At 30.7% G+C, this 57,671-nt stretch carries 56 protein-coding genes (2 of these 56 cut by a window edge); 44 read left to right on the top strand and 12 right to left on the bottom strand.

Features of this window, described 5'->3' with window-relative positions:
- The 4 genes from DQN46_RS07470 to DQN46_RS07455 form a co-directional block, all read left to right on the top strand.
- Positions 1 to 489 carry the 3' portion of a single-stranded DNA-binding protein gene (locus DQN46_RS07470; protein ID WP_004633523.1) on the top strand. The gene continues 72 nt to the left of window position 1, outside the view, so the window shows 489 of its 561 coding nt (coding positions 73–561); its start codon lies off the left edge, out of view; it ends in the stop codon at positions 487 to 489.
- Positions 490 to 512: 23 nt separating this feature from the next.
- Positions 513 to 761 carry a 30S ribosomal protein S18 gene (gene rpsR / locus DQN46_RS07465; RefSeq protein WP_003148047.1) on the top strand — a complete coding sequence of 83 codons (249 nt, stop codon included), beginning with the start codon at positions 513 to 515 and terminating at the stop codon, positions 759 to 761.
- A 96-nt stretch (positions 762 to 857) separates the two neighbouring features.
- On the top strand, positions 858 to 2,075 hold the full coding sequence (locus DQN46_RS07460) for an HD domain-containing protein (RefSeq protein WP_111743573.1): 1,218 nt from the start codon (positions 858 to 860) through the stop codon (positions 2,073 to 2,075).
- A 165-nt stretch (positions 2,076 to 2,240) separates the two neighbouring features.
- The gene (locus DQN46_RS07455; protein WP_111743572.1) at positions 2,241 to 3,317 is read left to right on the top strand and encodes an iron-containing alcohol dehydrogenase family protein; all 1,077 of its coding nucleotides are present in this window, start codon (positions 2,241 to 2,243) and stop codon (positions 3,315 to 3,317) included.
- Positions 3,318 to 3,357: 40 nt separating this feature from the next.
- Here the strand turns inward: DQN46_RS07455 and DQN46_RS07450 are convergent, their stop codons facing one another.
- Complete coding sequence (locus tag DQN46_RS07450) at positions 3,358 to 3,933, bottom strand: DJ-1 family glyoxalase III (protein WP_004633519.1); 576 nt, start codon at positions 3,931 to 3,933, stop codon at positions 3,358 to 3,360.
- A 97-nt stretch (positions 3,934 to 4,030) separates the two neighbouring features.
- Complete coding sequence (hpf, locus tag DQN46_RS07445) at positions 4,031 to 4,576, bottom strand: ribosome hibernation-promoting factor, HPF/YfiA family (RefSeq protein WP_004633518.1); 546 nt, start codon at positions 4,574 to 4,576, stop codon at positions 4,031 to 4,033.
- A gap of 370 nt (positions 4,577 to 4,946) precedes the next feature.
- Here hpf and DQN46_RS07440 point away from each other — a divergent pair, with 370 nt between their 5' ends.
- From DQN46_RS07440 to DQN46_RS07385, 12 genes are all read left to right on the top strand, one after another.
- A complete protein-coding gene (locus tag DQN46_RS07440; RefSeq protein WP_111743571.1) occupies positions 4,947 to 6,485 on the top strand; it encodes a DEAD/DEAH box helicase in 1,539 nt (512 codons plus the stop codon).
- Positions 6,486 to 6,488: 3 nt separating this feature from the next.
- Positions 6,489 to 7,088, top strand: a complete 600-nt coding sequence (locus DQN46_RS07435) for a ComF family protein (protein WP_111743570.1) — start codon at positions 6,489 to 6,491, stop codon at positions 7,086 to 7,088.
- 111 nt (positions 7,089 to 7,199) lie between these two features.
- Positions 7,200 to 8,474, top strand: a complete 1,275-nt coding sequence (locus tag DQN46_RS07430) for an MFS transporter (RefSeq protein ID WP_111743569.1) — start codon at positions 7,200 to 7,202, stop codon at positions 8,472 to 8,474.
- A gap of 463 nt (positions 8,475 to 8,937) precedes the next feature.
- A complete protein-coding gene (locus tag DQN46_RS07425) occupies positions 8,938 to 9,891 on the top strand; it encodes an ABC transporter substrate-binding protein (RefSeq protein ID WP_111743568.1) in 954 nt (317 codons plus the stop codon).
- Positions 9,892 to 9,905: 14 nt separating this feature from the next.
- Positions 9,906 to 10,784, top strand: coding sequence for an ABC transporter permease (locus DQN46_RS07420; protein ID WP_111743567.1), 879 nt, complete (start codon positions 9,906 to 9,908; stop codon positions 10,782 to 10,784).
- Between the two features lie 2 nt (positions 10,785 to 10,786).
- Positions 10,787 to 11,581, top strand: coding sequence for an ABC transporter ATP-binding protein (locus DQN46_RS07415; protein ID WP_111743566.1), 795 nt, complete (start codon positions 10,787 to 10,789; stop codon positions 11,579 to 11,581).
- A gap of 209 nt (positions 11,582 to 11,790) precedes the next feature.
- Positions 11,791 to 12,783 (top strand): DUF2232 domain-containing protein, encoded by a 993-nt coding sequence (locus DQN46_RS07410; protein ID WP_111743565.1) that lies wholly within the window; start codon positions 11,791 to 11,793, stop codon positions 12,781 to 12,783.
- Position 12,784: 1 nt separating this feature from the next.
- On the top strand, positions 12,785 to 14,740 hold the full coding sequence (locus tag DQN46_RS07405; protein WP_111743564.1) for a DHH family phosphoesterase: 1,956 nt from the start codon (positions 12,785 to 12,787) through the stop codon (positions 14,738 to 14,740).
- A gap of 56 nt (positions 14,741 to 14,796) precedes the next feature.
- Positions 14,797 to 15,240: a 50S ribosomal protein L9 gene (rplI, locus tag DQN46_RS07400; protein WP_111743563.1), complete on the top strand. Its 444-nt coding sequence runs from the start codon at positions 14,797 to 14,799 to the stop codon at positions 15,238 to 15,240.
- 22 nt (positions 15,241 to 15,262) lie between these two features.
- On the top strand, positions 15,263 to 16,624 hold the full coding sequence (gene dnaB, locus DQN46_RS07395) for a replicative DNA helicase (protein ID WP_111743562.1): 1,362 nt from the start codon (positions 15,263 to 15,265) through the stop codon (positions 16,622 to 16,624).
- A 49-nt stretch (positions 16,625 to 16,673) separates the two neighbouring features.
- Entirely contained in the window at positions 16,674 to 17,645 is a 972-nt protein-coding gene (gene sppA / locus DQN46_RS07390) for a signal peptide peptidase SppA (RefSeq protein ID WP_111743561.1), read from the top strand.
- 13 nt (positions 17,646 to 17,658) lie between these two features.
- Complete coding sequence (locus DQN46_RS07385) at positions 17,659 to 18,363, top strand: RDD family protein (protein ID WP_004633506.1); 705 nt, start codon at positions 17,659 to 17,661, stop codon at positions 18,361 to 18,363.
- A 54-nt stretch (positions 18,364 to 18,417) separates the two neighbouring features.
- Here DQN46_RS07385 and DQN46_RS07380 read toward each other — a convergent pair whose 3' ends face one another.
- Together DQN46_RS07380 and DQN46_RS07375 are read right to left on the bottom strand one after the other, a co-directional pair.
- Positions 18,418 to 19,254: a DegV family protein gene (locus DQN46_RS07380; protein WP_111743560.1), complete on the bottom strand. Its 837-nt coding sequence runs from the start codon at positions 19,252 to 19,254 to the stop codon at positions 18,418 to 18,420.
- 287 nt (positions 19,255 to 19,541) lie between these two features.
- Positions 19,542 to 22,616 carry a YhgE/Pip family protein gene (locus tag DQN46_RS07375; protein WP_111743559.1) on the bottom strand — a complete coding sequence of 1,025 codons (3,075 nt, stop codon included), beginning with the start codon at positions 22,614 to 22,616 and terminating at the stop codon, positions 19,542 to 19,544.
- Positions 22,617 to 23,179: 563 nt separating this feature from the next.
- On the opposite strand from DQN46_RS07375, the gene DQN46_RS07370 reads away from it, so the two are divergent.
- From DQN46_RS07370 to DQN46_RS07315, 12 genes are all read left to right on the top strand, one after another.
- Positions 23,180 to 25,090, top strand: coding sequence for a BglG family transcription antiterminator (locus tag DQN46_RS07370; RefSeq protein ID WP_111743558.1), 1,911 nt, complete (start codon positions 23,180 to 23,182; stop codon positions 25,088 to 25,090).
- 16 nt (positions 25,091 to 25,106) lie between these two features.
- Entirely contained in the window at positions 25,107 to 25,547 is a 441-nt protein-coding gene (locus DQN46_RS07365) for a transcriptional regulator GutM (RefSeq protein WP_111743557.1), read from the top strand.
- Between the two features lie 20 nt (positions 25,548 to 25,567).
- Positions 25,568 to 26,113 carry a PTS glucitol/sorbitol transporter subunit IIC gene (gene srlA / locus DQN46_RS07360; protein WP_004633496.1) on the top strand — a complete coding sequence of 182 codons (546 nt, stop codon included), beginning with the start codon at positions 25,568 to 25,570 and terminating at the stop codon, positions 26,111 to 26,113.
- 17 nt (positions 26,114 to 26,130) lie between these two features.
- Positions 26,131 to 27,135 (top strand): PTS glucitol/sorbitol transporter subunit IIB, encoded by a 1,005-nt coding sequence (gene srlE, locus DQN46_RS07355; protein ID WP_004633495.1) that lies wholly within the window; start codon positions 26,131 to 26,133, stop codon positions 27,133 to 27,135.
- A 110-nt stretch (positions 27,136 to 27,245) separates the two neighbouring features.
- Complete coding sequence (locus DQN46_RS07350) at positions 27,246 to 27,602, top strand: PTS glucitol/sorbitol transporter subunit IIA (RefSeq protein ID WP_004633493.1); 357 nt, start codon at positions 27,246 to 27,248, stop codon at positions 27,600 to 27,602.
- Positions 27,603 to 27,623: 21 nt separating this feature from the next.
- A complete protein-coding gene (locus DQN46_RS07345) occupies positions 27,624 to 28,421 on the top strand; it encodes an SDR family oxidoreductase (RefSeq protein ID WP_111743556.1) in 798 nt (265 codons plus the stop codon).
- Between the two features lie 181 nt (positions 28,422 to 28,602).
- Entirely contained in the window at positions 28,603 to 29,280 is a 678-nt protein-coding gene (locus tag DQN46_RS07340; protein ID WP_004633489.1) for an HAD family hydrolase, read from the top strand.
- Entirely contained in the window at positions 29,258 to 29,932 is a 675-nt protein-coding gene (locus DQN46_RS07335) for a transaldolase family protein (RefSeq protein WP_111743555.1), read from the top strand. Before DQN46_RS07340 ends, DQN46_RS07335 begins: the two co-directional genes overlap by 23 nt.
- A 158-nt stretch (positions 29,933 to 30,090) precedes the next feature.
- Positions 30,091 to 32,541 (top strand): heavy metal translocating P-type ATPase, encoded by a 2,451-nt coding sequence (locus DQN46_RS07330; protein WP_111743554.1) that lies wholly within the window; start codon positions 30,091 to 30,093, stop codon positions 32,539 to 32,541.
- Between the two features lie 16 nt (positions 32,542 to 32,557).
- Positions 32,558 to 32,752, top strand: a complete 195-nt coding sequence (locus DQN46_RS07325) for a heavy-metal-associated domain-containing protein (RefSeq protein ID WP_004633483.1) — start codon at positions 32,558 to 32,560, stop codon at positions 32,750 to 32,752.
- A 184-nt stretch (positions 32,753 to 32,936) separates the two neighbouring features.
- Positions 32,937 to 33,371, top strand: coding sequence for a LytTR family DNA-binding domain-containing protein (locus DQN46_RS07320; RefSeq protein WP_004633480.1), 435 nt, complete (start codon positions 32,937 to 32,939; stop codon positions 33,369 to 33,371).
- A 12-nt stretch (positions 33,372 to 33,383) separates the two neighbouring features.
- Positions 33,384 to 33,827 carry a DUF3021 domain-containing protein gene (locus DQN46_RS07315; RefSeq protein WP_111743553.1) on the top strand — a complete coding sequence of 148 codons (444 nt, stop codon included), beginning with the start codon at positions 33,384 to 33,386 and terminating at the stop codon, positions 33,825 to 33,827.
- A gap of 47 nt (positions 33,828 to 33,874) precedes the next feature.
- Here DQN46_RS07315 and mscL read toward each other — a convergent pair whose 3' ends face one another.
- The 3 genes from mscL to murC all read right to left on the bottom strand — a co-directional run bounded on the left by mscL (position 33,875) and on the right by murC (position 36,309).
- Positions 33,875 to 34,252, bottom strand: a complete 378-nt coding sequence (gene mscL / locus DQN46_RS07310) for a large conductance mechanosensitive channel protein MscL (protein WP_004633476.1) — start codon at positions 34,250 to 34,252, stop codon at positions 33,875 to 33,877.
- A gap of 182 nt (positions 34,253 to 34,434) precedes the next feature.
- Positions 34,435 to 34,953, bottom strand: coding sequence for a DUF948 domain-containing protein (locus DQN46_RS07305; protein ID WP_111743552.1), 519 nt, complete (start codon positions 34,951 to 34,953; stop codon positions 34,435 to 34,437).
- Positions 34,954 to 35,001: 48 nt separating this feature from the next.
- Entirely contained in the window at positions 35,002 to 36,309 is a 1,308-nt protein-coding gene (gene murC / locus DQN46_RS07300; RefSeq protein WP_111743551.1) for a UDP-N-acetylmuramate--L-alanine ligase, read from the bottom strand.
- A 387-nt stretch (positions 36,310 to 36,696) separates the two neighbouring features.
- On the opposite strand from murC, the gene DQN46_RS07295 reads away from it, so the two are divergent.
- A complete protein-coding gene (locus DQN46_RS07295; RefSeq protein WP_111743550.1) occupies positions 36,697 to 38,448 on the top strand; it encodes an ABC transporter ATP-binding protein in 1,752 nt (583 codons plus the stop codon).
- A 1-nt stretch (position 38,449) separates the two neighbouring features.
- Positions 38,450 to 40,177: an ABC transporter ATP-binding protein gene (locus DQN46_RS07290; protein WP_111743549.1), complete on the top strand. Its 1,728-nt coding sequence runs from the start codon at positions 38,450 to 38,452 to the stop codon at positions 40,175 to 40,177.
- A gap of 57 nt (positions 40,178 to 40,234) precedes the next feature.
- On the opposite strand, the gene DQN46_RS07285 is transcribed toward DQN46_RS07290, so the two are convergent.
- Entirely contained in the window at positions 40,235 to 40,552 is a 318-nt protein-coding gene (locus DQN46_RS07285) for a DUF1904 family protein (protein ID WP_111743548.1), read from the bottom strand.
- 334 nt (positions 40,553 to 40,886) lie between these two features.
- Between DQN46_RS07285 and DQN46_RS07280 the strand changes: the two genes are divergently transcribed.
- The 3 genes from DQN46_RS07280 (at position 40,887) to DQN46_RS07270 (ending at position 42,299) form a co-directional block, all read left to right on the top strand.
- Positions 40,887 to 41,258 (top strand): VanZ family protein, encoded by a 372-nt coding sequence (locus tag DQN46_RS07280; protein ID WP_111743547.1) that lies wholly within the window; start codon positions 40,887 to 40,889, stop codon positions 41,256 to 41,258.
- Between the two features lie 89 nt (positions 41,259 to 41,347).
- Positions 41,348 to 42,022, top strand: coding sequence for a response regulator transcription factor (locus DQN46_RS07275; RefSeq protein WP_004633462.1), 675 nt, complete (start codon positions 41,348 to 41,350; stop codon positions 42,020 to 42,022).
- 10 nt (positions 42,023 to 42,032) lie between these two features.
- On the top strand, positions 42,033 to 42,299 hold the full coding sequence (locus tag DQN46_RS07270) for a UPF0223 family protein (protein WP_111743546.1): 267 nt from the start codon (positions 42,033 to 42,035) through the stop codon (positions 42,297 to 42,299).
- 2 nt (positions 42,300 to 42,301) lie between these two features.
- On the opposite strand, the gene DQN46_RS07265 is transcribed toward DQN46_RS07270, so the two are convergent.
- Both DQN46_RS07265 and DQN46_RS07260 read right to left on the bottom strand, forming a co-directional pair.
- Entirely contained in the window at positions 42,302 to 43,075 is a 774-nt protein-coding gene (locus DQN46_RS07265) for a class I SAM-dependent methyltransferase (protein ID WP_111743545.1), read from the bottom strand.
- Positions 43,050 to 43,616, bottom strand: a complete 567-nt coding sequence (locus DQN46_RS07260; protein WP_111743544.1) for a 5-formyltetrahydrofolate cyclo-ligase — start codon at positions 43,614 to 43,616, stop codon at positions 43,050 to 43,052. Before DQN46_RS07260 ends, DQN46_RS07265 begins: the two co-directional genes overlap by 26 nt.
- 148 nt (positions 43,617 to 43,764) lie before the next feature.
- Between DQN46_RS07260 and DQN46_RS07255 the strand changes: the two genes are divergently transcribed.
- From DQN46_RS07255 to guaB, 11 genes are all read left to right on the top strand, one after another.
- A complete protein-coding gene (locus tag DQN46_RS07255) occupies positions 43,765 to 44,130 on the top strand; it encodes a GntR family transcriptional regulator (RefSeq protein ID WP_004633454.1) in 366 nt (121 codons plus the stop codon).
- A 2-nt stretch (positions 44,131 to 44,132) separates the two neighbouring features.
- Positions 44,133 to 44,291, top strand: a complete 159-nt coding sequence (locus DQN46_RS08580) for a hypothetical protein (RefSeq protein WP_004633453.1) — start codon at positions 44,133 to 44,135, stop codon at positions 44,289 to 44,291.
- Entirely contained in the window at positions 44,263 to 45,135 is an 873-nt protein-coding gene (locus DQN46_RS07250) for an ATP-binding cassette domain-containing protein (RefSeq protein ID WP_111743543.1), read from the top strand. The genes DQN46_RS08580 and DQN46_RS07250 overlap by 29 nt, the downstream gene beginning before the upstream one ends.
- Positions 45,128 to 46,537: a hypothetical protein gene (locus DQN46_RS07245; RefSeq protein ID WP_111743542.1), complete on the top strand. Its 1,410-nt coding sequence runs from the start codon at positions 45,128 to 45,130 to the stop codon at positions 46,535 to 46,537. Before DQN46_RS07250 ends, DQN46_RS07245 begins: the two co-directional genes overlap by 8 nt.
- Positions 46,538 to 47,007: 470 nt before the next feature.
- A complete protein-coding gene (locus DQN46_RS07240; RefSeq protein ID WP_111743541.1) occupies positions 47,008 to 48,231 on the top strand; it encodes an ABC transporter ATP-binding protein in 1,224 nt (407 codons plus the stop codon).
- Positions 48,231 to 49,052, top strand: a complete 822-nt coding sequence (locus tag DQN46_RS07235) for an ABC transporter permease (RefSeq protein WP_111743540.1) — start codon at positions 48,231 to 48,233, stop codon at positions 49,050 to 49,052. Before DQN46_RS07240 ends, DQN46_RS07235 begins: the two co-directional genes overlap by 1 nt.
- A 33-nt stretch (positions 49,053 to 49,085) precedes the next feature.
- Positions 49,086 to 50,270 carry a helix-turn-helix transcriptional regulator gene (locus tag DQN46_RS07230; protein WP_004633444.1) on the top strand — a complete coding sequence of 395 codons (1,185 nt, stop codon included), beginning with the start codon at positions 49,086 to 49,088 and terminating at the stop codon, positions 50,268 to 50,270.
- Positions 50,271 to 50,460: 190 nt separating this feature from the next.
- Positions 50,461 to 51,234 (top strand): type III pantothenate kinase, encoded by a 774-nt coding sequence (locus DQN46_RS07225; protein ID WP_111743539.1) that lies wholly within the window; start codon positions 50,461 to 50,463, stop codon positions 51,232 to 51,234.
- A gap of 257 nt (positions 51,235 to 51,491) precedes the next feature.
- Positions 51,492 to 52,367: an Hsp33 family molecular chaperone HslO gene (hslO, locus tag DQN46_RS07220; RefSeq protein ID WP_111743538.1), complete on the top strand. Its 876-nt coding sequence runs from the start codon at positions 51,492 to 51,494 to the stop codon at positions 52,365 to 52,367.
- Positions 52,368 to 52,475: 108 nt separating this feature from the next.
- Entirely contained in the window at positions 52,476 to 53,075 is a 600-nt protein-coding gene (locus DQN46_RS07215; RefSeq protein ID WP_111743537.1) for a xanthine phosphoribosyltransferase, read from the top strand.
- Between the two features lie 7 nt (positions 53,076 to 53,082).
- Positions 53,083 to 54,546, top strand: coding sequence for an IMP dehydrogenase (gene guaB / locus DQN46_RS07210; RefSeq protein WP_111743536.1), 1,464 nt, complete (start codon positions 53,083 to 53,085; stop codon positions 54,544 to 54,546).
- Between the two features lie 109 nt (positions 54,547 to 54,655).
- On the opposite strand, the gene DQN46_RS07205 is transcribed toward guaB, so the two are convergent.
- The gene (locus tag DQN46_RS07205) at positions 54,656 to 55,999 is read right to left on the bottom strand and encodes a sodium-dependent transporter (RefSeq protein WP_111743535.1); all 1,344 of its coding nucleotides are present in this window, start codon (positions 55,997 to 55,999) and stop codon (positions 54,656 to 54,658) included.
- Between the two features lie 376 nt (positions 56,000 to 56,375).
- Positions 56,376 to 57,671 carry the 3' portion of an aldehyde dehydrogenase gene (aldA, locus tag DQN46_RS07200; protein ID WP_111743534.1) on the bottom strand. Its footprint extends 156 nt past the window's final position, so only the last 1,296 of its 1,452 coding nucleotides appear in the window; its start codon lies beyond the right edge, outside the window — the gene reads right to left on this strand; its stop codon occupies positions 56,376 to 56,378.

Raw genomic sequence — 57,671 nt, 5'->3', positions numbered from 1 at the left:
CCAATGGTTTATTTTACAGTTGCTGTGAATAGAACATTCGCCGATCAAAATGGTCAAAGACAAGCGGACTTTATTGGCTGTGTAGCTTTTAGAAAGCAAGCAGAAAATATGGCACGTTTCTTAGGACGTGGTAGTTTGATTGGTGTAGAAGGAAGAATCCAAACTAGAAATTATCAAGGAAAAGATGGGAATACTGTCTATGTTACAGAAGTTGTAGCTGATAGAATCCAGTTCCTTGAATCTAAGTCTAGTTCAAATAGACAAAATAACGGATTTGATTCAATGAGTTTTAATCAACCTCAATCACAACCATCATTTAGTAATAATCAAAATTATTACAACAATTCTAATCATAACCAAGGGCAAGCTAATTCAGCTATGCAAGATTTTATTAATGATAGTTCATTTTCTGATTTTGGGGAAAATTTCCCAAGTAACTTAGATGATGACTTCATGCAGGATGTAGTAAATCCGTTTAAAGAAGACTAAAATTACATAGGAGGACATGCACAATGGCAGTAAATAACAATCGTCGTAACAACATGCGTCGTCGTAAAAAAGTATGTTATTTCACAAAAAATAACGTTGAATTTATCGATTACAAAGATGTAGAATTACTTAAAAAATTCATTTCTGAACGTGGGAAAATCTTACCACGTCGTGTAACTGGTACTTCAGCTAAGTATCAAAGAATGTTAACTACAGCAATTAAAAGAGCTAGACACATGGCACTTTTACCATACGTAGTAGACGAAAAATAAGATTAAATAGAGAAAAAGATGAGCTTAGGCTTGTCTTTTTTTTATGCTTTGATATAATAAAAGAAAATACGTGTATGTTGAGAGTGAGGTAGTAGAATGGAATTTAAAAAGTTGAGTGAAACAAAAGTGCTAAAAGATCCAGTCCATAGTTATATTCATATCAATTATGAGGTAGTTTGGAATTGTTTAGATAGCAAGGAATTCCAGCGCTTACGTCGTATACGACAATTAGGTGGAGACTTTCAGGTTTATCCAACAGCAGAACATTCTCGTTTTTCACACTCATTAGGGGTTTACGAAATTGTTCGTAGGATGGTTACGGAGATAAAGTCTTTAAGTGTGGAACTTAGTGAATATGATAAAATCTGCGTAATGTTGGCAGGGTTGTTGCATGATGTAGGTCATGGCCCATTCTCTCACGCATTTGAACATGTTACTAAACATAGTCATGAAGACTATACAGCTAAGATAATTTTAGGGGAAACTGAACTTAATCAGGTGCTAACTGAAGTATCTCCAAGATTACCAGAGGATATAGTATCAATAATAGAACATAATCATCCAAATGATATTCTTAATCAGATTATTTCTGGTCAATTAGATGCTGATAGAATGGATTATTTACTTAGAGATTCATACTTTTCAGCAACAAGCTATGGACAGTTTGACTTAGAAAGAATATTACGAACAATGCGTGTTAGAAAAATAGATGAAAATAAAAAAGCTCTTGTCGTGAAATATACGGGGATTCATAGTGTAGAAGACTATATTATGGCAAGATATCAGATGTATTGGCAAGTATATTATCATCCAGTAGCACGCAGCTATGAAGCAGTATTTATTCAACTTTTTAATAGATTAAAAGATATTTTTAAAGAAAATAAAGAATATTTTTCTGATATGAAAGTTTTAATCCCATTTCTTGAAAAAAATGTGGTTAGTGTAGAAGAGTATTTCAAATTAGATGAAAATTCTCTATTGTATTGTTGTAGTTTAATTCAGGATAAAGATGATGAAATTGCAGCGGATTTAGCTCGAAGACTACAAAATAGAAGACTTTTTGAGTATGTAGATTATAGTGAAGAGAACTTGGCACAAATAAAAAATATGCTAAAAGAGCAGAACCTAGATGAAAAATATTATTTGCGAGTAGAAAATGTAGAGGCGAGTGTTTACAGCCCATATAAAGGTAGAAAGATTCTAATAGAACAATTAGATGGTAAAATAGTTGCTTTAGAAAAAGCTAGTACTATAGTAGAATCGATAACAAAAGGCGAAACAAAAAGAGAAGGAACAATATTTTATCCAAGATAAAAAGAAAGCTAACTTAGGAAGGGGATTCTAGGTTAGCTTTTATTGTTTCAAAAATAATTGTCAGAAAATAATTACATATTAACTTACTATTGATTTTAATTGTCGAAAATGTTATAATTATACTTATAAAAAATTGAATGATGAGATAATAAAGGAGAGATAAGAATGTTTGAATTAGCAAATGTAGCAAGACCAGGAGTGAGTGAATATATTTCAGGGAGTGGAGCTTTGGCTGTGCTTGATAATAGGCTAGAAGGATTTAATACTCCTTTGATTGTTACAGGTGAAAAATCTTATGAAGCTTTTAAAAAATTTTATAAGGGGAATAGAGAATTTAGAGTAGCAAAATATGACGGTACATCATCTTATGAAGATATGAAACGCATTGCAGATGAATATGGAGAAGATATTGATGTGGTTATTGGTGTAGGAGGAGGTCGTGTTATTGACACGGCTAAAGGTGTGGCAAGCTTTTTGAATAAAGAGTATATGACTGTTCCAACGGTAATAGCAACATGCGCTCCTTATGCTCCAGTAGCGGCGGTTTATAATCCGGATAAAACTTTTAGAGAGGTTGGATATTTTAAACGTACTGCATATGCTTGTATTGCAGACTTAGATTTATTACTAGAATCACCAAAAGAATATTTTGTTGCGGGTATTGGAGATACTCTTGCGAAATGGTATGAAGCTGTAGTGCTAGTGGAAAGAAATAATAAGTATAATGATCCGTTAGTAAGAATGGGACTAGAAGCTGCGAAAATTACGCGTGATGCACTTTTACGTGATGCTAATGGTGCATTAGAAGCTATGAGTACAAAAACAGTAACAGAAAGCTTCAAACACGCGGTAGATACTGTATTTGCGATTTCTGGAGCGGTAGGATGTTTTGGAGTTCATTATGGACGTATGGCAGGAGCTCATGCTGTGCATAATGGTATGAGTTTAGTAAAAGAAACACATAAAGTTCTTCATGGAACAAAGGTTTCATATGGTATTCTAGTTCAATTATTAGCAGAAGGTAAGAAGGAAGAAGTAGAAAGATTAATTCCATTTTATAAAGAAAATGATTTAGCTTATAACCTAGCATGTGTGAATGTAGTAGAAGATGTAGAAGAAAAAATTGAAAAAATTGCAGAGTTTGCTGCTAGTGAAAAAGAATCATTCAAATTGGCGGTTGATGTTTGTACACCAGAGGTTGTAGCAACAGCAATGAGACAATTAGAAGAGATGACAAAATAAATATAAATATCCCTCAAATAATAAATTTGAGGGATATTTTTTAGATATTATCTTTTAATACGGGTAGTAACATTTGTTCTTTTATGTTATTAGCTGTTTCATCTTTTAGTAGATAATTAACTATTTCATAACCAAAAAGAATGGCAACGGCTGGACCTTGAGCAGTAATAACATTTTTATCGACTACAACAGCTTTTTTAGAATTGTAAGATTGACATTCTAGTTCTTTATCGAAACCTGGATAAGATGTAGCTTCTCTGTCTTTTAAAATCCCTGCCGCACTTAGTACTATAGGCGCTGCACAAATAGCTGCGACCAATTTGTCTTCATTATACATAGTTTTGAAAAACTCAATGATTTTGTTATTGTCGCGTAATAATGTACTTCCTGGCATTCCTCCAGGAATAACAATAGCATCATATTCTAGTATATCTTCAATATCATTAATCTTTTTATCGACAATAATTTTAATATTATGTGCACCTATAACATACTCAGCGTTATTAGCTGAAATAAGATCAACTTCTAAATTCGCACGGCGCATAATATCAAGAGGAGCAATTAGCTCTAACTCTTCACCACCATTGTCAACGAATAAGGCAACTTTTTTTGTCATAATAACCTCCTAAGTAATAATTTGATAATAAATATAAAGTATTGTAAAAATAATCGACCATCTGCGGAAGATGGTCGATTAAAGTTTAAACTCATAATTATTTAGAAATTTCCAGAACCCCGTAACCAGTGTCGCGACGTTTATAAACTATAGAAATTTCGTTAGTATTTGCATCTAAGAATGCAAAGAAGTCATGTCCTAAAAGCTCCATTTGGAATACAGCTTCATCTCTTGTCATAGTTTCAACTTTTAGTTGTTTAACTTTACCAAAATCAAGTGATGTTTCTTCTACATCTTCTAATGCGCTAGTAAGAAGATTTTCTTCTACAAATCCTTTTTCACGACCTTTTCTATTAATTCTAGTTTTGTGTTTTCTCATTTGACGCTCAAGTTTGTCCACAACTAAATCAATAGCAGCGTAAAGATCTTCGTTTGTTTCCTCTGCGCGAAGTGTCACACCTTTAAGAGGAACGGTAATTTCAATTTTTTTCTTATTATTTTTGTATACTTTAGCATTAGCATAAACGTTTGCTTGTAAACTGTCGGCAAAGTATTTTTCTAATTTAGAAACTTTGTTCTCAACATACTCCCTAATTGCTTGAGTAATTTCTAAATTTTCTCCTCGTACTTGATATCTTAACATTTTAAAGCACTCCTTTCATAAAGTAGCTAGTCTACTTTATAGGGTATCCCCTTGTTTTTATACTTATATTATAACACTTTTTGATAACGTTAGCAACATAATTTCTAGAAAAAGATTTCTCCGAAAAAATAGATTATTATTTGTTTTATAAATATATTTTTGTTAAAATTAAATTAAAATAGAGGATTAATAACATTTTAACGTTATGTAAAGTCTTAAATATAAGAATTAAAGGCAAAAATTACAGAAAAATACTAAAATCAATAAAGTTTTAGGTAGAGATGAACTTTTGTAATCTTTGTTATATTCGATAGTAAAAATTAAAAGGGATTATGAAATATTTTTAAAAGGTAACTGTGGGGAGTAGGTTATGTTTTTTGAAGAATATAGTGAGTTTATCGAAGCACTTTATTGTGTTCGTTATTCAAAAAGAGATGAAGAAGAAAAGTTAAATAGTTATAAAGAAATTTATAATGATTATATAAAATTTGGAGAAGTAAACAAAGATTTTGAAGAAATTTACAACGATATAATAACGGGAGTAGTCTATACTTTAAAAGCTTGTGATTTAGAGTTTTTAAGAGTGTATAATGGGCTACTCCTTTCTATTTCTAAACTTTTACGACTTAAAGTAAAAATTCATTATTTAGAAGAGTCGACTTATATTGACAAGGTATATGTTGTTCAAGGAGAAGAAAGAAATTATCATTGTCTTCAGTGTGATAATAAAAATCAAAAACTATTTTTTAGTTATGAAACGGAAGGGACAAAAATAACATATTGTAAAAGATGTCTAGAGTTCGGAAGATGTGATAATTATTTTTTAAGATTTTATATAAATATTCCTTTTAATAAAATTAATAAACTAAAAGAACCGCCAGTAATCTTAAGTGATGTTCAGAAAGAAGCAAGTGAGAAAATAGTAGAAAATAGCGAATTAAGGAAGAATACTTTAATCTGGGCGGTCTGCGGTGCAGGTAAAACAGAAATAGTCTATAAGGTTATCTACAATAATATAAAAAATAATAAAAAAGTCTGTATGGCTATTCCACGAAAAGATGTTGTCCAAGAACTAGCTAGGCGTTTTAATAGGGATTTCAGCGATATTCCTATAAGTGTTCTTCATGGGGATAAAAAAAATCTAGTTGATTCGCACTTTTATCTAATGACTACACATCAACTTATAAAATATTATAATTATTTTGATGTCGTGATAGTAGATGAGGTAGATGCTTTTCCATACTACGGTGATGAATGTTTAGAACAAGGAGCTATGACAAGTCTAAAAAATCAGGGAACATTAGTGTTTTTATCAGCAACACCATCAGATAAAGTAAAAAAACTGGTCGATGAGATTATAAAAATTCCTATAAGATTTCATGGGTATTTGCTTCCTATTCCAAAAATAAAAATAGAACAAAGTAAAGTATTTACCTATGACAAGAAGTCACAGTACATTACGCAGTTTATTACTCAAAGATTAGAACTAGCTAGGAGATTATTAATATTTGCTCCAACTATCGCTATGAGTAAAAGCTTAAAATTATATTTAGAAAAAAGTCTAGTGGATGATATAGTTATAGATTTTGTTTATAGTGAAGATGAAAAACGGCAAGAAAAGGTGGAGAAGTTCAAAAAGTGGGAGATAGACATATTAATTACAACTACTATACTTGAAAGAGGCGTCACATTTGATTATCTAGATGTTTTAGTATTCGAATCTAATCATAAAATCTTTACCAAAGAGGCGTTGATACAAATAGCAGGACGAGTAGGAAGGAAAGAATACGATTATAGCGGGGAAATCGTGTTTTTAGCAGATAAAATTAATAAAAATATGAAGCTTGCGATAAAAGAAATAAACTATATGAATAACTTAGCCAAGTATAGACGATTAAATAGGGAGTAGATAATGGAATGTAGTTTTTGTAAAAAAGAAATCAAAGAGAAATTAGGGTTTAAAAATGTTTTTTCGAAAAAGAAAAGTTTTATTTTGTGTGAAAGTTGTAAGATAAATCTAAATATAAATATAGAACAGTTAGGAGAATATACCTTGTATTATCTCGCTGATTATGAATTTTTGAAAGATAGCATTTATGCGATTAAATATGGAGGAGACGTAGAAGAATGCCTAAAGTATAAAAGTCTGTTTAGAAAATTTTTTGAAGAGTATAATTTTGATTTAATTACAATAGTTCCAGCTAATAATGAGAGAAAAGTAATTCGCAGCTTTGATCATATAGAACAACTTTGCACTTTGTGTAATGTAAAATTTGAGAAAATTCTAGAGTCTGATTATCGACCTAAACAAGCGAAGCTACATAAGCAAAGAGCGGGACATCCATTTTATACATCATCTTCTACTATGTCTGACACAAATATTTCCAAAGTGCTTATAATCGACGATGTTTTTACCAGTGGAAATACCCTATTATCTTGTGCAAAACCACTAAAAGAACTTTTTCCAAATTCAGAAATTAGTTTTTTAGTTCTTGCGAAAAGTATGCACTAGGGTTTTATTGAAGAAATAACAAAAAACATCATAAAATTTGATAGGTATATTTTATAACTATAAACTAGATTTTGTGATATAATTTATTAGCTGAATAAAATTAGTTAGGAGATGGTTAAAACAAAAATTTTATTTTCATTAATAATGATAGTTTTTATTTTGGTATTAGTATATTACTTATCTAAAAAATTTGAACTAAAAAAAGAGCAAATAATAATTTTTTGGATTTTGGTGCTGTTTTGGACGGCGATTAGTATAATAAGAGCTTATAGGAAGCTTTATGCGATAACACCAATAGAGCAAGGTGGATTGTCTTTAACTCCGGTTTTAGCGGCACAAATAGCCGCTGGCTATGGTCTTATGAGTTTAATCGTTAGGTTGCCGATGTTTTTGGCGAGTGATATTTTTAAACGTCGTAAAGTGTTTATACAGATTGCGTTATTCTTGTTAATTTTGACCTCGTTTTTAGTGGCGTTTAATGCAAATTATTTAACACTTTATTTATCTTCGTTGTCATTAGGGATTAGTGCGACAATGCTAGCATTATTTAATGTTATTTTCTCAGAAACATTTTCGAAAGATAAGGCGGCGGTGTCGGTGTCTATTTTATCTATAGCACCACTTTTAGCAGAATTTATGGCGGCTCCAATTCAATATATATTAACAATGGATACATATAAACAGTTTAATTATATGTGGCTTGTATCAGGAATTATAGCTCTAATAACATTTGTTCTAACTTTTATGATGAAGGATTATCGTCCTGTTGATAGTGATTTTTCATTTAATAAGGTTAAGGTAGTTTTAAAACATAAGAGTTTTATTTATATTTGTTTATTAGCTGTCTTATTATCATTTATCAAGTTTTCTACCAGTGGGGCAAATATGATCGCTTATGGGAAGACTGATTTAAATATGACACCACTTATGTTGGCGTATATAGATGCGGTTTTTGCTGTGCCACAATTAATTGCAGGTGTTCTTGTAGGAGTGTACCTTACTCATAAATGGGGAATTCAAAAAACATTGTTATTTTTACTTGGATGCTTATTAACTTTTTACATAATAGCCTTATATATCAACAATCCATATATAATTTATTTTAGCTATACTCTAAATGGTTTAGGATATGGTGGAGCGTACAATATTCTTATTGCACTAGCAATGCAATATTTTGACAGAGAGTATCGTAACGTTAGTATGGGTATTTACCAAGCGTTCTTTGCTTTAGGTATTTATTACGGGGATTATGTTTATGTGTGGATAGCTAAACATATTAAACATGGTTTGTTTGGTTTTAGCCAAAGTAAAGCAATATTTTTAATAGTAATTGGAATAACCTTGATAAGTATGATTATGGTAAAATTAAAAGTAAAAGATAGTTAAGTATTATAAAAGATGAGTATATCAAGATAGCGATATACTCATTTTTTCTTAAATAAAAAGTACTAGTTTGTTAAATTTTCAGAATTCTTTAGGAAATTACTTGACAAACAGAAATAGCAGTGCTAGACTAAAAATAACAAGATAAAAAGAGAGGAACACTGTTATGTTATCATCAAAATTATTTAATACACAATTAAATAATTATTACTACAGCTACTATTAGATAGTGTTTGTACTTAGGTCTTATAGGTACAAACAAGGTTTGTATCTATGGGAGCTGTAGAGTTTGGTGATGCTCGCATAGAGGAATATTCTAAGCGGGCTAACAGTTTATAAAAAATAATACGAGGTTAAGAACTTTTTAAACTTGTATAGAAACTATTGAAAACCGTTTAGAACATTCTAGACGGTTTTTTCTTTTAGGAAGATCTTAAAATTAAAAAATAAAAAGGAGAAAAAGAAAATGAAATTTAAAAAATTAAAAGTATTGTTAGGAATAAGTTTATTAGTACTTGGTGGTTGTAGCAATAAAGGTGAAGTTAAAACAGATAATATAAAAATAGGAGTTTTGCAATACGCTGAACATAATGCTTTAACTAGTGCAAGAGAAGGTTTTGTAGAAGCGTTGGCAGAAGAAGGATACACTTCGGACAAGGTAACTTTTAATGTTCAAAATGCTATGGGAGATCAGAGTAATCTTCAAACTATAGCTGAACAGCTTGCAAGAAAAAATGATTTAAATTTTGTTATAGCAACACCTGCAGCACAAGCTATGGTTAATGTTGATGATAGAACACCGACTATTTTCACAGCTGTAACGGATCCGGTAGCTGCTTCATTATTGGTTAAAACAGACGCTCCAGAAGGAAATGTAACAGGAACTGTTGACTTAACGCCAGTAGATAAACAAATAGAGAAATTACTAAAAATAGTTCCAAAAGCAAAAAAAGTAGGAATTTTCTACAATTCGAGTGAAGTAAACTCTGAAGCACAAGCTAAGATTGCAAAAGAAACTTTGAAAAAATCTGGTGTAGAAGTTGTAGAAAAAACAGTAACTACAACAAATGATGTTCAACAAGTTATTACATCGCTAGCGAGTGAAGTAGATGCAATTTACTTCCCAACAGACACTACGGTAGCGTCAACAATTTCAACAATTGGTGCAGTTTTAAAAGAGAAAAAAGTTCCAGCATTAGGAGGAGATAAAGCAGTTTTAGAAGGAATGTTGGTTACTTACGGTGTAGACTACAAAGAGATAGGTCGTCAAGCAGGCCGTCAAGCAGCGCAAATCTTAAAAGGTAAGAAAATATCAGAATTACCAGTTGAACAACCTAAAAAGTTAGCTGTTGATATAAATGATGATATGGTGCGTGCATTAGGTTTGAATAAAGAAGAATTATTAAAAGTATTAGGATAATATAGGAGGATAAGATGGATATATTATTATCAAGTGTTTCACAAGGTTTACTTTGGTCGATTATGGCCATAGGGGTATATATAACTTTTAGATTGTTAGATATTCCCGATTTGACAGCAGAGGGAAGTTTTCCATTAGGTGCAGCTATATGTGCAATAAGTTTGGTGAATGGTATGAATCCTTTTTTAGCAACCTTTTTAGGAATGCTAGGAGGACTTGTTATAGGGGTGGTTTCTGGTTTATTGCATACAAAAATGAAAATTCCGGCATTGTTAACAGGGATTATAACTTTAACAGGGTTATACTCAATAAACTTGAAAATTTTAGGGAAAGCTAATATAGCATTATTAAAAGAAAAAACATTGGTGACAATGTTACAAGGTTTTGGAATACCAAAAGTCTATGCGGTAATTCTATTAGGGTTAGTATTTTCATTGGTATTAATAGTCTTGTTAACTGTGTTCTTAAAAACAGAAGTAGGGCTAGCGATTTTATCAACAGGTGATAATGAAGATATGAGTGCAGCTAATGGTATACGAATAGATAATATGAAAATCTTAGGCTATATGATAAGTAATGGTTTTATTGCTTTATCAGGAGCGCTCCTTGCTCAAAATAATGGTTTTGCTGATTTGAATATGGGGGTAGGAACAATTGTTATAGGTCTTGCTTCTATTATAATCGCAGAAGTAGTTATCAAAAACCTTAGCCTAGGTAAGAGAATAGCCTCTATAATTATCGGTTCAATTATTTATAGACTTGTTATTTCATTAGTATTAGAGATACCAGGTATGGATACCCAACTTGTAAAATTATTCTCAGCAATTATTTTAGCAATAATTTTATTTATACCTGAATTAGAGAAAAAATTCCCAAAGGGTGTTAGGAGATAAAAATGAGTTTAGTATTAAAGAATATAGAAAAAACATTTGAAAAAGGAACGATAAATGAAAATTATGTTCTTAGAAATCTTTGTTTGGAGATAGAAGATGGGGAGTTTGTTTCTATAATAGGAAGTAACGGAGCTGGGAAGTCTACATTGATGAATGTTATTGCGGGCGTGTTATTCCCAGATAGTGGAATGGTATCTTTAGATGGAGTAGATGTAACAAAAGATGATGTAACAAAACGTTCAAAAGATATTTCGCGTGTATTTCAAGATCCAAAAATGGGAACAGCTACAAGGATGACTGTTGAGCAAAATATGGCGATAGCGCTAAAAAGAGGAAAATCAAGATCTTTTTCTCCAGGTGTAAAAAAAGATGATAGAGAACTTTACAAAACAGCATTAGAGGAATTAGGATTAGGTCTAGAAAATAGATTGAAGAGTAGTGTGGAATTTCTATCAGGAGGGCAACGCCAAGCGTTAACTTTGGTTATGTCGACACTTGTTAAACCTAAACTTCTTCTTTTAGATGAACATACTGCAGCTCTTGATCCTAAAACCAGCGCTATGGTAATGAACCTTACGGATAAAATCATTAAGAAAAATAATTTAACAACAGTTATGATAACTCATAATATGGAACATGCAATAGAATATGGTGATCGTCTAGTTATGCTTCATGAAGGCCATGTTGTTGTTGATATAAAAGGTGAAGAGAAAAAAGATTTAACCGTAGCAAAACTGCTAGAATTATTCAAAAAGAATAGTGGAAGTAATATTATTAACGATGATATGATGCTGTAGAGATTAAATAAGAGATAGATATTAGATATGTCTATCTCTATTTTTTATTGGAGAAAAAGAAAGAATTTATATTTATTTTGGTAGAAAAGTTACTCATAAATTTTAATTAATTTTCGTCGCTATTCTTTCAAAAAACAGCGAAATTTGGTATAATAAAAAGGATATCATACATGAAGTATAGATATAAAAAACAATAAAGGAGTGTTAAGTTGGATAATAACATTTCAGAAACATTAAAGAGAGAGTTAGAGAAACTTCTTGATAGTAAATTTTTCTATAGAGAACCAAGTAATAATAAAGTTATAGCCTATAGTATTAGCTTTTTATTATTAATACTTTTGGGAAGTTTGTTAAAAGTTGAATTATTAACAGCCTTTTTAGCGATATTTCCTCTTACTTATGTTTTAGGGGCCAAAGGTTTAAAATTTTATATACCACTTGCTGCTGTTGGGACAGCGATGTTAGTATTTTTATCATCACCTCATATGCTGTTTTGGTTTGTAATGCACATGCTTCTTGCGTATTTAATATACCAATCTATAGTTAAGAGATATTCAAAAATATATTTACTTATTATAATTACAACATTCTTATTTATAGGATTAGCATTTTATGTGTTGTTACTTATAAAGTATGGGGTTATTAATATTAATCAAGAAGAAATTTTAAAGTTTATAAATGATTATATTAATGCTATGTTGACAGCTAATCAATCTTTGGATAAGAGTTTAGTTTTATCAAGTTTTGAAAATATACAAAGAACGTTCCCTGTAACATTATTCATTTCACTATTTATTTATAGTTTGGCATTACTACAATATACATTATCAATGCTATCAAGGGAATACATTATAATACCAACATTTCCAAAACTTAGCAGAATTATGATAAGTACTAAAACGGGATATATATACATAACTATTACATTGGTATACTTAATAGTTGAATCTATGATGGGGGCTAATTCTTATAATTTTTGGTATATACTTTTACAAAATTTAACGAATATTTTATCATTGATTTTTGTTTTAAATGGTCTATTTACAGCGTTCTTTTTCATAGAACAAAAAGGGGATTCACCAGTGACTAAGGCGTTAGCTGTGTTTGGTATCATTATTTTCAGCTCTATTTTTGAGTTGGTAGGTTTCGTTGATAGTTTGTTTAGATTACGAGAAACATATATTATAAAGAAAGGAGAATAGTATGAATGCAAAGAGAAAATATGAAATAGTTATATTTGCTTTATACACTATTGGTGCAATTATAATAGGATTAATGAATCTTATAAGTTTAGCGGTCTATCTAGTAGTAGGTCTTAGCGTGTTTATGCTATTTTTCTACTATAAGAAAAAAGTTTCAGAACAGACTGAAAAATATATTAGTAAATTGACTAATCGTATAAAAGATTCAACAGAAAAAGGTATTAATAAGTTCCCTATAGGAATTATTGTTATCGATAAGGATAGAAATATAGAGTGGGCAAATAACTTTATTTACAAAAATATAAAAGTAGAAGAGATAAAAGGGTTAAACATTTTAGAATTGATGCCAGAGATAAAAGATCTTTTTGAATTGGAAACACCAGTAGATAATCAGTTTGAGATTTTTGGGAAGCATTATAAGGTGAATTATCAAAAAGATAGTGGTTATATTTATTTCTTTGATATTACTGAAAGTAAAGTCGTTATGCAGAGATTTCGTGATACTCGACCTATTATTTTCAATTTAAGTTTGGATAATTATGAAGATGTTTATGATTCTCTTGATGATGAGGTTGCAAGTAAGTTTGATTCACAAGTTGTTACAGTATTAACTGAATGGGCAAAGAAAAATAGTATTTATCTTAAACGTATTGATGAAGACAGATTTATAGGGTTATTAAATGTAAAAGACCTTAAAAAAATAGAAAAAAATAAGTTCCAAATTTTGGATTCTATTAGAAATTTAAAAGAGGAGTTTGATGCTCCTATTACTCTTAGTATAGGGGTAGGAATGGGAACTGACTTTTTACCGGAATTAGGGGAACTTGCGAAAAGTTCGTTAGATCTTGCTCTTGGACGAGGTGGAGATCAGGTTGCCATGAAAGATATAGATGGTACAATTAAATTCTATGGAGGTAAGACAAATCCTCAGGAAAAAAGAACTCGTATTAAGGCTCGTGTTGTGTCAAATGCTTTAGCTGATATTATTAGTGATAGTGACAAGATTATTGTTATGGGGCATAAACGTCCAGACTTTGATGCTATAGGTGGATGTATAGGTATATATACTTTTGCTAAGTTAGTAGGGAAAGAATGCTATATTATTTTAAATGAAAGTGATCAGGATGAAACAATCCAAAAAATAATGTTTGAGATTAATGATACTGATGAAACATTGTCAAATGTTTTTGTTGATAGTGATGAAGCTTGGGAACTTATGACGCCACAAACAACGTTGATAGTAGTTGATACATCTGATGCTTCACGTGTCATTGATGCAGCTATTTTATCAAAAGCAAATAAAAAGGTTGTTATTGACCATCATAGGCGTGGTGAAGATATAATTACGAATCCGCTACTGACTTATATAGAGCCATATGCTTCGTCATCTTCGGAGTTGATAGCTGAGCTTATAGAATATCAAACTAAGATTGAAAAAATTACACCATTAGCTGCGACAATTATGTTGGGTGGTATTGTGGTAGATACTCAAAACTTCTCAATAAGAACAGGATCAAGAACTTTTGACGCTGCGGCTTACTTACGTAGTAATGGGGCAGATCCAACAAAGGTGAAGACTATTCTAAAAGAACCTATCGAAAACTTTATGAGTAGAGTTGAAATTATTAATAATGCAATCCAAAAAACACCAGAGATAATTATCGTTAAAGCGCCAGATGATAAGAGATATACAAATGTCATGCTTGCTCAAAGCGCAGATTTACTGCTTACATTAAAGGGTATTGAATGTAGTTTTGCTTTAGGATATCTGGATGAAGATAAAGTGGGTATTTCGGCTAGATCTTTAGGGAATATGAATGTTCAATTAGTCATGGAAGAACTTGGTGGCGGTGGGCACCTTGCTAATGCAGCTACACAGATTGAAGGTGTAGATTTAGATGAGGCATTAGTTCGCTTAAATGATGCGATAGACAGGGTGTTATTGCAAGAAGATTAGTACTTGAATCAATCTGCTAGAAACATAAGAAAATAAAGGAAAAAGGAGATAAGGTAATGAAAGTTATTTTTATAGAGGATGTTAAAGGAAAAGGGAAAAAAGGTGATGTTAAAGAAATAGCAGATGGTTATGCTAAATTTTTAATAACTAACAAAAAAGCTATACAAGCAACTACTGCTAATATGGCAACATTAAAAGGACAACAAAAACGTGTAGAAAAAGATAAACAAGAAGAGTTAGTTCAAGCAAATCTGTTAGCAAAGCAATTAGAAGGATTAGAAGTTAAGATTAAAGTAAAAGCTGGAGAAGGTGGAAGATTATTCGGATCAGTTTCTTCAAAACAAATTGTTGAGGAATTGAAAAAACAACATGATTTAAAAGTTGATAAAAAGAAAATTGACTTACCAAATGGAATTCAAGCTTTAGGATATACAAATGTAAAAATTAAAATACATAATCAAGTAGAAGGAACTATTAAAGTTCATGTAGTGGAACAATAAGAAATAGTTTATAGGTGATAATATGAAATATCATATAGATTCTGTCTTGTTGGCAGAGCAATCTTTACTGGGAGCTCTTATGCAAGAGCCTGAAAAGTTGATAGAAGTTAAAGCAACAGTTGATCCAGAAGATTTTTATGATGAAAAAAATAAAGATATTTATAGTGCTATTTTACGCCTTGATGAAGCGGGAATACTACCAGACACCACTACTATATTTGAAGAAATAAATAACAGTGGGGCATTCAAAAACGTGGATGCCTCGTTGTATATAGTAGATGTTTATGACGTTACTCCGAGTGCTCGTAATATTATGCATTATGCAAATCTTGTAAAAAGATATTCTATTTATCGTGAAATACGTGGAGCTTTATTAAGCAGCACAGAGGAAATGAATCAAGGTAATGCTGATATTGATGCACTAACATCTACGTTATTTGATCAAGTAGAACGTGCGATGGAAAGAGCAAAAACATCTCATTTTAAAAATATGCGTGATGTTACTGATGAAGTATTTAAAGAAATACTTGCACGTATGTCGGGAGAAGGTAAAAATATAGCAATTCCTACAGGATTTAGTTCGTTAGACCAGGTTATCGGTTTAGGTAAAGGAGATTTGGTAATCTTAGCTGCTCGTCCTTCTATGGGGAAAACAGCTTTTGCTCTTAATATAGCGTTAAACGTAGCTGGGAAAAATCATCGTTCAGAAGAAGAAAAACGTACGGTTGCTTTATTCTCACTAGAGATGGGAGCTGATCAACTGGTTTCTAGGATGATTTGTAGTGAAGGGATGTTAGATTCTGAGAAGATAAAAAAAGGTTCATTGGATAACGATGACCTTATGAAACTAGAAACAGCAGTGCATTTCTTGAATCAAAAAAATATCTTTATAGAAGATAGTGCTTTTATTAAAGTAAATGAAGTTAAAGCAAAGTGTAAGTTACTAAAAAGTGAGCATGGTCTAGATTTAGTAATTATTGATTATCTTCAACTTCTTCAAGGAAGTAAACGAACGGATAATCGTCAACAAGAAGTATCAGAGATTTCGCGAAGCTTAAAACAGATGGCTCGTGAGTTAGAGTGTCCTGTTATTGCTTTATCACAGCTATCACGTAGTGTAGAATCACGTCATGATAAAAGACCGATGATGAGTGACCTAAGGGAATCAGGAAGTATAGAGCAAGATGCTGATATAGTTTCATTCCTTTATCGTGGAGATTACTATCGCAGTGAAGATGCTGATGAAAATGAAGTTCAAGAACCTAGTGATGTATCCACTGTTGAGGTAATAGTTGCGAAAAACAGAAATGGTCAAACTGGGACTGCAGAGTTAGCGTTTATGAAGAGATATAACAAGTTTGTATCTAAAACATACGCAGAATAATTTAGGTATTTTAAAATATAAAAGATTAAAAGGGGATAGAGGTTAATATATGAAATTTAAAAATAAACGAGTGATTTCATTAGTTATAGTAATGGTGCTAGTCGTGTTCTCTCTAATTAATGGAACATTAACTAAAAGCACTATACAGAAACAAAATACAGAAGATAGTTATGTGCAGATGTTCTTGAGAAGCCAAAGTGTACATAAGTTAACATTAGTTGATGGAAATAGTGATGAAACTATTCAAAAGATTTCTATAGAAGGTGAGATTGGAGCGGAAATGACAAATACATATTCGCGCGCTTCAATAATAAACCAAATAAAAGAAGCTAAATCTAATTCTAATGTAAAAGCTATCTTATTATCAGTTAATACTCCAGGTGGAGGAGTTTATGAAACAGCAGAACTTTACAATGAATTAAAAAATAGTGGAAAAGATGTTTATGTATCTATGAAAAAACAAGCGACATCAGGTGGTTATTATGTATCTATGGCAGCTAAAAAGATTTTTGCCAATACTGAAACAACTACTGGTTCACTAGGGGTAATAATGAGTTTTGTTTCAGCTCAAAAATACTTAAATGATCACGGTATAAAACAAGAGACTATTCGTTCTGGAGAACAAAAAGCAATAGGTGGTTTATTAGAGGACCTTCCAGAATCAACTAGAAAGATTTATCAAGAGCAAAATAAAGAAGCGTATGATAGATTTGTAAAAGCAATTGCACAAGGTCGTAATATGAGTGAAGATGAGGTGAGAAAACTTGCTGATGGTCGTACCTATACAGGAACTCAGGCTGTTGAGAATAAGTTAATTGATAAAATTGGGACTGAAGAAGATCTTATTAATTTTATCAAAGAAGATAAAAAACTATTTAATCCAAAAGTAATAGAATTACGACCGGATAAAGCGGCAGAAAGCTTATTAAGTCGTTTTGTAAAAGCTACGATGAAGAGTATTATTTCAGAATTGAATAGTGAAGCTACATCTAATCAAGTAGAGAGAAGTTATTTAGGATAAGGGGGTTATTAATATGACAAATAATAATTTCAATTCAAATGACTTTTCTAATGGATGCGAAGGTTTAGAAAATGGTTCGGAACAGACTTTTGATAAGATGGCTGAATCTGTAGATAAAGCTAATGTTGAGGGGATATCTAGTAGCATAGAAGAAAATAGATTTGATGAACAAACTAAAGAAACTACCAGTAAAGATAACACCAACTTTTCATTACCAACTACATTAAAAGATTATTTAATTTTTTCTAGAAATTTTTATTCAGGTTTTTGGGTTAGATTTATTGCGTATATAATTGATCTAATAGTAGTAGCTGCTTTAGCGGGATTGTTAAATACTTATTCTTTTGGATTATTGAACAGAGAATTATATTTCCCAATATTAGGAGAAGAGGGACTTAGTTATGTAGTTGTAATGTTTTCTTATTTTATTTTAATGACATATTATTTCTCGCAAACTTTAGGGAAAATGATAATGAAGGTTAAGGTAGAAACAAATAAGGGAACGAAATTAAAAATATCAGATGTTTTATACCGTGAAGTGATAGGAAGATTGTTAACGATAGCTTTATTTAATATACCGTATATAGTTGTTGCATTTACAGATAAGAAAAAAGGACTTCATGATTATATAGCTGATACAGTAGTAGTAAAAGAAGACTTTTCTAGTATTCGTCGCCAGATGAATGAAAGGTTAGAAAATATGAAACAAGAAGGTTAAAATGAAGAACGCCATAGAATTATATTCTATGGCGTTTTAAGTTTTTGTGTAATACTATTTTTCGTATTCTAAATATCCAATTCCGACTGCGCGGGGTCCTGCATGAGTTCCTATAACAGGAGAGATAATTATAGCCTCTGTTTCTATATTGCCAAATGTTTTTGCGACAACATCTTGAGCTTTTTTAAGAAGATCATCCGTTGTATATAAAATAATAAGAGACTTAGGATCTTTTTCTTTTATTTCTTCGCAAATTTTTGTTAAAACCTTACTCATACCTCTATGTTTTCCGCTAACATCAAGAATACCATCTTTTATAGTTATTATAGGCAAGATGTTAAGGAAATTAGATAGTAAAAATTGAGTTTTAGTTAAACGACCGCCAGCATATAAGAAATCCATATTTTCGATAGTTACTAAGATATTTTGTTGCTTAAGTAACTTACGGCATTCATCTTCAATATTTTCATATGCTAAATTTCCGTTAGAAAAGTCTTTTATAATTTTCTCGACAGCGCAACCCACTATTCTAGCCACTTGTAATGTGTCGATAATCTTTATATCAATACCTTCTATTAACTCGCTAGCTTGAGTAAATGAAGAATAAGTTCCAGAAAGTTTACTAGTAACTGTGAATACTACTATACGTTCGAAACCTTGTGCTTTTAGATTTTCATAGACTTCAAGAATTTTCCCAACAGAAGGTTGGCTAGTGCTTGGTTTCATTCCACTGTTTATTTTTTTGTAAAATTCTTCTGGGGTAATTGTTACGTTATCTTCATATAATTCATCGTCTAAACGCACTTCTAGTGGTACGATTGGCAATGGATAGTTTTTACAAAATTCTTCGTTAACTTGTAGTGTAGAATCACATACAAAAGCTGTTTTCATTTTTTTATGTACCTCATATTTTTAAATATTTATTAAGTAGAAATTTTCTACTTAATTATAATACAATAAAAAATAAAATTTTTCAAACAAAAAGAGAAATAAAAAGTTAACTATTTATCGAATGTTTAAAATAAAAGTATCGAATAACCTATTATTTCAATCTTTTCCAATAAAACCTATCAAAAAGATATATTCGCTATCCCTAATTATATTTTTATTTTGAGTAATAATTTATAATTTGGTATAGTAATAAAAAGGGACTGATTTAGAATCAGTCCCGATAATTATTATTTTGCTAAGTTTATAATAGTCTTGTTAGCTCTATTGTACGAAATGTAAGTAAGTACAAGGAATATAATTCCTAAAGCAGCTAAGATTAATATAGCATTAGTATAAATTTCACCAGTCAATCCGCCAAGAACTGCATGACGAACTGCAACATCTCCGTAATAAACAGGAGTGAATGGGATTAAACCACTGTATAATGTAGGTAGCATTTCTTTAGGGAATAGTGGTGTAGTAAGAACAAATTGTAATGCTACAAATCCAATACTTAATCCATTACCTATTTTTCCGAATGTATATGATAAGAAGTGCGTTATTATCATAAATACTATAGCTGAAATTATTAATCCAAAGAAGTACATTCCGAAATATTCTATTCTGAAATCAAAGAATAATTTCATAGCAATAACTTCGATTATTACAGCGAAAATAGCGAATGTAGACATTGCTACAAGACGTGAGCTAAATAGTCCAGCTACACTTTCTCCAGCTTCACGATTACGGGCTGGGAATAGAATGTTAAATGCAGCTGCTGCTATAAGCAATCCGAATACTAAGAAGAATGGTGCCATAGCATTACCATAGCTAGTTTCTTCTGCAATATCATGGGTATTAGTTTTGATTGGGTTAGCTAACATATCTGAGTTTTTGTCTCCAGTTTTCGCAGATGCTACTTTGTCAGCTCCACTAGAAAGTTTATCAGCTAATAGACCCGAACCATCTTTTGCTTTATTTAATCCCTCAAGTAATTCTGGTGCTTTAGCTTGCATTTGAGCAAGTGCTGTAGAAAGGCTAACCGCTCCAGTTTTCGCAGTAGACATACCTGCAAGTAATTCTGGTGCTTTAGATTTCATAACGGTCAAGTTTTGATATAGCTTTTTACCGCCATCATCAAGTTTTTGGATACCAATGCTAAGTTCAGGGATTTTTGCTTGTAGTTTGTTAAGTCCAGCATTGATTTTAGCATTTCCATTAACTAAAGCATCTATTCCTGTTGTTAGTTCAGGAAGTTTTCCGTGTAATAGGTTAATTCCTCCAGTTAATTTATCAAATCCATTTTGTAGTTCTGAACTCTTAGTAGCAAGGGCTCCAACACCTTGTGCTAATTCTCCTGTACTCATAGATGTAGTAAGTAAATTAACACCATCAGTAAAGTTAGTTAAACCGGCTTTCAATTTTGGTGTTTCAGTTGCTAGTTTGTTAACTCCATTTGCAAGTTCACCAGTTGTAAGTGATGTTATAGTTTGATCTACTCCGCCTTTGTATTGATTGAATCCAGCTACAAGAGTAGGTGTTTTGTCATTCATTATTGATAAACCAGCTTTTAATTCGCCACTACCAGCAGCTAATTTACCAACGGCATTTTTTATTGTAGAAAAACCAGATATAGTTCCATCAAGATCTGTTGCAAGATTGTTTACATCAAATTTATCAAGTTGGTTTTGGATGTATTGTAATTTTCCTACACGATACTTCATGCTTGAATATTTTGAAGAAACAGAATTGATTGCTGTAGTAAGATCAGTTTTTATCTGGTTATTACTTTGCGTAGTAGCACTTGGTTGAGGAGATGCAGCAGAAACATCGCTTTGAGCAGCAGCAAGGATGCTAGCTTTTTGAGTTTCTGTTAAATTAGTTGCATCTAATTGTTGTTTTAAGTTTGTGAAGTTGTTACTGCTTTGAGTGGCAGCAGGTGTAACTTGTGAATCTATTTTACTTATAAGTTCTTTAATACTCTCTATTTGCGTTCCTAATTCAGTAAAGGCGCTAGATAGCGGGTTAAAGTTTGTTCTATAAGTAAGTTTTAGACCTTTTAATTGGTCGATAGTCGAGTTAAGTTTGCTTTTTTTAGATGATAAATCACGATCGCTAGGTAAACTAGAGTTTAGTGTGTCTAAACCAGCATTAATTTTACTAGCACCTTCGTATAATTTCGGTGCTTTTTCAGAAAGGCTAGTTACACCGTTTTCTAACACTGTACCGCCAGCGATTAATCTATTTAAATCATCTTGTTTATCTAGAAGTTTAGAATTAATTTTTAAAATACCATCTACTAATTTTTCCATACCATTGTTTAATGTAGCACCACCAGCATTAATTTTATTTAAATCATCTTTTTTAGCTAATAATTTTTCATTAAGAGTAAGTACGCCATTAGTATATTTTAAAAGTCCGGCTTGAAATTCTTTGCTTCCGTTGTAAAGAGTATCTACACCAGAAGCTAACATAACACTTTTAGTTTTAAATGCATCGAATCCAGCAGTTAAGGTATTAGAACCAGCAGTAAGCTCATTAATACCTGCACCTAGTGTAGTTTTTTTGTCATTTAATGAACTTAAACCATTTGATAGTGTTTCTGAACCACTTTGTAATTGAGAAATACCGTCTCCTAGTTTTGCCCCAGCATCATTTAATGTTGTAAGACCAGTCGCAAGACGTTTTGAACCGTTTGAAAGTTGATTGATACCACTGCCAAGTTTTTCTCCTCCAGCGCTAATGCGAGAAAGCCCGTTATTTAAAGTGTTAGATGCATCTGCAGCTTTTTGAAGAGAACCTCCAATTTCAGAAAACTTGCTGTATAAGGTAGTACTATAAGTTTTTACGACTTGATCCTTAACTGTCTTTGTTAAGTTGCTCGCTACGGTTTCCATGATTTTTTCACCGTTTTTACTTTTTGTAAAGTTGGTAGTAAAATCAATATTCATTTTTTCTGGATTTTCACTTGATAAAGTAGTAGCATTTTTAGAGAAGTTTTCTGGAATAGTTACTACCATATAGTAGTCACCTTCTCTTAGTTGTTTTTCTGCTGTTTCTTTATCAACGAATTGCCAATTTACTTTTTTGTTTTCTTTTAGTTTATTAACCATTGAGTTTCCAACTTCTAGAGTCTTTCCTTCAAAATCTACTTTCTTGTCTAGGTTAACAACTCCGACTTTCATATTACCAGTGTTGTCATACGGATTCCAAACAGATTTCAGGAAAGTTCCTGCATATAGGATAGGAACTAGAAGTACGATAGCCATAGTGATAATTAAACCTTTATTCTTCAAAAGAGTTTTAAATTCTTTGTTTATCATAAATCCTCCTAAGAAATTTTATTAATAAAATTTCTTTAATTAATATAATATCGTGATATAGCTGCATACCACGTACAATATTCTATACCTTTTTAAACTAAAAGTCAAAATATTTTTAAGCAATAATAAACTATTAAGTTTTAAATATAAGCTGCAGTATTCATAATATGGATAAATAATATATCTCTTATGATATTATATCATCAATTAAGCTTTATTCTAAAAGGGTTGCGAGAGATTGCGGTTATTTTTTGTAATCTTATAAAATAATATATATTAATTAAAATTTTTTCTGAAACCGTCCTAATTAAAGAAGGAATAAGTACACTATTAAAATATGGGAAATAGAGTTATAATAGAAAGTATAAGAAAAATTAATACTAAGATTAGTATAAGTAAATATTAAATTTTTTTTGTGTTGTCAATAAAAAAATTAAAGTAATCCAAAATATGCATACTTATAGCTAACTATAAGTTTTGAAAGAGTTTTTCTTTTCCTAAGAAAATAACCGTATTAATTTTTTTTAGTTTGAAATATATAATAAATATAGGTGGTGAAGTAAATGGAGATTTTTAATTATGATAATAGAAGTTTGCGACTGCTAAATATACTAGAATCGAATTTCTTAGTTCAGGATAAATATTTGATAGACGTATTAAAAGTTAGTTCAAAAACTATTAATAATGAAATAAAATCTTTAAATGAAATATTTGGATCTTGTGCATATATTGAAAGTAAAAATTCAAATTATAGTCTTTATATAATAAAACTTGAAGAATATCTCAAAAAGAAACGTAGTATTTATGAAGCTGGGGAGAATTTTGACTCTAGTAAGGTAAGGTTAGTTTATATTTTTAAAAAGTTAGTGTCAACAAGTGATGGGCAATTAATAGATGATCTCGCTTTTGAAATGATAGTAAGTCGAACTACACTGAATACTGATTTGAAAAAACTAAATGAAATAATAAATGATTATAATTTAGTAATAAAAGGAAAGCCGAACATAGGAATTAAAATAGTTGGCTTAGAAAAGGATATTCGAATTTTTATTTTAGAAAATATTTATAACTATATGTATAAAGAAGATATTTTTGATAAAGAAGACAATAAATTTTTTGATGAGATGTTTGTAAAATATAAGATTGATGAACAGGCTAAAGGAGAGTTTTTAAAGTATTTGACAGTAAGTATTGATAGATTTGCTAATGGATTCAGGCTGAACTTAGTAGAAAATCAATATGAAGAACTGCTTGATAGTTATGCCAAAGATTTTATTAAAGAAGTATGCGAATACACAACTTTAAAATATGGAATAACATTGAATCAAGATGAAATGAAATTTTTAGCAATTTGCTTCGCTACTATGAGAGTTCCTACTAAGATAAATAAGATAAGGGAAAATCTAAAATATACAGAAGAGTATAAAAAATTAGTTCAAGAAATATTAGAAATAGTTGTCTATGAATATGGACTTAAGTTTGATACATCAGATATTATAGAAGAATTCATTTATCATATCTATTTTTTAATGGAGAGGTTAAAGTACGGTGTTCGATATCATAATAATATGAAAGAAAAAATCAAAAAAGATTTTCCAGTATCATATAAGATAGCAAGAACGGCGAGTGAAGTTATAACAGAAAAATATCAGTATAGTGTTTCAGAAGATGAAATCAGTTATCTGGCCATATATTTTGAAACTTTTCTTAAAAAAATTAAGATTCAACCAGACAATTTGAAAATTTTATTAGTAACAAATGCTGGACCAGCGTACAAAAAACTTATGATTAAGGAATTAGAAAATATAAGTCAAAGTTCAGAAATAACAGTAGTCACCACTTATGAAAATGTTAAATATGATGATTTTGATATTATAATTTCTACAGTAAATAAGAATTTTGAAACAACAATCCCTATTATCTATCAAAATGAGATTTTGGATATAGTCTACTTAAAAAAAGAGATAAATTTTTTAAGATATGTTAATAAAATGAATAATCCTGCTATAAGAGGAATGGAATCAATAGTGTTAAGTTCTATGTCAGAAAGTACATTTTTTGTTTGTGATAATCGCAAAACATATGCAGAAAACCTAGAAACAATGATAAAAGGACTTGAGGCTAAGGGATTTGTAGATAAAGAATTTCTGTTAAGAATAAGAGAACGTGAACAGAAATCTTCGATGATTTTTGCTGATAGCGTGGCATTCCCACATACACAAAATGAAAAAGAAAATAGTTTATTAATAGCCCTTGGGGTATGTAAAGATGGTTTTAAAGACAACAAAGAGTTAAAATTAATATTTTTGGCGTGTGTACCTAAAGATGGTGATCAAGGTTTACTTTTGGCGAAAACTTATGATGAGCTTATTTCGATAATAAAAGATAAAAAATTAATTGATGATATATCAAAAGTAGAAGGATATAATTCACTTGTGAATTATTTTATAAAACATACTAATTTATATAGATAAATATTAGGAGGAACTCATGAATTTATTGGTTTTGGGAATATTGTTTATTGCAGCCTTTATTTTGCAGTATGCTTTAACTTTTGTTCAAATGAGCAGTTTTAAAAAAAGTTATGCAGAACTTAGAAGAAAAGGAAGGGTTGTTATAGGGAGAAAAAATGGTGCTGCTCGTGCAGGTGCAATTGTTATGTTTGCTATAGATAATAACGATAAAGTTATTACTGGAGAAGCAATGCAAGGTGTTACAGTTCTTGCGAGATTTAAAAAGTTTGATTACTTTGATGGAATTAAAGTAGGAACAATAAATAGAGATGATTGTAAAGCGATTAGACTTTCTTCATCATTAACGAGTGCAGTATTAGATGGTGTAGTTAATTATAAAACAATTTCTGCGGGTGGAGAGGTTGAAATGGAACAAAGTCCATTCGGGAAATTAGCAAAAAAATTAAAATTTAATTAAATATTATTAAGGAGGGCAATATGGATTATATTGTTAAAATAGCTTCAGGCTTTACAGGTTTATTTGATGAAGGTGCAAAAGTTTTCGTAAGTTGGGTAGGAGGAATAGTACCTAAAGTTCTATTACTACTAGTTTTTATGAATGCATTGGTTGCTTTTATAGGGCCACATAGAGTTGAAAAGTTTGCTAAAGTTTGTTCTAAAAATGTAATTTTAGCATATGGTATCTTACCTTTTGTTTCAGCTTTCATGTTGGCAAACCCAATGGCATTATCAATGGGTAAATTTTTACCAGAGCGAATGAAACCAAGTTATTATGCATCAGCATCATATCACTGTCATACAAACAGTGGGGTATTTCCACATATTAACGTTGGAGAAATCTTTATTTACTTAGGTATTGCAAACGGTATTACTCAATTAGGTTTAAATGTAGCACCTCTTGCAGTAAGATACCTATTAGTAGGGTTAGTAATGAACTTCTTTGCAGGTTGGGTAACAGATTTCACAACGAAAATGGTAATGAAACAACAGAAAATTGAGTTAAGTAATACACTTAAAGCATAAGGTTAGGAGAATTAATTATGACATACGGAACAATTAAAATAGAAAAAGGTAGTGGAGGTTTTGGAGGACCGTTAGTAGTTACTCCAAAACCAGGAAAAGATAAAATTCTTTACATTACAGGTGGCGGAGCGGAACCTGAAATTGTAGAAAAAATCGTTAAATTAACTGGGGCAACACCGGTTAATGGTTTTAAAACATCAGTTCCTGATGAAGAAATCTTCTTAGCTATTATTGATTGTGGAGGAACACTTCGTTGTGGTATTTACCCGCAAAAAAGAATTCCAACAGTAAATATTATGCCAGTAGGACCTAGTGGGCCGCTTTCAAAATTTATTAAAGAAGATATTTATGTATCGGCAGTAGGATTAGATCAAATTACTGTAGAAGAAGGTAGTGAAGTTGCTGAAGAAGTAGTGGCAGTTGAAGAACCAAAACGAGAATTTAAATATAGCGCTGATAAAAAAGTTTCTCAAAGCTTAGCGGAAAATTCAAAATCATCTATTATTCAAAAAATTGGTATGGGTGCTGGGAAAGTAGTACATACATTATATCAAGCAGCTAGAGATGCTGTTCAATCTATGATTACAACAATTTTACCTTTCATGGCATTTGTTGCTATGTTAATCGGTATTATACAAGGATCAGGATTTGGGAATTGGTTTGCTAAATTATTAACACCACTTGCAGGTAATATTTTCGGTCTTGTAGCACTTGGGTTTGTTTGTTCTATTCCACTATTATCAGCACTACTTGGACCTGGAGCAGTTATTGCTCAAATTATTGGTACATTAATCGGTGTTGAAATTGGGAAAGGTACTATTCCGCCTCAATTGGCATTACCAGCATTGTTTGCAATTAATACACAATGTGCATGTGACTTTATCCCTGTAGGACTTGGACTTGCAGAAGCAGAACCAGAAACAGTAGAAGTTGGTGTGGTATCTGTGCTTTATTCAAGATTCATCATAGGGGTACCAAGGGTAATTGTTGCGTGGTTAGCAAGTTTTGGAATGTACTCTTAAGAAATACTTTTAAATAAAAATTAAATTTTACGGGGAGCATTCGCTCCCTCATTAACGACAAAGTCGACCAAAAATATCTCTAGGGAAATAAAATGTAAAGGAAGAATATTATGATTATTTATGAAAATATAGTAAAAGCAAAAGGAAGCTTAGTTGGTGAATTTGGTGACGGAATGTTTATCTTATTTGGAGATAACGCACCAGATATGTTAAAGGATTATTGTTATAGTATCGATGTTCTACCGACAAATGGAAAAATAGAAGTAGGGCAAACTCTGACAGTTGATGGAGAACGATTTGAAATTCTTGGAGTAGGTGACGTTGCAGAGAAAAATCTTGTAGATCTTGGACATTTAACTGTACATTTTTCAGGTGATTTAGAGAGTTTATTACCTGGTGCAATCGTAGTAGAAAATAAAAGTTGTCCGCCAATAGATATAAATACAAAAATAACAATTGAAAAATAAAAATTAAAGGAGAAAAGTAAAATGAGTTGGTTAAATTTAGAAGGAAAAACAGTAATAGTAACTGGCGGTGCTTCAGGCATTGGAGCAGCTGTAGTTGATGAATTTTTAAATCAAGGATGTAATGTTGTGGTGAGTGATTTATCAGAAAAAGAAACTGATAATGAAAAACTTCTATATGTAAAATGTGACGTTACAAAAAGAAGTGATGTGAAAAATGTTGTTTCTAAAACGTTAGAAAAGTTTGGAAATATTGACATACTTGTAAATAATGCTGGTATTAATATTCCACGTCTACTAGTAGATAAAAATAATCCAGAAAGTAAATATGAGTTCACTGATGAAGTGTATGACAAGATTATGGATATTAATGTTAAAGGATTATTTATCTTTTCACAAGAAGTAGGTCGTATTCTGGTTAAAAATGGTAAAGGGGTTATTGTTAATATGTCATCGGAATCTGGATTAGAAGGTTCAGAAGGACAAAGTATATATGCAGCAAGTAAAAATGCAGTTAATTCACTAACTCGTTCTTGGGCAAAAGAACTTGGTAAACTTGGCGTTCGAGTAGTGGGTGTTGCACCAGGTATACTAGAAGCAACAGGACTAAGAACACTTGCATATGAAGAGGCACTTGCGTATACACGAGGAGTTACAGTAGAACAAATTCGCGCTGGATATACAAGTACAAAAACTACACCATTAGGTCGCGATGGGAAACTATCAGAAGTTGCAGATTTAGTAGTTTATGTGGCAAGTGATCGTGCAAGTTATGTTCACGGTGTTACATATAATGTAGCTGGTGGAAAAACAAGAGGATAAAATAAAAACTAGGGGTAAAGTTGAAGTGTATTCTAAAAGGTAGATTTTCTTTTTCTAGCTTTAAATATACTTTTAACAAGGGTCTCCTAGTTTTTTAAAATTGTTTTTGAAAACTATTTGTGCAGAAATAATTTTTGAATTATAATTATATTGAAAAATAATAATGTGTGAGGATTAGGGAATGAAAATAGAAGCAGTTCTTTTTGATATGGATGGTCTAATGGTAGACACAGAAAGTTTATCTACAAAAGCTTTAATAAGTAGTGCTAAGAAGCAAGATTATGAAATGACTAAAGAAGAAACGTTACAGGTATTAGGTTTCACTGAAGCAGCTATCTACAAGTTTTGGGAGGATTATTTTGAAGATAGTCACGTTGATGGGAAAAAATTAGCCGATGATCATTATGGCTATATTGAAGAGGTTTTATTCACAACTGGACCGGATAAAATGCCTAATGTTGAAGAACTTTTAGTATATTTAAAAGAAAATAATTATAAAATAGCAGTGGCTTCTTCATCTAATATAGATCATATAGAAAATAATATGGAAAAAACAAGACTTAGAAAATATATTGACAAAATAGCAAGTGGTCAAGAAGTTTTAAATGGGAAACCAGCACCGGATGTATTTTTATTAGCCGCAGAGAGATTAGGAGTAAAACCAGAAAATTGTTTAGTATTAGAAGATTCTAAATCTGGGATAAAGGCTGGACGTGCGTCAGGGGCAACTGTTTTTATGGTACCAGATATGTTCAAGCCAGATGAAGAATGTATTGAGATTGCTAATAGAATTTTGAAAAATCTAGGAGAAGTGATTAATATTTTGGAGGAAGAAAATGACAAAGATTTTAATAGATAGCGCCGATATAAAAAAAGCTAGAGAAATAGAAAAATATTATACGATAGCAGGAATAACTACCAATCCAACGATATTATCAAAAATAGAAGGCTCTTTAGAGGATAAATTAAAAGAACTAAAAGAATTTACTTATGGAAAATATGAAGTTCATATTCAAACGACAGAAAGTGAAGTTGGAAAAATAGTAGAAGAAGCTAAAAAACTTCGTGATTATTTTGGAGAGAGTTTCTATATAAAAATTCCTGTGACAAAGGCAGGTTTAGAAGCAATAAAACTTTGTAGTAAAGAAAATATACGGGTGACGGCAACAGCTATTTTAACTGCTATGCAAGCTTTAGTTGCAGCGAAGAATGGAGCTAATTACGTCGCGCCGTATGTAAACAGAATGGAAAATGTAGGGCAAGATGCAAAAGAAGCTATTTTGGAAATAAGCAATTTATTAATAGATTACCCAACTGAAATTTTGGCGGCAAGTTTTAAAAATGTAAAACAAGTTCAAGATATTCTACGTTGTGGTGCGGAAGCAGCAACGATAGCCCCAGAGATAATAGAGGCGAGCATTTGGCATCCTTATACAGATAAATCAGTCTTTGACTTTGAAAAAGATTGGGAAAATAGATTTGGTGATAAAAAAATAGTGGATGGAATTTAATTTTAAAAAGTCTTAAGAATTATTCTTAAGGCTTTTTTCTAGATGTAAGAAGGCTCTGATGCTTCATTGACAAAATTTAATGATGAAGGTGCTACAGAGATTACAGTTGTAAACGAATATGTTCTTCATAGTCCAATTTAGAAAGAAGGGTATAGATTATGATAAAAAAAGAAATATATAATATAGAGGGTATGAGTTGTGCTTCTTGCGCAAGTAGTATTGAAAAAATAGTGAGCAAAATCTCTGGTGTGAGAAATGTAAGTGTAAATCTTGCAACAGAGAAGATGTTTATTGAGAGTGAAGAAGAGGTTAGTACAGAAGATATAGAGCAAACTATAAAAAATGCAGGGTATTTTGCAAAATTGGTAGATAATAATGTAAGTACTTTTTCTTTAGAAGGTATGAGTTGTGCATCATGTGCTCGTAATATAGAAAATGTTGTTGGAAAAGTTTCCGGAGTGCAGAGTGTTAGTGTAAATCTAGCTACAGAAAAGATGACTGTTATTTTTGATAGAAGCAAAGTAAATATAAAGGATATAGAAGATGCGGTAGAGAGAGCAGGATTCAAGGCGATAGAAGATAAGGTTTTTAAAGATTCTACTCAAGGACAAAAAGTAAAAAAAGCGAAACAGATAAATAGTTTATTACATAGATTTTTATGGTCTGCTATATTTGCAATTCCTTTATTATACTTATCTATGGCTGATATGATAGGCTTACCTACGATAATAAATCCAATGGAACAAGCGAAATTATTCGCTACTATTCAAATAATTTTAGTTTTACCAATTTTGTATTTAGGTAGAAGTTTTTATTTAGTTGGGGTTAAGTCATTGTTTAAAGGCCATCCTAATATGGATTCATTAGTTGCACTAGGATCAGGTGCTGCAGTTATTTATAGCTTGTATTCGACTGTTCTAATTTATTTAGGAAATGAGCACTCAGTGATGAACTTGTACTATGAATCTGCGGGTGTTATTTTAACGCTTATCACACTTGGTAAATATTTTGAAGTAGTTTCTAAAGAAAGAACTTCTGGGGCGATAGCAGCGCTAGTTAGTCTAGCACCAAAGACAGCTAACGTCATGCGTAATGGAGAAGAAGTGAAGCTAAATGTTGAAAATATTGTTATTGGAGATATAATTGTTGTACGACCTGGAGAAAAAATACCTTTGGATGGAAGGATAACAAAAGGTGCAAGTTCAGTTGATGAAGCAATGTTAACTGGTGAAAGTTTACCTGTTGACAAAAATATTGGTGATAATGTTATAGGAGCAAGTATTAATAAAACAGGAACTTTTGAAATGATAGTAACTAAAGTCGGAGAAGATACTGCTCTTGCTCAGATTATAAAACTTGTAGAAGAAGCACAAGGATCAAAAGCACCAATTTCAAAATTAGCTGATAAAATCGCAAGCGTGTTTGTTCCAGTAGTTATTTTCTTAGCTGTTTTATCGGGAACTTTATGGTACTTTGTTGGTCATGAGTCATGGATATTTGCTCTTACTATTTCTATTTCCGTATTAGTAATTGCTTGTCCGTGTGCGTTAGGACTTGCGACTCCAACGTCAATAATGGTAGGGACAGGACTTGGTGCGGAGCATGGAATTTTAATAAAAAGTGGGGAAGTAATAGAAACGGCGCAAAGCGTAAATGTGGTAGTTTTTGATAAAACAGGGACATTAACTGAAGGAAAATTAAAAGTAACAGATGTAGTTTCATTTGATAATTATGATGAAAATGAGGTTCTGCGTTTAGCGGCAAGTATAGAACATTATTCAGAGCATTCACTAGGAGAGGCAATAGTAAATTTAGCGCGTGAGAAGGAATTTATACTAAGCGAAGTAGAAAATTTTAAAGCTAATTCGGGCCTTGGAATTTCGGGTAAAGTTGATGGAGAAAATATTTTAGTAGGAAATAAAGTATTTTTGGAAAATAATTCTATTTCAATAGAAGAACATCTTTTAATAGCTGACAAATTCTCAGTAGAGGGGAAAACACCGCTATTTATTGTTTATGGTAACAAATTAATAGGAATAATTGCTGTTGCAGATACAATTAAAACATCAAGTAAAGAAGCGGTGAAAAAATTAAAACAAATGGGAATAAAAATAATTATGCTCACTGGTGATAATAAAAAAACTGCAGAAATTATCGCAAAACAAATTGAAATTGATGAAGTAATTAGTGAAGTGTTACCAGAGAACAAAAGTAAAGAAATAGCAAGACTTCAACAAGCTGGAAATAGGGTTGCAATGGTTGGTGATGGGATTAATGATGCCCCAGCTTTAGTACAGGCAGATGTTGGAATAGCTATGGGGGCAGGAACAGATGTAGCAATAGAATCTGCAGACATTGTTCTTATGAATAATGATATGCTTAGTGTAACTCGTACAATAAAATTAAGTCGTGTGACAATAAAAAATATTAAAGAAAATTTATTCTGGGCATTTATTTATAATATTATCGGTATTCCTGTTGCTATGGGAGTATTACATATATTTGGAGGGCCGCTATTAAATCCGATGATAGCAGGAGCTGCAATGAGTTTTAGTTCAGTATCGGTAGTATTAAATGCATTAAGACTAAAAAGAATAGGAATAAAATAATTTACAGGAGGTTCACATGGAAAAAGTTTATAATATAGAAGGAGTAAAGTGTGGAGGATGTGCTGCTGTTGTTAAAGAAAAACTTAGTGATATAGAAGGGGTAGAAACTGTAGAAGTTGATATCGCTAAGAAAAAATTAATAGTAGTAGGAACAACCGATAAAGAAGTATTACAAAAAGCCTTGAGTGATACAAAATTTAAAATTGATTAAAATAGAAGACCAATCAAGATTATTTCTTGGTTGGTCTTTAACTATGATGAATAGAGTTGCTTAAGTTTCTATTAAAAATAGATAAAGAAAAAACCGAATAGGTATGTAAAATAACCAGATAATCAAAAGGTATAGATTTAATATTGTTTTTTCGCTAAAATAATAATTGAAAGGAGGAGTTATTATGAAACTCGAGTTGAATATAGACGAAAAAGTAAAAGAGACATTAGTTGTAGTTAGTGCTAATAAGATTGATAAAGAAGTTCAGAATTTAATAAATTATATCGAATATAGTTCTGAGTATTTAATAGGAATAGTTGAAGATAAGGCGAGTATTATAGATATAGGTGAAATAATAAGGGTGTATATAGAGGATAGAAAAACTTTTGTTGTAACATTAAAAGATACATATGTTGTGAAGAAAAAGCTTTATGAAGTAGAAAATATGGTAACTCGTAATTTTATAAAAATATCACAAAGTGAAATAGCGAATATAAAATTTATCAAAAACTTAGATTTTAGTAATACAGGAACGATAGTCATAAAGTATAAAAATTCTGATATTAGCTATGTATCTCGTAGAATGATTAAAGAATTTAAGTTGAAACTCGGTATATAGGAGGAAAATAAAATGAAATTATTTAGAAAAATGGTGGTATTTAGTTTAATAGGGGTAGGGATAGGAAGTATCTTATCGTTAGTATTTAGTTTGATACATGGAGAGTATGCTCCAGGTGTTCCTGAATTTTTAGATAGTTTTTCAAATACTAATAAAGCGATGATAGTCCAGACTATAATATTTATCGTTTTGGGGATTTTACAAGGATTTGCCAGTGAGATTTTTAAAAATGTAGATGAGCAAAACTTTAAAACGATATTTTTAAAACATTACCTTCTAATAATGCTTCCATTATTACTAGCAGGATATTATTTAAAATGGTTTGTAGGGTTAAAAACTCTAATGCTAATGTTAGTATTTTCAAGTTTCTTATATGCTCTAATAGCTTTGGTATCTTATCTAAGTGTTAGAAATGATATAAAAAAAATAAATAGTAAACTATCTAATTATAAATAAAAAAGGAGTTGACGATTTATCGTCAGCTCCTTAATTTTTATTTTTAATTATTTACCTTCTTTTAATAAATCACGGATTTCTTTAAGAAGTTCTTCTTTACTATCAACTTCTGGTGCTTTTTCCTCAGCAGCTTCTTCTTTAGCCATTTTTTCTTTAGCAGTGTTAATAGCTTTAACAAAGATGAAAATAGCTACAGCAGTTATTAAGAAGTCGATGATAATTTGAATAAAATTACCATATTTAATCCCTTCCCAAGCCAAGTTAGTGAAGTCCGGTTTAGATGGGAAAAGAAGTCCGATAAGTGGCATCATAATATCAGTTACTAATGAACTTACAATTTTACCAAAAGCAGCCCCCATAATAACCCCGATTGCAAGATCTAATACATTACCTTTAAAAGCAAATTTTTTAAATTCATTTAACATAAAATATTTTGTTCTCCTTTATAAAAATTTATACTTATGTATGATACACTAAATTGGAAATAAAAGCAAGGATTTTAATATAATTAGATAGTTTTTATAATAAAAATTAATGCTAAAATTAATATCCCTCAAAGATAAATGTTTTGAGGGATACTAATTTTCTATATTAATTGTCTTAAATCTTAGTTTTCTTCTGAAGATTTTTCTTTCTTAAAGAATTTGTTAAGTAAGTCAGCTGCTTTACTCTTATTTTCTTCAACTTTTTCAGATAAATTGTTGATTTTTTCATCAGTATTTTTTCTAAAACCTGTAACATTATTTTTCATGTTATCTACAGAAGATTGAAGTCCATTAATAGAAGAAGCTAGACCTTCAGCTGTATTAAATAATGGGTCTAATTTTTCAGATTTTACTTGTATATCTTCTGCAAGGATATTTGCGTTTTGTAGTAAGATGTTAGTTTCAACCATAATTGGTTCTAAATGACCTTCTACTTTTTTAACAGTTTCGTTTAAATCTTTTGCAAGAGTAAGTGCGTCTTCAGCAATATTAGTTACATCTTCCACACACTCTGTAACAGATATAATAGATTTTCTTGCAGTTCCTAAAGTTCTTGCTGCACTGATACAAATAATAAGTACTCCTACTCCTGATAGAAAAATTCCTGCGTAGGCAAGTACAAGCCAATCGATATTTAACATTTATATTTCCTCCTTGAGATGGTGTATTCGTTATATTTAAAATAAGGTTTAATTGCTAGTATTTTTTTCAAAAAATTTATGGCAAAGTTTATTGATATTTCCGGCTCCCATAAATAAAAACACCGTATTTTCAAAGTTTAGTTTGTCAAAATCTTCTTCTCCATGAATGATTTTAGAACCCGGAGTTACTTTTTGTAAATCTTCAATTCCAACAATTTTTTCTTTTTCACGGACTGAAGCGAAGATTGGACATAAAAATACTTTATCTGCAGTTAGCAGACTTTCAGCAAATTCATTTAAGAACTTGGCAGTTCTTGTATAAGTATGTGGTTGAAAAATAGCTACAATTTGTTTACCTGCATATTTGCGGCGAGCACTATCAATAGTAGCTTTTATCTCGCTAGGGTGATGAGCGTAGTCATCAACAACTACATTACTACTGAATTTATATTCGCTAAATCTTCGTTCTGCTGGACGATATAAGTCTAATGATTCTTGGATTTTTTCTACACTAATACCATTGATATCAGCCAAAGCAATGGCAGAAGTAGCATTAGAAATGTCATGTAAGCCAAAAATCGCCATAGTGAATGTTCCAAGTAAAGTATTGTTTTTATAAATATCAAACTTGCTGTACTCAGTAGAAGTTTGAACGTTTTTTATTTGGTAGTCATTTCCATCGTTAAATCCATAAGTAATTGTTTTAGCGTGAGCAGGTTTTAACTTAGAAGCCAAACGGTCATCACCGCATATAACTACTGTATTTTTAACTTGGTTGACAAAGCTTTGAAATGCATCAAACATATCATATTCATCATTAAAATAATCAGGATGATCAAAATCAATATTAGTTACGATAGCGTAATCTGGATGATAGGCTAAAAAGTGACGATAGTATTCGCACGCTTCTGCAATCATAAAGTCTGAATTTTTTTCACCGTGCCCAGTTCCATCTCCAATTAGATAAGATGTAACACGATTATGTTTAAAAATATTACTTATCATAGTAGTAGTTGTAGTTTTACCATGAGCTCCTGTTACGGCGATAGAAGGTGTTTCTTCTAGTAGTTTACCTAAAAATTGAGCATAGGTATAGATTTTTAAACCTAATTCTTTGGCGCGACGACATTCAATATGCGTGTCATCAAAGGCATTTCCTAAGATAACTTCATAGCCTTCTTTTATATTCTCTTCATTATAGTAGAACATCGGTATATTACGCTGTTCTAATTTTTCTTGTGTAAAAAAATAAGTTTCTTCATCGGAACCTTGGACAATATGTCCCATATCATAGGCAATCTGTGCGAGGGAACTCATACCAGATCCTTTGATTCCTATAAAATGATATTTACTCATTACAATTCTCCTAAAATCTCGTTAATTCAAATAGAAAATAATTACTACAAAAAATTTCTATAAGCACTACAATTTTACCTTAAAATAGGGAAAAATTCAACTGATAATATTTTTTGATATAACCCAAAAGGGTAGTAAAATAATAATTATAGAAGATATTAATATAACTTTAAATTATAATTAGGTTACATTTAGAGTTGCCAATAGACTTTATTTAATATATTATTCTCAATTTTAATATTTTATATTATATGCTTTACAGTTTAAAATTAGTTGGAGGCTAAAAACTTGATAGAAGTAAAAAAGTAAGAATAATATTTGTTTTTATAAATAATTTAAGAATAAGTATGGTATAATTAAACAAATGTTTAAAAGTAGGTGATAGTTATGGAAAAGGCAATAAGTAATGGTGATATTTTTAAAAAGATAGGCTTACTTATTTATAGAGATAAATTACGGATATTTATTGCATTGATAGCCTCGGTAGCATCGTATTATTTTACGCTTTATCCAACGGACAGATTGAATATCATAGTTGATGGAATAACAAATGGGAAACTTGATTTTAATGGCGTTTTGGAGGAAATTATAAAAATAATCATAGCAGGAGTATTTTTATATATTGTTTATTATTTTAAAGAATATTATACATTTATTGGTTATGATAAAGTAATAAAAGATATGACTTATAATTTGCAATATGATATTTATCGTCATACTCCGGTATTTTTCAATAAATTCAGTATTGGAGAGGTTATTAGCCGCTCAACAAATGATATAACAAACTACATAGCTCCAGCTTTTGGTTATGGGGTGCTTCTTGTTTTTGATGGAATAATATACAATGTTTTTATTAGTGTGTTGATTTTTAGCAAATCAAATTTTACTTATTTATTATTAATTCATATTCCGCTTGTTATTCAAACGGTGTATTTAGTTAGTAGACGCAAAATACAAGAGACATACTATAATAAGATGGCAAGAACTATGGATAAGATAACGGAAGAAACCTTAGAAAATGTTAAAGGTATAAGGGTAATTCGAACATATAATTTATTGCAAAAAGTCCGTATGAGTTTTGTGAAAAAACTAAGAAGTTATGCTCACAGTAACAGCGAATATATGAAGAAAGTATTGTTATATCAACCACTAAATACTGTTTCGGTTGCAATAAGTTATACTATAGCCGTTGCATATGGTTTTTATTTAATTAACCATGAAGCTATGACTATAGGAGAGTTGATTGCGGTTTGTGTTGTTATAGGAATGTTACAATGGCCATATATAGCATTGTCAGAATTTGTAGTTATGATTATAGAAGTACGCCAAGCTACAAAAAGAGTATTGGAAATTTCTGGTAAAAAAGCAGCTGTTAACAATGATAAAGCTTTGTACAATTTTGATTTTAAAGAAAGTGTAGAATTTAAAGATTTTGATTTTAGCTATGATGGTGATAATAAGGTCTTGAAAAATATTAATTTCAAGATTAATAGAGGAGAAACAGTTGGAATAGTTGGTAAAACAGGTTGCGGGAAGACCACTTTAATAAAACAACTGTTAAGATTATATCCAATATCGGAAGAAACATTGTTGTTAGATGGACATAGCGCAGAACAATATTATGATTACTCTATTCGTGAAAAAATGGGTTATGCTCCTCAAGAATATCAATTATTTTCAAAAACAATAAGGGAAAATATTTTGTTCTATCGAAAAAATTTAGAGGGAAATTTAGACAAGGTATTAAAACTTTCGGACATAAAAAAAGATATTGAAGGTTTTGTAGATGGCTTAGATACCTTGGTTGGGGAAAATGGGTTATCTCTATCGGGAGGGCAAAAACAACGATTAGGAATAGCTCGAGCGTTATTAGCTAATCCGGACATTTTGATTCTTGATGATAGTTTAAGTGCAGTAGATGCTAATACAGAAAAAACTATTATAGAAAATATTAAAAAGACACGCGAAGGTAAGACAAATATTATTGTTTCACATAGAATATCTGCAGTAAGACATGCTGATAAAATAATAGTTGTAGAAAATGGTGAAGTTCTTAATGTAGGAACTCATGATGAACTTTTGAAAAATTGCGGGTGGTATAGAGAGTTAGATGCTTATCAAAATAAGGAGGTAGAATAAAATGAAGACAAAAAATCCATTATTACAATTTCTACCTTACATAAAAAATGCTAGAAGAGCTTATGTTTTAGGGTTTATTTATTCAGTATTAAATGTTGGACTAGGTGTGCTAGGAGTTTATGTTTTATCAAAGGTTTTTGATGGCATTGAAGGAGATATAACAAAACAAGTAGTTCTAAAATCTTTGATTATCGCTGTTGGCTATGGTTTAATACTTTTATGTTCGGGGATATCAAATTATATCCGTAACGTATATTTAGTTCAAGGGGCAAATGAAATTTATGTTCGCATACAAATGCAAGTATATGATCATATTCAAAGTTTACCTATCCGATACTTTGATAACATGCCAGCAGGTTCTGTTGTGTCACGTATTACAAGTGATGTTAATCAAATTAGAACATTTTTTGTTTCTACTTTTGTGCAAATTTTAATAATTGTTATGAAGGTAGTATTTTCTTATATTGTATTGTTTACGGTAGATTATAGATTTGGTTTATTTATGTTAGCATTACTACCAATTATGTATATTGTCCTAAAAATTTATAATAAATTAACGCTTGATAGTATACAAGGATATCGTAGGAAGTTTTCTGAAAGTAACGGTATTATCAATGAAAACTATCAAAATCTAGAAATTATTAAAGCATTTAATAGAGAAGAAGCTAGTATTGAAGATTGGAATACTCATAATGAAGAACGATATAAATATTGGAAAAAACTAAATGTAGTAGATAGTTTATTACTGCATAATATTACAGGGGTATTTAGAGTAATTATTTTTATTGGCATAATTTATTACTATGCATATTCCCATTTTAATGGTGTATTTGGAGTTACCCTAGGAATGGTATATTTATTTATAAATTATACTACAGATATAATTTATCGAATAGCTGATTTTACAATGGGAATATCTAACTATGTTCGCGCGATAGGTGCAGCGAATAATATTCAAGAGATTTTAAAACTTGATATTGAAAAAGATATTGAAATTGCAGAAGTAGGGGATTTCCGAGGAAATATTAGTTTTAAAGATGTATCATTTGCTTATAAAGATGATAATTATGTTCTTAACAATTTGAATATAGAGATTAAAGAAAATCAAACAGTCGCTTTTGTAGGACATACGGGAAGCGGTAAAAGTACAATAATGAACTTGATAGTTAAGTTTTATGATGTTAGTAAGGGGACTTTAGAAATAAATGGGAAAAATATAAATGAATATAGTAGAGAATATTTACGCGAGAAAACAGCTATAGTATTACAAGATTCATTTTTATTTGATGGAACTCTATTGGAAAATATTACCCCAAATGGGAATCAAAGAACTGCAAAAGAAGCACTGGAAAAAGTTGGGGGAGACTTTATCTTAAAAACAAAATCTCTTGATTCGAAGGTAGAAATAGGAGGAAGTAACTTTTCTACTGGAGAGAAGCAGCTTATTTGCCTGGCGCGTGCTTTAGCGAAGAATCCAAAGATATTGATTTTAGATGAGTCTACAGCTAATATAGATAGCGAAACAGAACAAAGTGTAGGTTATGCTATTGAAAAATTAAAACAGGGAAGAACAACATTGATAATTGCCCATAGATTATCAACGATTAAAAATGCAGATAATATTGTTGTTCTTGATAAAGGGCGAGTAGTAGAAAGTGGTGCTCATGATGAATTAATTAATCTTAATGGAATATACAAAAAAATGTATGATACACAAATAAAAGGATAATAAAAAAACGAGAGTAAAATTAAGATAAATACCAAAATAATACTCTCGTATTTTTAATTATTTAGTAAAAGTAAATTCGTATGCTAAGTCAATGCTCTTGAATGAAACCATAACAGTCTCGTATCCTAAAGGTTTGATAATTTCGCCAACAGCATTTGCAACTTTTTCGCAAACTTCTACTGGGCGAGCAACCCAACCGATTTCGATATTAGCGCGACTAATTTCTTCGCCATCTAAGATAGCAACACTTTCTACTAAGTCAAGAGTGAAAGCACCACGAGGGCGATCGATAATTTCTGCAATAGTATCAAAAAGCTCTGCGCTAACTTTTTTCAAATCTTCTTTTTTAATTCCTCTAGCAACTATTCTTGGCATAATAATAAACCTCCAAATTTTGTATTCGTTTTCTTTTATTATATCATATAAAATATATTTTTTGTTGAAAATTTTTAAATTTTTAATATTAAATTAAGATAGTAAATCAGTAATTAGCGTAAATATATCTGTAAAACATTGAAAACACTATTTATTTTCGTAATTCTTGAAAGTTTTTTAAAAAGAAAAAGTATTTTTTTTGTTTATTTTACTTATAATTAATATCATTTGTTTTGATAATATGGTATGATTAGAGTAGAAAGAAGAATATAAAATAATTATTAAAGGAGAAATTTTTATTAGAATTTTATATAAAAAATACTTTTCATTAGCAATGCTAATCTTAGTTTGCATTTGTATATTTTTATTTTCTAACCAGCCTGGAGTAGAATCAACAAAGCTCGCTAGTAACTTGTTTGTAAGAAAGTTAGGCCATTTTAGCGAATATGCAATTCTAGGTTTTTTTGCCTTTGCTTATTTTTCTAATATATTTCAGACCGGAAGAGAAAAGATACAGTTGGAAACAAGTTTCTTTATTAGTTTTTTATTTTGCTTTTCTTATGCGGTAAGTGATGAGTTTCATCAGACATTTGTAATAGGCCGAGATGGTAACTTTATGGATGTTTTGATTGATAGTGGAGGAGTGTTATTTGGGATTATAATTTCTTATGCGTTGCCTTTCATTAAAATATTAAAAAAAAGGTAAAATATATCTTACTTTTTAGTTGTATTTTCTTTGGAAAAGTTATAAAATAATATCCTAAGGTAAATAAAAAATAAAAGGAGGAGTTATTAATGCTTAAAGCACTTATTGTAGAAGATGATAAATTTTTAGCTTCATCATTGAAAGCTGCTGTTGCAGATAAATTTGATGTAGATGTTTCTTATAATGGGCTTGATGGACAGAAACTTATAGACAATAATATTTATGATTTTGTAATCGCTGATAGTATCCTACCTGGGAAAGGTGGATTAGATTTATTAGACTATATCCGCGAAGATAAAGAGCTTAAAATACCAGTTATCGTGCTTACTATTGCTGAATCTACAGAAGAAAAAGCAAGAGTGATGAAACATAGAGTAACAGAGTATCTTCCACGTGTAGCGGATGCTTCTCTTTTAACGACTACAATCTCTAATTTATTACAAAGGGAAAGTAATCTTAAAGCTGAAAACGAAGTAACGTATAAAGATCTTGTGTTAGATTTAAAAAATGAGCTTGTTACCTCTAATGCAGGAACACTAGATACAATTAAAGGAAAGTATTTAGAATTGCTATCGTTCTTTGTGATTAATAATAATATTATTTTGGAGAAAGAAGAAATATTTGATCGTGTTTGGGGTGTTGATTCTGAAACAACAATCAATGCTATTGAAGTTTATATTTCAGGATTACGTAAGGAGCTTAGAAAAATTGGTTATGATAAAAATCTAAGAACTGTACGTGGTGTTGGATATACTTTTGAATAGGTAAAGATATATGGAATTTGATTATCCTATAGATTACGCATTATATACATCTGAGGAGATAACCATTATTATTAAATTTTTAGATACTATAGAAGAATGTTATCTAAAAGGAGTAGAGTTAGAAGAGTATAAAAAGGTTTATAAAGACTTTAAATCTATTGTTCGTGCAAAGTCAGAAGAGAACTCTTTATATCGTGATTTTAAAGAAATTACAGGATATGATGGGTATTTAACCACAAAAGAAATGAAAAATGAAAAACCAAGAATTAAGTTATAGACTTAGTTCTTGGCTTTTTCTATATTAGTGTCGATATATCCATAGTGAAATTTAGTATTTTTACGCGTTAAGCGAATAAAGTCAAATTTTTCAAAAATATCATCTTTAAAGTGAGCTTTTACTATAACTTTCTTTTTTGCGACACGTTTGGCTTCAGTCAAAAAATCAGCGGTAGGAAAATCTTGATTTGCCAGTGTTTCAATGCCAGCTAAGTTTTTTGATTCTTCTATATTATGAGAGAACATAGGATCAAAATAAACTATATCGAAAGAATTATCAGGACAGTTTTTTAAAAATTTAACACTATCAATATTATGCGTGATTATTCTTCTCATAGAGGAGTTTATTTTTTCATCATGAGAAATGTAATTTTTCAGACCATTGCTTACGATTAAATAAATAATTTTATTCTTTTCAAGAGCCGTAACTTTGTGCTCATAGTAACTAAGAATAATACTATCGCCAGCAAGCCCCATCGTACAATCCAAAATGTTTTGCTTTTCACTACCTATTATTTCTATCAAAGGTTCGTTATCATTATTTTTTATCTTCAAAGCACTAGTATCTAAATGGAAGAAAAGTTCTTTATCACCTTCAAAATAACTAAGTTTAGTTTTATAAACGACTACGACACCATCTGCTTGTATTAACATTTGCTTAATTGTCCTTTTGTTACGAGGGATGTAATTAAAATTAAGAAATTTTGCAATATTATGAGCTCTTTCATTAAGTTCATTATTTGTTTTTACACTAGTAGTTACTACTATGCTTTTCATTAATAACAATAATCCTTTCTTCTGTAATAATTAAATCGACATTTTTATCATGTTTTTCTTTAGGAATTTCTTCTTGAAGTAGTTTCTCAAAAGATAAACCAATGCTAGTTTTATATTTATTTTCATTGAAATATTTATCGTAATATCCTTTACCGTATCCTAGACGATAGCCGTTTTTATCAAAAACAATTGATGGTGTAATAACAAGATCTATCCCCTCGGTATAGAAGTCATTTTGTATAGGTTCGAGAACATTGAAATGACCTGCAGAGAGGCCAGCCCAATTTTTAATTTTTACCAGTTTCATAACGCCGTTTACTATTTTAGGTACAAAAATTTCTTTACTCTTTATATATTTTTTAATAAGATATTCTGTTTGAATTTCACTTCCAAAACCAATATAAATAAATATTTTTTGCGAATTTTTAAAAATATCACTTTCTTCTAATGTTTTGAATATTTTTTCTGTTGCTTGAATTTGGTATGTTGTATCAAGATTATTTCTAATATGTAGAAACTTCTTTCTAAGAGTATGTTTCATAGCAATCACCTCGTGGTAATTATACCATGAATAAAGATATTTATAAATAACTTGAAATGTATGGTTCTATGTGGTACACTTAAAGTGTAAGAAGTGTATGGCGAGAAACAATACACTTAGGATTTTTATAACTGGAAGGAGGTAAATTATGTTTAAATTAGATAGTAGTTCGCAGAAGCCTTTATACAAACAGGTTGTAGATGAAACAAAAAAATTAATAACAAAAGGAATGTTAAAAGAAAATGATAAAATGCCATCAATTCGAGAATTTGCAAAGATTTTAAATGTTAATATTAGTACGGTTCAGAAGGCGTATCAGGAGTTAGAAAAAGAAAAAATAATAGTAACGATTGTAGGACGTGGTACGTTTATAACAGAAAATTTGGATGCCATAAAACCTAATTATGAGCTAATAGATACTTTATTAGAAGAATTGGTGAGAGAGGCAAAAATTTGTGGAATTACAAAAGAAGATTTGATAAAAAAAATAGATGAAGTATTTATGGAGAAATAAATATGGAAAAAGTTAGTGAGAAAAAATTAGAAACAATTTTGGAAAAAATATTATTAGAATGGCGTTTTATTGGATTATCAAAAGAAAAATTGGAAGAAAAAGTTATATCAAGGTATAAGGAGGTTGAAAGCTATGAAGTTAGAAATAAAAAATCTGAGTAAAAAATTTGAAAAGAAAGAAGTTTTGAATAATATTAATTTAGAAGTTGAAAGTGGAGAAGTTGTTTCTTTAGTAGGAAGAAATGGTAGCGGTAAAACAACACTTCTAAAATTAATAACTGGAATTTATCAGTTGGATATAGGAGAAATTACTATAGATGCTGTTAACATAGAACAAAATAATTTGAAAAGTAATATAATTTATATTCCTGATAAGTTCGATTATTTTAAATATACAAAGATAAAAAATATTATAAAATATTACGAGCTAGCTTACGAGAATTTTGACAAAGATTATTTTGAAAAAGAGTTGGTAAAAAATAAGATCTCTCTAAATAAAAAAATAACAGAGTTGTCAAAAGGTCAGACGGTAATTTTTGGAGTGATTTTAGGTTTAGCCTGTAGAACAAACTTTTTACTATTAGACGAGCCATTAGACGGAATAGATATAATAAATATAAAACTTATTATTAATTATATTATAGAAGCTCAAGATAGCGGTGTTGGAATACTGGTAAGTAGCCATCAATTAGATTATTTAGAAAATATTAGCGATAAGATTATATACATAGATACAACAGGTAAATATGGTAAAGAGGTTGATAAGATGGAATATAGCAAATATCAACTGGTGTATGAAGATAAGATTCCAGATGAGTTTGCTAATTTAGATAGTGTGAGAATAGTAAGTAATATAGGTAGAGTTTATATAGTATTAGTGCGCGGTAGCTTTGAAGAAACTAGAGATTTAATACAAGAAAGCGCACCATTACAATGTGATGAACTGCCGGTTCTTTTAGAAGATATATTTATTATAAATAATAAAGGAGGAGCAGAAAATGATTAGAGATATTTTGAAAATCATACGAATTTATGTGAAGAAATATTTTATTGCTATAATTATTTTATTACTAGGATTTACACTTTTCACAACGTTGACAGCATCTAAGCAGTTGAATGGACTTAAACGTGAGATTGCTAGTTACGAATTTGAAAAAAATATCGGGGTTGAGGCTCGCGAAAAAGTTAGTGAACTGAACAATAAAGAGAAAAAAAATCAACAATATCAAAAGATAGATATAGAGAAACATAACTATATAAATAGTTACAATGGGAAAATTTCAAAAGAAAGTTATGATTATCTTTTGCATAGATATGCTGTAGGTGCATATTTAACAGAATATCCTATAAGTGGGCTTATAACTTTTTACACCCCACAGGGTGATTTAAATTACACCTATGGAGAGTATCACGAGGAATATAAAAGGTATCTAACAAAAGAAGAGTTAGAATATACAGGTAAGTATCATGAATTTTTGGCTGAACAACCAGAAAGTGAAAAGCATGTGAAGCTTCGAGAGGAGTTAAATAAAATTTATCCACCAGTTATAAATTATAATCACATAAAAATCTTTGACTTTGCAAAAGAGAATTTAGGGAAAGATAAATTAGAAATTAAAGAAACTCTTTATACAATAGATACAAATATAGGGTACTATATACTAATTACCTTGATTGCACTATTAATATTTGGGACGGAGTACCATACAAGTTTTGGTAAATTTGTTTCGAGTTTGCCATTTAAAAAAGAGAGGGTATATTTCGCAAAACTTATCTTAAGTTTACTAATATTACTAGTTGCTTCAATATTGGTAGGCATAGTGAATATATTTATTGTAAAAGCAAGTGTAGTAGGGGATATTTATAATATTAGTAATGCTTTTAGTGCATATTCAAAAACATTTTATTTAGGAATAGGGTTAATCCTACTAGGTGCAATCTTTGCTAGTTTTTGTGGCAGTGTAGTGAGTATGGGAGCTTTATACATTCCAGTTCTAACATCGTATGGCTATTTGCTAGGTTTTATGGAATTGGTAATGAGAGCGTTAGGAAAAGAGAGATGGTTGGAAAATCCTGCTGCATTTAATCCAAGATATATGCCGATATTCTACTATTTCAAATATGAGCAACCAGGCTATATATGCTTATGGTTAGGGGTGTTGACGGTACTTGCAATAATTATGAGTAAAGTATACAAAAGACATAATGTTGAAAGAGAAGGGATATTTTTCTCTATTGCTAAGGTAGAAATTTTAGGATATCTAATTTTATTAATAGGTGTAATAGCATTTGGTTTAATAATTCTTTTCAAAACATTCAGAATGAATGGTTTATTATCACTAGCAATATGCCTAACGTTAGTTCCATATATTCTTTGGAAAGTTAGTCGTTTTTTCATAAGAATTTAAAAAAAATAAGATCATAGAAGAAATGATGATTATATCGATAAAGTATAATCATCATTTTTTATATAAAAGTTAATAGTATAATTTCTGAAAAAGAAATTAAATTCTTAAATTATAGAAGAGTATTGTAAGAACAAATATAGGTTTTCGTTGAAAATTTAATTATATTATAATATGAAAAAATATTGATTAATGTTTAGAAATTTTATTTTCTAGTATGTACAAGTATAATCTAAATTTTAAGATACAGTGAGTATAGCATTAATATAAAGTAAATAGCTTGAAAAGTTTTTTATTTCATAGCTTTATAACAAGTAAAAGAAAATACAAGAAATTTTGAAATAGAGACAAAAATACAAGTGTGTACATATTTGATAAAATAAAAAATAATTATTTATTATTTAATGGAAATAATAGTATAAGTATGATATAATATAAAAGAAAATTTATAAGAAAGGAATCTTCTACAAATAATGACAAATTCAGATGAAAACAAAGAACTATTAAGAGATGAAGAAGTAACAAATAAGGGTGCAAAATCAGAAGATTATGCGACACTGTTGAGTAAAATAAGAAAACAAGTAGATATAGAAGGTGAATCTACTCTTACAAGAAAGTATCATGAAGAATCGAATACGAATTCTGTGGAGATAAACGAAGAGTCAGAAAAACCTCAAGAAAATCATTATGAAGAAACAGTGGTTTTAGATCGTAATGAATTAAAACAAGCTTTAATAAAACAAGAAGTTAAAGATGAAATTCTTCCTGAAAAAAAGGAAGATAAGAAAAAACCTGTTTTAGAAGTGTTAGGCTTAAAAAAACGTATAGGATTAAAGACAATTGTTGAAGATATTAGCTTCGATATGCATGAAGGTGAAATTATAGGACTTCTTGGACCTAATGGAAGTGGGAAAACAACAATAATGCGAATGTTAGTTGGATTAACAAAAACAACTAAAGGAGAAGTTTATTGTTTTGAAAAACCACTTGGATTAGGAAAAGTAAAAATGCTTAAAGAAGTAGGTGCTATGATAGAAACTCCTGAATTTTATAACTATATGTCAGGATGGTCAAATCTAAAACAAATGGCACGCGTATGTGGTAAAAAAGTAAGTCGTGCTCGTATGAAGGAACTGGTAGAATTTGTTGGATTAAGCAAAGTTATTAGAAAAAAAGTAAAAACTTATTCATTAGGTATGCGTCAACGTTTAGGTCTAGCTCAAGCTTTATTAAATGATCCGAAAATACTTATATTAGATGAACCGGTAAATGGTTTAGACCCACAAGGTGTTCAAGACTTCCGTAATAAGCTAAAAGAAATAGCTTCAACAGGGGTATCAATTTTAATTTCTTCTCATTTACTAGATGAAATTGAGAAGGTAAGTGATAGAGTTATAGTTATTGAAAAAGGTCGTATTATCGCTGATGATAAATTAGATAGACTTGTGGCAGATGAAACAATAAAAACTTTAATCTCAACATATGATGTAGAAAAAGCAGAGGTATTAATCCGTGAACTTGGTATTCACTATGAATTAACAAAAGAAGGATTTATTTTTGAAAATATTTCTAGAGAAGATAAAGCTAGAGTAATTACATATTTAGTAACCAACAATGTGGAATTAGATTCTGTTCGAGAACTAACTACGTCGTTAGAGGATCGTTTCCTACAAATTACAGGGGGGGAGAATAAGTAATGAAACTATTATTTAATGAATTTATAAAAGATTATAAAAAGAAAACAACTTGGATATATATGCTTATTATGTTTGTGATAATAGGAGCGTATGGATATTTTCAAAAATCAAGTGCTGGGGATAATTTTAACTCAGCACAAATAATGATTAGTATAACTAAAGTAGCGGCATCAATAGGTGGTGTATTTACACTTATAATGCTTGCTAATAACCTATCTCAAGAGTATTCTAAAGGAACTGTTAAATTTTTATATACACGACCAAAATCACGTTCGGCTATATTAACAGCGAAAATAGCTTTAGGGTTTGTTAACTATATTATTTTCTTTGTTTTAGGAACAATTTTCGATTTTCTTTCAAAATACTATATATTTTTCAACAAAAAAATAGGTCTGAACTTATTAGATAGAACGCTAGAAGAAGGATATTTTGGAAGAACAGTAGCAAAACAACTTATAATCACAAGCCTAGCAGAACTTACTACGATGATATTCTTTATCTCTATGGTGGTTTTACTTTGTGTAGTATTTAAAACACAAATTCTTTCACTTGTATTAGTTATGGTGAGTTTATTAGGAATGAGTATTATTCAAGCTATTACTGCTTGGGCGGTAACAAAATGGACTTGGGCGAAATATCATATGTTTGATGTTCCACTATTTAGTTCTTATTATGACAATGAAGCAAGTCGTGGTGTAGTTAAAGAAATCTTTAAATTTGACAATGCTAATGCATTAATTATTATGCTAGTAGCGTACAGCACAGTGTTTTTCGTAATTTCATATATTATTAATGCAAGAAGAGATATTACTATAGACTAAAAATTTAGCCATTTGTAAGAGGAGGTAGGCGAGATGAAAAGTTCGCTAAAAAAAATTGAGCGTATTAAAGATATATTAGACTTAAATGGTAGTGTTTTAACATACAAATATAGTGATGAAGATATTCGTCTAAACCTAGGAGAAGAACAATTAAGTAGTATTTTCAGCAGATTTTTAAAAAGAAATTTACCAAAAATTAAAGATGGACTACATAAGGGGAAGCTAGTTAAATGTCAAAGTGGTCTTGGTATTTCATGTTTATTTATTCCGAGTGATAATGATGAAGAATTTTACTTGATCACACCATTTCTAGAATATCTTATCCCAACTAAGTTATTTCAAGAATCACTTACTAAATACGGAGCGAGCATTAGCGAATTAATCTGTGATGTATATTTTTCATTACCAATTACACCAAGAAAGAAATTTAACTATTTGGTAGAATTATTGGTGGAAGATGAAAATGTAGACTTTTTAGACGCTATTGTTTTAGTAGAAGATTCAAGTGTGAAAAATGTTCGTAGAACATCATCAAGAAAAAATAATTATCTAAATAGCATTTTAGAGAGTGAAGTTAAATTTAAACGCGAAATTCTTGAAGCGGTTGTTGATGGGAATATTTCTCGTGTAAATATGTTGTTTGACCTTCGCCAAAGAAACCATGGTGTAGAAGAAGATAACGTAGAACAAGGAGTTAATGTTCAACGTAGAAAATCTTATAATATGAATGATTTGCTACGATATGCTCTTGAACAACATAGTGAAGATTATCTAGGCGTAGAAGAACTTTGGGTTAAAATTAAAAACAAACTAGATAACTATGATTTATCAGAAGATGTAATTAGAAGTTATTGTCTTTTAGTAGATAGAAATAAATATAAAGATAAACAAGCTGTTGTACGTAACTGTATAGCTTATATTAATGACCGTATTTCAGAAAAAATCAGTTTGGATAATGTTAGTGACTACTTAGGAGTAAATAAAAGTTATCTTTCTTCGATTTTTAACAAAGATATGGGGATTAGTATTGTAGATTATATTCATGATAAACGTATTTCTAATGCATGTTATTTACTTGCTAATACTGATTTCTCTATCTCTGAAGTTGCAGATTATATCGGTTACTTCGATACAAGTTACTTTATCAGAATTTTTAAAACATTAGTTAAAGTGACACCTCTTAAATATAGAGAATCACTTTCTAAAGCTAGAAAATAGAATATAAGAAATAAGGCTGAATATTTTCAGCTTTATTTTTTTAGAACTATTGATATTTAGAAGCTTATAATATAGAAATTACTCCAAATTTCATACAAATAAAAGTGAGAGAAAAATATTTTATTAACACTAAATATTTCTTGGGAAATATGATATAATAAAGTGACTTTTAAATTTTAGGAGATAAACGATGATTTTTGCATTAGATGTAGGGAATACAAATATTGTCCTTGGAGTTTTTGGAAGTGATTATAAACAACTTTGTTCATGGCGTATCGCAACGGATAATACAAAGACAGAGGATGAACTATATGTTATTATTAGAAACTTTTTCGTAGATAAAAATATTAAGTTTGAGGACTTTGATGGAGTAGTTATCTCAAGTGTTGTTCCAAAAATGATGTTTGCTTTAGAGTTGTTAAGTAAAAAATATTTCAAAAAAGAACCGATTATAGTTTCTGCTGGTATTAAAACAGGAATAAAAGTTCCAGCACCTTACAGCAGTAAGCTAGGAGCAGATAGGGTTGTTGATATAGTTGGAGCAAAGGTTAGTGGTTATTTACCAGCTATTATTGTTGATTTAGGAACAGCGACAACTTTCGATTGTGTCGATGAAGAGATGAATTATCGTGGCGGAATAATATGTCCTGGGATGAACATAAGTGCAGAAGCTCTCTATTCTCGTGCGGCGAAGCTGCCTCGTATAGAACTAGAGGCTGTATCTACATCGTTAGGAATGGATACGACAAGTCAAATGCAAGCAGGCTTCTTCTATGGTTTTTTAGGGCAATTTGAAAATATTATAACTCACTTAAAAAAAGATTTAGGGGGAGATTATAAAGTAGTTTTAACAGGTGGTTTGTCGAAGTTTATTGCGAAATATAGCTCATCAGTTGATATTGTAGATGAAGAGTTAACACTAAAAGGAATAATAGAACTTTACAAGATGAATAAAGGAAAGTAGGTTAAAATAACTTAGAAAGGTATGTCATTAGGTCATACCTTTTTGAAATTATTAAACGTAGAAAATTTTAAATGCAAAGCTATTAGATTAATATTAAATAAGGCATCTATTACATATTGAAGAGATTTAGTTAAATAAGAAATGGGATTTTTTCACAAACATTTCTTCTTGATAGACAATTTAATTTATTCCCTGTATAATAAAAAATCGTAAGTGACTAATAATTAGAAAATTATTTAGAAAGGATTTTTATTTTGATGAAAGATTATTTAATTAGAGGGTTGGCCTTTAATGATGAGATTAGATTTTTTGTAACAAAGACAACAGATTTAGTAGAAGAAATTAGAAAACGTCATGATGCTTATCCTACAGCTATTGCAGCTACGGGGCGTGTTGCAACTGTGACAACTATGATGGGAGCAATGCTGAAAAGTGGTGATAGAATAGATGTAGCAGTTCGCGGAGATGGGCCAATAGGAACAATATACGCTTCATCAGATGAGCTTGGAGAAACAACGGCATATGCTAAAAATATGCAAGTTCATATTCCAAGTAATTCCCAAGGGAAACTAGATGTAAAAGGTGTAGTAGGCGGTGGAAATATTACCGTAGTACGTGACTTAGGCTTAAATGAAAAATATACAACAACTTCTCCGATAGTTTCAGGAGAAATCGCTGAAGACTTTACATATTATTTTGCAGCAAGTGAGCAAGTTCCATCAGCAGTATCATTGGGAGTTCTTGTTGATACTGATAATTCAGTTATAGCTGCGGGAGGTTTTATTCTTCAAGTATTACCACAAGCAACTGATGCAACAATAACGAAGTTAGAAAAAGTAATCTCTAATATAAAACCTATATCTACACTTATTCATGAAGGAAAGACTCCAGAAGAAATTGCGGATATTTTGTTTGAAGGGGAAGAGAATTATCGTATTTTACGTAAAAATGATGTTGTCTTTAAATGCACATGTTCAAAAGAACGTTATGCAGACGCTTTGGTTACGTTAGGTCGTGAAGAGTTAGAGAGTCTTTCTCAAGAAGAGTCTACTGAATTAGTCTGTGCATTTTGTAAGGAAAAATATCATTTTACAAAAGAAGAAATAACAGAGTTATTAGAAAACTTAAAGTAAAATTATGAATAAAAGAGTTAGATAAATGACATTTTATCTAACTCTTGAATTTTTATAAAAAGTTTGGTATCATAAGTAAAATTACTTAAATTATATCAAGGAGATATTATGGAACTGCTAAGAGAAATGATTGTCACTGATGGTAAAGTTTATGACAATAATGTATTAAAGGTTGATTCGTTTTTAAACCATCAAATAGATGCTAGTTTAATGATGAAAATGGCAGAATCTTTTTATGAGTATTTTGGAAAAGAAAAAATAACGAAGATTCTTACAATAGAAGCAAGTGGTATCGCCCCTGCGATTCTAGTTGCACATTTTTTTAAAGTGCCAATGGTTTTTGCTAAGAAAAGTAAGCCGGCAACTTTGAAAAATAATGATATTTATACCGCAGAAGTACATAGTTATACAAAAAATGTAACTAATACAATAGTAGTTTCAGAAAAATTCATAAATAAAGAGGATAATGTTCTTATAATTGATGATTTCTTGGCGAATGGTCAAGCGACTCTTGGTCTTATGGAAATAGTTGAAAAAGCAGGTGCGAATACTGTTGGAGTTGGTATCTTAGTTGAGAAAAGTTTCCAAAATGGTCGTAAATTATTAGAACAAAAAAATGTGAATATTTGTTCTTTATGCAGAATTGCCTCTCTTGAAAATAATGAAGTGAAGTTTAATGTAGCAGATGATGAAATAAAGAAAGGATAAGAAGATAATGTGGGAAAATAAATTTCAAAAAGAAGGTTTAACATTTGATGATGTACTATTAGTGCCAGCTAAAAGTGATATATTACCTAAAAAAGTTGATTTAAAAGTTAACTTAACAGACAAGATTAAATTATCTATTCCAGTAATTTCAGCAGCGATGGATACAGTTACTGAATACAAAATGGCGATTGCTATGGCTCGTGAAGGTGGAATAGGTGTAATCCATAAAAATATGTCTATCGAAGAGCAAGCAGAGCAAGTAAGAAAAGTTAAACGTTCAGAAAGTGGGGTTATCACAGATCCTTTCTTCCTAACTCCAGATAGTTTAGTAGACGAAGCTGAAAGCTTAATGCAACAATATAAAATCTCAGGAGTACCAATTGTAAATAATACAGACGATATGAAAGTTGTAGGTATTATAACTAATCGTGATATGAGATTTTTAACTGATTTTGATATTAAAATTAGTGAAGTTATGACGAAAGAACATTTGGTTACAGCGCCAGCTAATACTACTTTGGAAGAAGCAAGTGTAATTTTACGTGGCCATAAAATTGAAAAATTAATTTTAACTGATGAAGCAGGAAAACTTACTGGGCTAATTACTATTAAAGATATTGAAAAATTAGCAAAATATCCTAATTCGGCAAAAGACGAAAAAGGTAGATTATTGGTAGCAGCATCAGTAGGAATTACTAATGATACAGTAGATCGTGTAGAAGCTTTAGTGGAAGCTGGAGTTGATGCTATCGTCGTTGATACTGCTCACGGACATTCTAAAGGAGTGTTAGATGCAGTTAAGGCTTTAAGAACAAATTATCCAGAATTAGATATTATCGCAGGTAATGTTGCGACTGGAGAAGCTGCTCGTGATTTATTTAACGCTGGAGCAGATGTAGTTAAGGTTGGTATTGGGCCGGGATCTATCTGTACAACACGTGTTGTTGCAGGTGTAGGTGTACCACAAATCACAGCAATTTATGATTGTGCAACTGTAGCTCGAGAACTTGGAAAAACTATTATTGCTGATGGTGGTATTAAATATACAGGTGATGTAGTAAAAGCAATTGCAGCTGGAGGACATGCAGTAATGTTAGGTTCTATGCTTGCAGGATGTGAAGAATCTCCAGGTGAGTTAGAAATTTTCCAAGGAAGAACATTTAAAGCATATCGTGGCATGGGATCAATCTCAGCGATGGAAAAAGGTTCTAAAGATAGATACTTCCAAGAAGATGGTAAGAAATTAGTTCCAGAAGGAATCGAAGGACGTACCCCATATAAAGGTGCTGTAGCAGAAACTATTTACCAAATTATCGGTGGTCTTCGTGCGGGAATGGGTTATACTGGTTCAAGAAATCTACACGCACTTCGTGAAGATGCGCAATTTGTACGTATGACAGGTGCTGGACTTATCGAATCTCATCCACATGATGTTCAAATCACAAAAGAAAGTCCAAACTACTCTAAATAATAAATAAACTATAATGAAGATAGAAGTTAATTAAAATTTCTATCTTTATTTTTTAAATAATAAACCTAGAATAAAGAATTAGACTTTATTCTAGGTTTATTGTTTTAGTTTAGAAAAATTGTGCTAGACATACGATTGCAATAATAATTGGTAAGATGTAACGAAGTAAGAATAACCATACTTTGAAGAAACCTAAACTTACTCTGTTATCTTCTTTAACATGAAGTTCACGCATCGCTACTTTTCTGTCTAATACATAACCTGTAAAAATTGATAAGAATAGGCAACCAAGTGGCATTAGGATATTTGATACTAAAAAGTCCATAGAATCGAAGAATGTTTTACCAAAGAATAGTGTGTTGGCAAGTGTTCCATATGAAAGTGCAGATGGGATACCGAAAACAAATGTAAGTATACCAATAATAACACTCCATTTAGTACGATTAGTATTTTTTTGATCTGTAAGATTTCCTACATTGATTTCTAACATAACAACTGATGAAGTAATAGTTGCAAATAAGAATAATATTAAGAATAAAATATAGAAAATTTTACCAAAAGCCATATTGTTGAATAATTGTGGTAGAACGATGAATAATAAACTTGGGCCACCTTCAGATTCCATGCCGAATGAGCTCATAGCTGGGAAAATAGCAAGCCCCGCCATAATAGAAACAGCAATATTCATTATAACTACTGAAACTCCAGATTGAACCATGTTAACTTGTTTATTTAAGTACGATGCATAAGTTAGCATAGCTGTAACTCCGATAGATAGTGCAAAGAACGATTGCCCTAATGCGAATAATAATCCTGAGGTAGTAATTTTAGAAAAGTCTGGTTTTAGGAAGTAAGTTACTCCGGCCATAGAATTTGGTAATGTTAATGATCTTGTTATAATAATTAGGAAGATAATGAATAACATCGGCATCATAATTTTTGATGCGCGTTCAATTCCTTTTTGGACACCACGAGATACAATTAAGACATTTAATAGAATAAACATCGCCTGAGCTCCTAAAGCAATCCATGGATTAGAGATGATAGTACTAAAAAGTGCAACATAATCGCTAGTAGAATAAATGCCCAAAGCGTCTGCTATTGAAATACCAAGATAAACTAGTATCCAGCCACCAATTACGCTATAGAAAGATAATAGTACAAATAATGCGAATGCACCAATAATTCCGAAGATATTATATTTTTTATTTTTCCCTAGTTTTCCAAAAGTTTTAACTGCTGAAACTGCTGCACCACGTCCAAGGACGAACTCTGCTAATAAAAGTGGAAGACCTATTAAAAGTGTGAAAATAAGGAAAACTAATAAAAAACTTCCTCCACCATTGGCAGCAGTCATGTATGGGAATTTCCAAACTGCCCCAAGACCTATTGCTGAACCTGCAGAAGCAAGTATGAATCCTATTTTAGACCCCCATTGAGATTTTTCTGACATAAAATTTTCCTCCTAACATAATACATTATTAATACAAAAAGCTATTCAGTAAAAACTAAATAGCCTTAATAAAAATATATAATATTACTCAAAAGCCATTCAGTTTATACCAATGGCTGCAAACAAAACTTAACTAGCCATTGTAGATGACGGTGTCGGTGCACTTACATCTACAATTAACATAGACATAAGTGCTTCTAAAATGGCACGAAAAAGTATTCTTTTTTAGTTAAGTCTAAAATTTTCATTTTGAGTAGCTCCTTAATTAATTATTGTTAAAATATTATCATTTTTCTGACAATTTGTCAACTTTTTTTGTGAAATTAGTTGTAAAAAAATAAAGGAGATCTTTTAGGATCTCCTTTATAATTATATATTATTCATTATCTAATTGAAGATAAACTACTTGAGTAGTTAAGTATTCTTCTAAACCATGTTTACCATCAGCACCACCAATTCCTGATTTTCGACGTCCTGCATGGAATCCTTGCATTGCTTCAAAGTTTTCACGGTTAACATAAGTTTCACCAAATTTTAAGCCATTAATAGCTTTAAATGCAGTGTTAAGATTTTTAGTATAAACTGAAGAAGTTAGACCATATTCAGAATCATTAGCGTAATCTATTACTTCATCTAAAGTTTTAAATGTCGCAACAGGAATTACTGGTCCGAATATTTCTTCTTTCATAATAGTCATGTCATTTGTTACATCAGTTAAAACAGTAGGTCCATAGAAGTATCCTACTTGTTCTTTGTCTACTTCTCCACCATAAGCAAGTGTAGCACCTTGTTTAACAGCGTAACCAACTTTTTCGATCACTTGTTTTAATGCACGTTTTTCAATAAGTGGACCGTAATCCAAACCACGTTCTTTATTCGGATCTCCAAATTTAACTTTATCAAGTTCGTTGAATAAAGCTTCTTCGAATTTTTCTTTTATACTTTCATGAACGTATACTCTTTCTGCACAGTTACATACTTGACCTGAGTTGATAACACGAGAAGCAACAATTGCTTTTGCTGCAAGTTCTAAATCTGCATCTTCAAAAACTATAGCTGGAGCTTTTCCTCCAAGTTCTAATGAAACATTAGTGATGTTATCAGCAGCTGCTTTCATAACTTCTTGTCCTGCAGCAAGACTACCTGTTAAACTTACTAAGCCAACTTTAGGGTGAGATGCCAATCTGTTACCTACTACTGATCCACGACCGTGAATGATGTTTAGTACACCTTTTGGTAAACCAACTTCTTGACAAATTTCAGCGAAGATATGAGCGTTAATTGGTGTAAGTTGACTAGGTTTAAGAACTATTGTATTACCAGTAAGTAATGCAGGTGCAGCTTTTCTTGCGATTAAGAAGAATGGGAAGTTCCATGGTAGAATCCCTGTAGTAACACCATAAGGACGTTTGAATAAAAGAATATGCTCATCTTTTCTGTCGCTTTGAATAATTTCTCCCTCGTATCTACGAGCCCATTCTGCCATGTAATCCATATAATCAGCTGTGAAAAGCACTTCTACTTTTGCTAGTTCAAAAGTTTTTCCACCTTCGTTAACGATAGTTTGCGTAATTTCCGGCTCGCGCTCACGAATTTTTTTAGCAATTTTACGTAAATATTCTCCGCGCTCTACGGCTGGAAGTTTCTCCCATGATTTTTGTGCAGCATCAGC

This window comes from Gemella morbillorum, assembly GCF_900476045.1.
Classification (GTDB): Bacteria; Bacillota; Bacilli; order Staphylococcales; family Gemellaceae; genus Gemella; species Gemella morbillorum.
Note: the sequence above shows the minus strand (reverse complement) of the source record. Positions and strands in the feature narration are given on the sequence as shown.

Excerpts from the sequence above, each read along its gene's own strand:
- hpf (WP_004633518.1), bottom strand. The coding sequence starts at position 4,576 with ATGTTAAGATATCAAGTACGAGGAGAAAATTTAGAAATTACTCAAGCA.
- DQN46_RS07295 (WP_111743550.1), top strand. The coding sequence starts at position 36,697 with ATGGAAAAGGCAATAAGTAATGGTGATATTTTTAAAAAGATAGGCTTA.
- DQN46_RS07265 (WP_111743545.1), bottom strand. The coding sequence starts at position 43,075 with ATGAAAAGCATAGTAGTAACTACTAGTGTAAAAACAAATAATGAACTT.
- DQN46_RS07320 (WP_004633480.1), top strand. The coding sequence starts at position 32,937 with ATGAAACTCGAGTTGAATATAGACGAAAAAGTAAAAGAGACATTAGTT.
- DQN46_RS07275 (WP_004633462.1), top strand. The coding sequence starts at position 41,348 with ATGCTTAAAGCACTTATTGTAGAAGATGATAAATTTTTAGCTTCATCA.
- guaB (WP_111743536.1), top strand. The coding sequence starts at position 53,083 with ATGTGGGAAAATAAATTTCAAAAAGAAGGTTTAACATTTGATGATGTA.
- rplI (WP_111743563.1), top strand. The coding sequence starts at position 14,797 with ATGAAAGTTATTTTTATAGAGGATGTTAAAGGAAAAGGGAAAAAAGGT.
- DQN46_RS07440 (WP_111743571.1), top strand. The coding sequence starts at position 4,947 with ATGTTTTTTGAAGAATATAGTGAGTTTATCGAAGCACTTTATTGTGTT.
- DQN46_RS07375 (WP_111743559.1), bottom strand. The coding sequence starts at position 22,616 with ATGATAAACAAAGAATTTAAAACTCTTTTGAAGAATAAAGGTTTAATT.
- DQN46_RS07205 (WP_111743535.1), bottom strand. The coding sequence starts at position 55,999 with ATGTCAGAAAAATCTCAATGGGGGTCTAAAATAGGATTCATACTTGCT.
- DQN46_RS07455 (WP_111743572.1), top strand. The coding sequence starts at position 2,241 with ATGTTTGAATTAGCAAATGTAGCAAGACCAGGAGTGAGTGAATATATT.
- DQN46_RS07415 (WP_111743566.1), top strand. The coding sequence starts at position 10,787 with ATGAGTTTAGTATTAAAGAATATAGAAAAAACATTTGAAAAAGGAACG.
- srlA (WP_004633496.1), top strand. The coding sequence starts at position 25,568 with ATGGATTATATTGTTAAAATAGCTTCAGGCTTTACAGGTTTATTTGAT.
- DQN46_RS07380 (WP_111743560.1), bottom strand. The coding sequence starts at position 19,254 with ATGAAAACAGCTTTTGTATGTGATTCTACACTACAAGTTAACGAAGAA.
- rpsR (WP_003148047.1), top strand. The coding sequence starts at position 513 with ATGGCAGTAAATAACAATCGTCGTAACAACATGCGTCGTCGTAAAAAA.
- DQN46_RS07305 (WP_111743552.1), bottom strand. The coding sequence starts at position 34,953 with ATGTTAAATATCGATTGGCTTGTACTTGCCTACGCAGGAATTTTTCTA.
- mscL (WP_004633476.1), bottom strand. The coding sequence starts at position 34,252 with ATGTTAAATGAATTTAAAAAATTTGCTTTTAAAGGTAATGTATTAGAT.
- DQN46_RS07315 (WP_111743553.1), top strand. The coding sequence starts at position 33,384 with ATGAAATTATTTAGAAAAATGGTGGTATTTAGTTTAATAGGGGTAGGG.
- DQN46_RS07325 (WP_004633483.1), top strand. The coding sequence starts at position 32,558 with ATGGAAAAAGTTTATAATATAGAAGGAGTAAAGTGTGGAGGATGTGCT.
- DQN46_RS07230 (WP_004633444.1), top strand. The coding sequence starts at position 49,086 with ATGAAAAGTTCGCTAAAAAAAATTGAGCGTATTAAAGATATATTAGAC.
- DQN46_RS07450 (WP_004633519.1), bottom strand. The coding sequence starts at position 3,933 with ATGACAAAAAAAGTTGCCTTATTCGTTGACAATGGTGGTGAAGAGTTA.
- hslO (WP_111743538.1), top strand. The coding sequence starts at position 51,492 with ATGAAAGATTATTTAATTAGAGGGTTGGCCTTTAATGATGAGATTAGA.
- DQN46_RS07250 (WP_111743543.1), top strand. The coding sequence starts at position 44,263 with ATGAAGTTAGAAATAAAAAATCTGAGTAAAAAATTTGAAAAGAAAGAA.
- DQN46_RS07350 (WP_004633493.1), top strand. The coding sequence starts at position 27,246 with ATGATTATTTATGAAAATATAGTAAAAGCAAAAGGAAGCTTAGTTGGT.
- DQN46_RS07365 (WP_111743557.1), top strand. The coding sequence starts at position 25,107 with ATGAATTTATTGGTTTTGGGAATATTGTTTATTGCAGCCTTTATTTTG.
- DQN46_RS08580 (WP_004633453.1), top strand. The coding sequence starts at position 44,133 with ATGGAAAAAGTTAGTGAGAAAAAATTAGAAACAATTTTGGAAAAAATA.
- DQN46_RS07385 (WP_004633506.1), top strand. The coding sequence starts at position 17,659 with ATGACAAATAATAATTTCAATTCAAATGACTTTTCTAATGGATGCGAA.
- DQN46_RS07340 (WP_004633489.1), top strand. The coding sequence starts at position 28,603 with ATGAAAATAGAAGCAGTTCTTTTTGATATGGATGGTCTAATGGTAGAC.
- DQN46_RS07460 (WP_111743573.1), top strand. The coding sequence starts at position 858 with ATGGAATTTAAAAAGTTGAGTGAAACAAAAGTGCTAAAAGATCCAGTC.
- murC (WP_111743551.1), bottom strand. The coding sequence starts at position 36,309 with ATGAGTAAATATCATTTTATAGGAATCAAAGGATCTGGTATGAGTTCC.
- DQN46_RS07405 (WP_111743564.1), top strand. The coding sequence starts at position 12,785 with ATGAATGCAAAGAGAAAATATGAAATAGTTATATTTGCTTTATACACT.
- DQN46_RS07435 (WP_111743570.1), top strand. The coding sequence starts at position 6,489 with ATGGAATGTAGTTTTTGTAAAAAAGAAATCAAAGAGAAATTAGGGTTT.
- DQN46_RS07335 (WP_111743555.1), top strand. The coding sequence starts at position 29,258 with ATGACAAAGATTTTAATAGATAGCGCCGATATAAAAAAAGCTAGAGAA.
- DQN46_RS07345 (WP_111743556.1), top strand. The coding sequence starts at position 27,624 with ATGAGTTGGTTAAATTTAGAAGGAAAAACAGTAATAGTAACTGGCGGT.
- DQN46_RS07235 (WP_111743540.1), top strand. The coding sequence starts at position 48,231 with ATGAAACTATTATTTAATGAATTTATAAAAGATTATAAAAAGAAAACA.
- DQN46_RS07420 (WP_111743567.1), top strand. The coding sequence starts at position 9,906 with ATGGATATATTATTATCAAGTGTTTCACAAGGTTTACTTTGGTCGATT.
- dnaB (WP_111743562.1), top strand. The coding sequence starts at position 15,263 with ATGAAATATCATATAGATTCTGTCTTGTTGGCAGAGCAATCTTTACTG.
- DQN46_RS07270 (WP_111743546.1), top strand. The coding sequence starts at position 42,033 with ATGGAATTTGATTATCCTATAGATTACGCATTATATACATCTGAGGAG.
- srlE (WP_004633495.1), top strand. The coding sequence starts at position 26,131 with ATGACATACGGAACAATTAAAATAGAAAAAGGTAGTGGAGGTTTTGGA.
- DQN46_RS07330 (WP_111743554.1), top strand. The coding sequence starts at position 30,091 with ATGATAAAAAAAGAAATATATAATATAGAGGGTATGAGTTGTGCTTCT.
- DQN46_RS07370 (WP_111743558.1), top strand. The coding sequence starts at position 23,180 with ATGGAGATTTTTAATTATGATAATAGAAGTTTGCGACTGCTAAATATA.
- DQN46_RS07255 (WP_004633454.1), top strand. The coding sequence starts at position 43,765 with ATGTTTAAATTAGATAGTAGTTCGCAGAAGCCTTTATACAAACAGGTT.
- DQN46_RS07245 (WP_111743542.1), top strand. The coding sequence starts at position 45,128 with ATGATTAGAGATATTTTGAAAATCATACGAATTTATGTGAAGAAATAT.
- sppA (WP_111743561.1), top strand. The coding sequence starts at position 16,674 with ATGAAATTTAAAAATAAACGAGTGATTTCATTAGTTATAGTAATGGTG.
- DQN46_RS07280 (WP_111743547.1), top strand. The coding sequence starts at position 40,887 with ATGCTAATCTTAGTTTGCATTTGTATATTTTTATTTTCTAACCAGCCT.
- DQN46_RS07285 (WP_111743548.1), bottom strand. The coding sequence starts at position 40,552 with ATGCCAAGAATAGTTGCTAGAGGAATTAAAAAAGAAGATTTGAAAAAA.
- DQN46_RS07260 (WP_111743544.1), bottom strand. The coding sequence starts at position 43,616 with ATGAAACATACTCTTAGAAAGAAGTTTCTACATATTAGAAATAATCTT.
- DQN46_RS07430 (WP_111743569.1), top strand. The coding sequence starts at position 7,200 with ATGGTTAAAACAAAAATTTTATTTTCATTAATAATGATAGTTTTTATT.
- DQN46_RS07290 (WP_111743549.1), top strand. The coding sequence starts at position 38,450 with ATGAAGACAAAAAATCCATTATTACAATTTCTACCTTACATAAAAAAT.
- DQN46_RS07425 (WP_111743568.1), top strand. The coding sequence starts at position 8,938 with ATGAAATTTAAAAAATTAAAAGTATTGTTAGGAATAAGTTTATTAGTA.
- DQN46_RS07225 (WP_111743539.1), top strand. The coding sequence starts at position 50,461 with ATGATTTTTGCATTAGATGTAGGGAATACAAATATTGTCCTTGGAGTT.
- DQN46_RS07215 (WP_111743537.1), top strand. The coding sequence starts at position 52,476 with ATGGAACTGCTAAGAGAAATGATTGTCACTGATGGTAAAGTTTATGAC.
- DQN46_RS07240 (WP_111743541.1), top strand. The coding sequence starts at position 47,008 with ATGACAAATTCAGATGAAAACAAAGAACTATTAAGAGATGAAGAAGTA.